Annotated in this window: 41 protein-coding genes and 1 tRNA gene (1 of these 42 only partly in view); 3 read left to right on the top strand and 39 right to left on the bottom strand. The window is 45.6% G+C overall.

The annotated features are described in order from the left end of the window. Positions 1–236: 236 nt before the first annotated feature. The 19 genes from DW835_RS04925 to DW835_RS04835 all read right to left on the bottom strand — a co-directional run bounded on the left by DW835_RS04925 (position 237) and on the right by DW835_RS04835 (position 15,009). Positions 237–324: transfer RNA gene (locus DW835_RS04925), tRNA-Ser, on the bottom strand. A 125-nt stretch (positions 325–449) separates the two neighbouring features. Then, positions 450–1,157, bottom strand: a complete 708-nt coding sequence (locus DW835_RS04920) for a lysophospholipid acyltransferase family protein (protein WP_022312674.1) — start codon at positions 1,155–1,157, stop codon at positions 450–452. Between the two features lie 13 nt (positions 1,158–1,170). Beyond that, complete coding sequence (locus DW835_RS04915) at positions 1,171–1,758, bottom strand: Fe-S-containing hydro-lyase (protein WP_172594671.1); 588 nt, start codon at positions 1,756–1,758, stop codon at positions 1,171–1,173. Between the two features lie 7 nt (positions 1,759–1,765). Then, on the bottom strand, positions 1,766–2,608 hold the full coding sequence (locus DW835_RS04910) for a fumarate hydratase (RefSeq protein WP_117465308.1): 843 nt from the start codon (positions 2,606–2,608) through the stop codon (positions 1,766–1,768). A gap of 12 nt (positions 2,609–2,620) precedes the next feature. Beyond that, entirely contained in the window at positions 2,621–3,031 is a 411-nt protein-coding gene (locus tag DW835_RS04905; protein ID WP_117465307.1) for an HIT family protein, read from the bottom strand. A gap of 10 nt (positions 3,032–3,041) precedes the next feature. After that, entirely contained in the window at positions 3,042–4,049 is a 1,008-nt protein-coding gene (locus DW835_RS04900) for an SCP2 sterol-binding domain-containing protein (protein ID WP_022312670.1), read from the bottom strand. Then, a complete protein-coding gene (locus DW835_RS04895; protein ID WP_118501860.1) occupies positions 4,046–4,684 on the bottom strand; it encodes a rhomboid family intramembrane serine protease in 639 nt (212 codons plus the stop codon). Before DW835_RS04895 ends, DW835_RS04900 begins: the two co-directional genes overlap by 4 nt. Before the next feature lie 68 nt (positions 4,685–4,752). Next, positions 4,753–5,892: a DUF6382 domain-containing protein gene (locus DW835_RS04890; RefSeq protein ID WP_022312668.1), complete on the bottom strand. Its 1,140-nt coding sequence runs from the start codon at positions 5,890–5,892 to the stop codon at positions 4,753–4,755. A gap of 18 nt (positions 5,893–5,910) precedes the next feature. Further along, complete coding sequence (locus tag DW835_RS04885) at positions 5,911–6,399, bottom strand: hypothetical protein (RefSeq protein ID WP_022312667.1); 489 nt, start codon at positions 6,397–6,399, stop codon at positions 5,911–5,913. A gap of 17 nt (positions 6,400–6,416) precedes the next feature. Then, entirely contained in the window at positions 6,417–6,830 is a 414-nt protein-coding gene (locus DW835_RS04880; RefSeq protein WP_145985573.1) for a hypothetical protein, read from the bottom strand. A gap of 18 nt (positions 6,831–6,848) precedes the next feature. After that, on the bottom strand, positions 6,849–7,616 hold the full coding sequence (locus DW835_RS04875; protein ID WP_118669509.1) for a hypothetical protein: 768 nt from the start codon (positions 7,614–7,616) through the stop codon (positions 6,849–6,851). A gap of 214 nt (positions 7,617–7,830) precedes the next feature. Further along, positions 7,831–9,342 (bottom strand): DUF5702 domain-containing protein, encoded by a 1,512-nt coding sequence (locus tag DW835_RS04870; protein WP_117465302.1) that lies wholly within the window; start codon positions 9,340–9,342, stop codon positions 7,831–7,833. Between the two features lie 12 nt (positions 9,343–9,354). Continuing rightward, on the bottom strand, positions 9,355–9,537 hold the full coding sequence (locus DW835_RS04865) for a Flp1 family type IVb pilin (protein ID WP_022312663.1): 183 nt from the start codon (positions 9,535–9,537) through the stop codon (positions 9,355–9,357). 18 nt (positions 9,538–9,555) lie between these two features. Beyond that, entirely contained in the window at positions 9,556–10,929 is a 1,374-nt protein-coding gene (locus tag DW835_RS04860; RefSeq protein WP_117465301.1) for an immunoglobulin-like domain-containing protein, read from the bottom strand. Between the two features lie 6 nt (positions 10,930–10,935). Beyond that, complete coding sequence (locus DW835_RS04855; protein ID WP_117465300.1) at positions 10,936–11,703, bottom strand: type II secretion system protein F; 768 nt, start codon at positions 11,701–11,703, stop codon at positions 10,936–10,938. After that, entirely contained in the window at positions 11,669–12,886 is a 1,218-nt protein-coding gene (locus tag DW835_RS04850) for a CpaF family protein (protein WP_117465299.1), read from the bottom strand. The genes DW835_RS04855 and DW835_RS04850 overlap by 35 nt, the downstream gene beginning before the upstream one ends. Positions 12,887–12,902: 16 nt before the next feature. Beyond that, on the bottom strand, positions 12,903–13,907 hold the full coding sequence (locus DW835_RS04845) for a hypothetical protein (protein ID WP_022312658.1): 1,005 nt from the start codon (positions 13,905–13,907) through the stop codon (positions 12,903–12,905). After that, positions 13,907–14,437, bottom strand: a complete 531-nt coding sequence (locus DW835_RS04840) for an A24 family peptidase (RefSeq protein WP_118501697.1) — start codon at positions 14,435–14,437, stop codon at positions 13,907–13,909. The genes DW835_RS04845 and DW835_RS04840 overlap by 1 nt, the downstream gene beginning before the upstream one ends. A 299-nt stretch (positions 14,438–14,736) precedes the next feature. Then, the gene (locus tag DW835_RS04835) at positions 14,737–15,009 is read right to left on the bottom strand and encodes a pro-sigmaK processing inhibitor BofA family protein (RefSeq protein ID WP_242993440.1); all 273 of its coding nucleotides are present in this window, start codon (positions 15,007–15,009) and stop codon (positions 14,737–14,739) included. Positions 15,010–15,148: 139 nt separating this feature from the next. Here DW835_RS04835 and DW835_RS04830 point away from each other — a divergent pair, with 139 nt between their 5' ends. After that, positions 15,149–15,445, top strand: a complete 297-nt coding sequence (locus DW835_RS04830) for a DUF2508 family protein (protein ID WP_118501695.1) — start codon at positions 15,149–15,151, stop codon at positions 15,443–15,445. On the opposite strand, the gene DW835_RS04825 is transcribed toward DW835_RS04830, so the two are convergent. From DW835_RS04825 to yfcE, 7 genes are all read right to left on the bottom strand, one after another. Next, positions 15,395–15,862 carry a flagellar protein FliS gene (locus tag DW835_RS04825; protein ID WP_022312654.1) on the bottom strand — a complete coding sequence of 156 codons (468 nt, stop codon included), beginning with the start codon at positions 15,860–15,862 and terminating at the stop codon, positions 15,395–15,397. The two genes, DW835_RS04830 and DW835_RS04825, sit on opposite strands and share 51 nt — an antisense overlap. 29 nt (positions 15,863–15,891) lie before the next feature. Then, entirely contained in the window at positions 15,892–17,016 is a 1,125-nt protein-coding gene (locus tag DW835_RS04820) for a flagellin (RefSeq protein ID WP_118730775.1), read from the bottom strand. A gap of 13 nt (positions 17,017–17,029) precedes the next feature. Next, positions 17,030–19,906, bottom strand: coding sequence for a DUF6240 domain-containing protein (locus DW835_RS04815; protein WP_118730774.1), 2,877 nt, complete (start codon positions 19,904–19,906; stop codon positions 17,030–17,032). Between the two features lie 260 nt (positions 19,907–20,166). Then, positions 20,167–22,071: a 1,4-alpha-glucan branching protein GlgB gene (glgB, locus tag DW835_RS04810; protein ID WP_118730773.1), complete on the bottom strand. Its 1,905-nt coding sequence runs from the start codon at positions 22,069–22,071 to the stop codon at positions 20,167–20,169. A 14-nt stretch (positions 22,072–22,085) separates the two neighbouring features. After that, positions 22,086–25,013: a resistance to Congo red protein gene (locus DW835_RS04805; protein WP_118730772.1), complete on the bottom strand. Its 2,928-nt coding sequence runs from the start codon at positions 25,011–25,013 to the stop codon at positions 22,086–22,088. A gap of 151 nt (positions 25,014–25,164) precedes the next feature. Then, positions 25,165–26,868 (bottom strand): D-alanyl-D-alanine carboxypeptidase family protein, encoded by a 1,704-nt coding sequence (locus tag DW835_RS04800; protein ID WP_182430250.1) that lies wholly within the window; start codon positions 26,866–26,868, stop codon positions 25,165–25,167. Between the two features lie 142 nt (positions 26,869–27,010). Next, the gene (gene yfcE, locus DW835_RS04795) at positions 27,011–27,559 is read right to left on the bottom strand and encodes a phosphodiesterase (protein ID WP_022312648.1); all 549 of its coding nucleotides are present in this window, start codon (positions 27,557–27,559) and stop codon (positions 27,011–27,013) included. Between the two features lie 111 nt (positions 27,560–27,670). Here yfcE and trmB point away from each other — a divergent pair, with 111 nt between their 5' ends. Together trmB and trxA are read left to right on the top strand one after the other, a co-directional pair. Next, positions 27,671–28,315 carry a tRNA (guanosine(46)-N7)-methyltransferase TrmB gene (gene trmB / locus DW835_RS04790; protein ID WP_118730770.1) on the top strand — a complete coding sequence of 215 codons (645 nt, stop codon included), beginning with the start codon at positions 27,671–27,673 and terminating at the stop codon, positions 28,313–28,315. A gap of 67 nt (positions 28,316–28,382) precedes the next feature. Next, a complete protein-coding gene (gene trxA / locus DW835_RS04785) occupies positions 28,383–28,703 on the top strand; it encodes a thioredoxin (RefSeq protein WP_022312646.1) in 321 nt (106 codons plus the stop codon). 193 nt (positions 28,704–28,896) lie between these two features. Here trxA and DW835_RS04780 read toward each other — a convergent pair whose 3' ends face one another. From DW835_RS04780 to DW835_RS04720, 13 genes are all read right to left on the bottom strand, one after another. Beyond that, complete coding sequence (locus DW835_RS04780; RefSeq protein ID WP_118730769.1) at positions 28,897–29,796, bottom strand: hypothetical protein; 900 nt, start codon at positions 29,794–29,796, stop codon at positions 28,897–28,899. 177 nt (positions 29,797–29,973) lie between these two features. Next, positions 29,974–31,110, bottom strand: a complete 1,137-nt coding sequence (locus DW835_RS04775) for a 5-methyltetrahydropteroyltriglutamate--homocysteine S-methyltransferase (protein WP_347559355.1) — start codon at positions 31,108–31,110, stop codon at positions 29,974–29,976. Between the two features lie 105 nt (positions 31,111–31,215). After that, a complete protein-coding gene (locus tag DW835_RS04770; RefSeq protein WP_118669499.1) occupies positions 31,216–32,115 on the bottom strand; it encodes a LysR family transcriptional regulator in 900 nt (299 codons plus the stop codon). A gap of 195 nt (positions 32,116–32,310) precedes the next feature. After that, entirely contained in the window at positions 32,311–32,538 is a 228-nt protein-coding gene (locus DW835_RS04765) for a hypothetical protein (RefSeq protein ID WP_117465284.1), read from the bottom strand. Continuing rightward, positions 32,535–33,131, bottom strand: a complete 597-nt coding sequence (locus tag DW835_RS04760) for a hypothetical protein (protein WP_022313157.1) — start codon at positions 33,129–33,131, stop codon at positions 32,535–32,537. Before DW835_RS04760 ends, DW835_RS04765 begins: the two co-directional genes overlap by 4 nt. A gap of 67 nt (positions 33,132–33,198) precedes the next feature. Then, on the bottom strand, positions 33,199–33,792 hold the full coding sequence (locus tag DW835_RS04755; protein WP_118669498.1) for a sugar O-acetyltransferase: 594 nt from the start codon (positions 33,790–33,792) through the stop codon (positions 33,199–33,201). A gap of 3 nt (positions 33,793–33,795) precedes the next feature. Beyond that, complete coding sequence (locus DW835_RS04750) at positions 33,796–34,317, bottom strand: hypothetical protein (protein WP_118669497.1); 522 nt, start codon at positions 34,315–34,317, stop codon at positions 33,796–33,798. 61 nt (positions 34,318–34,378) lie between these two features. Beyond that, positions 34,379–35,581 (bottom strand): HD domain-containing phosphohydrolase, encoded by a 1,203-nt coding sequence (locus DW835_RS04745; RefSeq protein WP_118730768.1) that lies wholly within the window; start codon positions 35,579–35,581, stop codon positions 34,379–34,381. Positions 35,582–35,733: 152 nt separating this feature from the next. Next, the gene (locus DW835_RS04740; protein ID WP_118669495.1) at positions 35,734–38,052 is read right to left on the bottom strand and encodes a PfkB family carbohydrate kinase; all 2,319 of its coding nucleotides are present in this window, start codon (positions 38,050–38,052) and stop codon (positions 35,734–35,736) included. Between the two features lie 4 nt (positions 38,053–38,056). After that, positions 38,057–38,899: a carbohydrate ABC transporter permease gene (locus DW835_RS04735; protein WP_118669494.1), complete on the bottom strand. Its 843-nt coding sequence runs from the start codon at positions 38,897–38,899 to the stop codon at positions 38,057–38,059. A 2-nt stretch (positions 38,900–38,901) separates the two neighbouring features. Further along, complete coding sequence (locus DW835_RS04730; RefSeq protein ID WP_242993439.1) at positions 38,902–39,828, bottom strand: sugar ABC transporter permease; 927 nt, start codon at positions 39,826–39,828, stop codon at positions 38,902–38,904. Between the two features lie 15 nt (positions 39,829–39,843). After that, positions 39,844–41,187: an extracellular solute-binding protein gene (locus tag DW835_RS04725; protein WP_181968624.1), complete on the bottom strand. Its 1,344-nt coding sequence runs from the start codon at positions 41,185–41,187 to the stop codon at positions 39,844–39,846. A 13-nt stretch (positions 41,188–41,200) separates the two neighbouring features. Continuing rightward, positions 41,201–42,293, bottom strand: the end of a protein-coding gene (locus DW835_RS04720) for a GH116 family glycosyl-hydrolase (protein ID WP_117465275.1). Its footprint extends 1,373 nt past the window's final position; 1,093 of the gene's 2,466 nt are visible here — the last part of the coding sequence; its start codon lies beyond the right edge, outside the window; it ends in the stop codon at positions 41,201–41,203.

The following is a 42,293-nucleotide window of genomic DNA, read 5'->3' as shown; positions in this document are numbered from 1 at the left end:
ATATCTTATCATAACCGCTTTCGTTTGTCAACAACTTTTTTCGATTTTTTCAAATCTTTTTCTCAACCGGAAAACTTTCATTTTCGCGGTGGAGTTTCATACTACCACATTGCTCCGTGCTTTGTCAACAACTTTTTACATTTATTTTTCAAAGCATTTACATAATGGTGGAAATGGCGTAAAAAAAGAAATCTCAATCTCTTAAGATTCTTCTTTTACTTCCTATTGGTAGTAAACGGAGAAAGAGGGATTTGAACCCTCGCGCCGGTTGCCCGACCTACACCCTTAGCAGGGGCGCCTCTTCAGCCTCTTGAGTATTTCTCCATGAACCGAACATCGTCTCTACCAATATGTTATTGGCGTCATTTCGTGACGCAAAAGTTATTATACATAAGCTCTATGCTTTTGTCAATTGCTTTTTTTATTATTTTCCTAATTGTAGATATTGTTTATGAATATTGCCGAATAGCTTCTTCAATCTTCGTTTTTACAATGTCCGCAATCTCCGGTGTTTTCAACTGTTTATACTCTTCATAACAGATTGGCGGTAAATAGATCAGCTTTACCGTAACCGGAGCTATGGACTTCTCATCAAACGGTTTGTAAGAATCAATCAGAGCACATGGTACAATGGGGCACTTTGCTCTGACTGCGCTTTTGAATGTTCCTCCCTTAAATGGAAGCAGTTGATTTCCCATACGGCTTCTGGTTCCTTCCGGGAAGATCAGAAAGTTTCTGCCCTGCTTTACTTCTTCTGTCATCTGATTGATCACCTGAAGCGATTGCTTAATGTCTTCTCTGTCTATGGCAATCGCGTGCAATGCCCGAAATACTTGTTTTAACAGGATTACATTGCTTACTTCTTTCTTATAGACTACAGAGAAAGGAACCGGGCAGGACTCCAGAAACACAAGTGCATCAAACATTCCCTGATGATTTGGGAAAAAGATAAACCCGTTTTCTTTCGGAATATTTTCCACACCATAGCTCTCTATGGTTACTCTTCCGGCACGGTTTGCCGCTTTTGTTACCTTTTTGATAAATGCATAGTTCTTTTCCAGGTCAAAATTCTTTCTGGTTCCCAGCCACCATATCCGAATCAGATAATACGGCACCTTATAGAACAGTCTTACCACCATCAGTATGATTCTATACATAGTCCGCCCCAGTCTACTCTTCGTTGTATTCTTTTACCGCCGTTTCATACAGGTTATTACCTTCTGCATCAATTACTACAATCGCAGGAAAGTCCTTTACGGTCAGTTTACGGATAGCTTCTGTTCCAAGATCATCATATGCAATGACCTCAGAAGAGGTAATTGTGCGGGACAAAAGTGCTCCTGCACCACCTACGGCTGCAAAGTATACCGCTCCGTTTCTTACAATGGCATCCCGGACTGCCTGTGACCTTTTTCCTTTTCCGATCATCCCCTTCAGTCCCAGATCCAATAATCCCGGTGCATATTTATCCATTCTGCTGGCTGTTGTAGGGCCTGCAGACCCTATAGGACGGCCTTCTCTCGCCGGAGACGGTCCCATATAGTAGATTACGTTATTTTTCATTCCTATAGGAAGTGTTTCTCCCCTGTCCAGAACTTCCTGCATTCTCTTGTGCGCCGCATCCCGGGCTGTATAGATGGTCCCTGTCAGATATACATAATCTCCTGATTTCAGAGAGCGGGCATCTTCATCGCTGAGAGGTACTTTTACATATTTATCCATGTCGCTTACACTCCAATTATTATAATATCCGGACATCTTTACTTCAGATCTCTCTAACTGCATGCCTATTGACATGGCAACAGATGTTTACAGCTACCGGCAATCCCGCTATATGTGTGGGATATGTATTAATATTGACCGCCAGTGCTGTGGTTGATCCGCCCAGTCCTCCCGGTCCGATGCCTGTTTTATTAATCTTCTCCAGCAGCTCTTCTTCCAGTTCCCTCACATAGGGTATCTCCGAATGTTCATCCACCGGACGTGTCAATGCTTTCTTCGCCATCAATGCACATTTTTCAAAAGTACCGCCAATGCCCACTCCGACCACCATAGGAGGGCACGCATTCGGTCCTGCATCCTTTACCGCCGTCAGGATTGCGTTCTTCACGCCTTCTATTCCGTCTGCTGGCTTGAGCATAAATACTCTGCTCATATTCTCACTGCCAAATCCCTTTGGTGCCACGGTTATCCTGACACGATCCCCCGGAACAATACTATAATGAATGATCGCGGGGGTATTATCCTTCGTATTCTCCCGGTAAATGGGATCCTTCACCACAGATTTTCGCAGATAACCGTCCACATATCCCTGTCTGACACCTTCGTTGACGGCATCTTCCACATTGCCCCCTGTCAGATGCACATCCTGACCCACTTCCAGAAATACAACCGCCATTCCGGTATCCTGACAGATGGGAATCATGTCCTTGCCTGCAATATCCATATTCTGCTGCAACTGTTGCAGGATCTGCTTCCCCAAAGGTGCTTTTTCCTGCTGTTCCGCTTTTGTAAATGCCGTCTTCATGTCCTCAGATAAGAAATGATTGGCCTCTATGCACATTTCTTTGATATTTTGCGTCAAAGTAGCTACATCTACTGTTCTCATGGTTTCTCCCTGTTATTCGGTAATGGTTTTGCGAATCTCTTCCAGTTCTTCCGGTGTACTTTTCCCGGGATTCCATAAAATATGCTGTCCATCATTCTCATAACGGGGAATCAAATGCATATGAAAATGGCGAACGGTCTGTCCGGCAGCCTCTCCATTATTCTGTACGATATTGAGACCATCGCAATGTAATTTCTCTGTCATCTTTGTTGCCATCTTTTTTGCAAGAACAAATACTTTTGCCGCTGTATCCTCCGGCAGTTCATAGAGATTATCCGCATGCTCCCTGGGCAGGATCAGCGCATGTCCTCTGGTAGCCGGTCCCAGATCCAAGATTACTCTGAAATCCCCGTCTTCGTATAATGTCTTGGAAGGGATCTCTCCGTTTGCAATTTTACAGAAAATACAATCTTCCTTTTTCATCGTTTTGCTCCTATCTATTATTTTCTTCAAAGGGAAACATCTGATCCAGTGTTCTGAGAATTCGGAAATCTCCCTTCATTCGCTTCATAATGCCTGACATAAACGCCCTCTGGAAGGTCATTCGTCCGTTCACAATATCTTCCATGGCAGCACGATTCATCTGCATCTCCACATCCGGCTTCTCCGTCTCACCGTATCCGCATTCCAGTGCGCCACTGCCAATAGCGATCCACAGAGGATTCTTCTTTTCTTCTATATTAATAACATATCTTGCTTCAAAACCAGGCTGCGGTACAAAAACTTTTCGGAACTCTTCCAGATATTCCTGTTCATTATCCGTTCCGCTGTTATCCAACATATCCCGGAACATGGAAGTCAATTCCTGAATATCTTCCTTCTGTCGCTGTACAAACGTATCATCCGATACATATTCCGACAACTGTTCTGTCTCCTGCGGTGTCAGGTTGATTGCCTTGGGGATCGTTACTTTCTGACGCATCACTTTATTGCTGGCTGGGAAACTGGCAATCTTCTGGTTGATAGTACGGTACATGTTCTCAGCCTTTTTCTCAATGATCTGGCCGTACTGTCCGTTCATCTCCAACGTTACTGTATTCTCTATATATCCGCATATGCCGCTGCAGGGCAATCCTCCCAGAATCTCCCAGGCCGCCGCAAGACTGAGCTTGCCTTCTCTCTCTCCGTAGGTGGTAGACATCACGACCGGACACATATAAATTCCCGCGATCGTCTCTTTATCCCCATACAGCCAGCAGGCATCCAGAAACTGCTGCATATAGCCACCGATACCGTACCACTCCACTGTCGTTGCCAGAATAATTCCGTCTGCCTCTTTCAGCGTCTGTGGCAATGTCGTAATATTGGTCTTTCCATCATAAAGATTGTATCTCTCCACATGCACCCGCAACTCTTCCAGCACTTCCTGCATCTTATTGATCACATAGATCGTAGGATCATCAATGATTCCTCGTCCGCCATAGTAAATGTTGATATTCAAGTCCACACCTCTTTCGTTTTCTTCTGTCTTCTGTGTTTCCTGAGCGCACAAAACAAAAGTCCCGCCAGGAATCCGGTCACCAGTCCGCCCACATGTGCCGCATTGTCAATATTTTGTGCAGTAAAACCACTGTACAGAGATAATGCTATCATCAGAATCACCCGTTTGGGTGTCACATCCGGCATAGATTGCCGATCCAGCAAAATCCAGGCAAGCAGTACTCCGTCCAGTCCAAAGATGGCTCCGCTGGCACCTACAGATGCCGAATAATCCATCTGCAGAAGCTTTACCAGCAGTGAGCATAAATTCCCTCCGATTCCGGACAGAAAATAAAGCACCAGAAACGTGACATGACCTGTCACCTTCTCAATCATGGCCCCCAGAAAAAACAGGAGGACCATATTATTAAAAATATGCTCTATGCCAGCGTGCAAAAACATTGCCCACAAAAGCCTGCCGTACTGTTTACCGGCCAATACACTGACTACATCCAGTTCGCCTTTATTATATAACACATTTCCCGAAAAAGTACACATCAGGAACACAATTACATTGATCACCACAAGCATTCCGCTTACCCAGGGTACATTACGAAGCCTTTTCACCTTCATTGCTCCTCTCAATGTTCTCTCCATCCGGTATTGTATTTCAAATGTACCACTGTTTATATCACTCCGTCAACAAAAAGGGGGTTGCACACTGCCTACCGGTAGATTACCGTGATCTTACCCAATGTAATCTCATCTCCTTCTTCCAACTTTCGCCTCTCATAAGGCTGCAGTTGTAATCCGTTCTTAAATGTACCGTTTGTGGAATTCATATCTTCAAGATAATACCCATCTGTTTCCTTTATGATCCTTGCATGCAGACGACTGATCGACTGATCATTCAATACCAGATCCGTTTCTCCCCGTTTTTTTCCGATCGTGTAGATTGGTTGTTCTAATGTTGCAAGCAGCTTCCCTTCTTCCGACAACAGGCGGTGTGTACTCTCTCTGGGGGCCGGTCTTTCCTCCATATACACAGTCCTTCCCATATCTTCTTCCTCATAAGCGGTCTCCTCCGCCACCGCATATCCCGTCATGGTCAGTTGCAGACTCCGGGTATAATTATCCCGTTCCTGCTTCTCTTTCTTTTTCCGGTTTTCCCACAGATTAAACAGGCCTTTCTTTTCCTTTATTACTGTAACTTCTCCCACCGGCATTTCCTTCTCTTCTTCCCTTATCGCATCCTTCTCCTGATCTTGTCCCACGACAACAGTTGTTTCCTCCTCTACGGCATCCATTTTTTCAGGGATTCTCAGGCACTCTGCATCCTCAAAAATTTTGGCCTGCAAATAGACCTCTCCTGCCGATTCATATTGCTCGTAGGCTTTATAGACATATTCCACCAGGCTTTCATCCTGATAATCCACATGTTCCACCAGGTATTCCATCAGCTCATCAAATCCTGTATTTTCCGTGCAATACGGGACATATATAAAATAAAATTCTTTCTTCTCCAGATCCTGATAGACATGTTGCGGAAACCACACGATGTTACTCTCTTCCAAAAGGAAACGGGACATTTCCTGCCGCACTCTGCGCATACTCCACAAAAAGTCCATGATCCATTGTCTTGTAATAGGCTTCTTCTCAAAAAGCTGTGCAATATTCTGTCTGGAAGTAATATCATAATAGAGATAGGCCTCTCCGTCTATGTATCTCAAACTGCAGGGCAGCAATCCTTTGATCCCTCCCCGGCTGATCATACAATACTGATATTTCTTTTCCTCCGGTTTCCGTTCTAATAATAGTCTCTCATAATTCGCATTTAAGCTTCTGATATATTCTGTATTTAGCAACTATTCTTCCATCCTTTCTCACTGTACCGCACCACTTGTATTTTCCTTGTTATCACTCTCTGTTGTTTCTTCCGTCTTCCCACGATACCTCTGACTGTTTCGCAGAATCTCCACCGGATTGTTTCTCTTCACCTGAAATGCGGCTTTTGCGCTCCAATACCTGGGTACTTCCGCTATTTCGGAAAACGGATAAGGCATTCTTCCCGTCTGTTCCACGGTTACCTGATTCTTTTCCAGTTTCCAGACCGGCAATTCACTCTCCCAGGCAATATATTTCTCCGTGTCAAAAAACATATCTTTCTCCTGCAGCTGTCGATTCAGTTCCTCTTTTTTCTGCATCCATCTACTGCCGCTTCTCACTGCCGCCCTTCCCATATCCTGTTCCAAAAGGCAGCGATCATATTGAAAAAACAGTAAATACGTCATCAACACTATCACTCCCAACACTATAGGATACAGAACTGCCGCCTCCACGGTAAAATACGCTTTATAATTCTTTCGTTGCATACGATTGCTCCCTCCAATCATCCTGTCATCCATGCCGTTATATATGCTGCCAGTAAAAAGGGAAGATATGGGATCTGCAGGCTGCGATTCCGCTTTCTACAAAACAGGATCATTGCATAAAGAAAGATATACAGAAGGCTTATGCCTAAGATAAGAAGAATATTTTTATCTCTGCTTATAAAACCGGTCAGCGCCAGTACGATACCATCCGCCTCACCGATTTCCTTTGTTGCCTTTGACAAAAGCAACAGCAGAATTCCGGGAAGTAGTGCGACAAGCCTGCTGCATTCAAAGCCTTTCCAGACAATAACCATAACAGCCAGTACTCCGCCCAGGAACAATACCCCCACCGGAACCGCTCTCTTCCGGATATCATACCAGCTGCCCCATAGCAGATAGCCGGTCAGTATCACATTTTCCCACAACTCCATCTTCACCATTCTCCCGTTTTATATTCTTCCGCATCTACTGCATTCTCTGTACCCGTCCACATCTTTCCTGGCAATGCAATATATGGTTCTCTTAAGCCCGGGGCAGTCCCGCCTTCTGTGATAACATTCACCCTCCGAGCAAATATAGTAGCCATTCTCTTCCGGGGCAGCGGCATCTTTTTTCTGTACCATACACTTCTCACAGGGATGATAACCCTTAGGAATTTCCGCTGCTTCCACCCGTCGAACCGACAATCTCAGATGTGTACATTCTCTGCTTCTATGATATACTTCTGAATCTTCCGTTACATAGACATATTCTTCATCATTCTCAGTCCCCGAAATCGCATAGCCGTTCCACAAATGACCATAGTATCGGTTCGCCATACGGAATTTTCGAAATCCCAAAACCTCCGTGAGCGGACTGATCCCATAGGTGACTACAATCTCACAGATATCATTCTTTGTGCTGCTCTCCAGAAATTGCAGGCTGTCTGCCCCCTGTTCTAATGGCGACTGCTCCAGATATTCTTCTCCCAGCTGATTGCAGATCTGATTTTTAACATAGGTATAGGAAACAGCCACTGTTCCCAACCTGTCATCGTTATCCTCTTTCTCTCCGGCATCTCCTGCATTCAGTATTCCGCCATAGATTCCCACCTGTCTGCCGGCATCCCACAATGCTACTTCCAGGTTTCCATGCAAACGCATCATTTCTATAGCGCTTCCCATATGGATCATAAAAAAGCAAAACAACGGCAAAACCAGTGCTGTTTCCACCGTCATACTTGCCTTCACCGGCGTTCGCGGGAGTATAAGCAGTGATATCCTCTTTATGAAGTTTGCTGTCTGTAGGAATTTTACGGGGAGTAAATCGTTACATGGGTTAAGAGTTTTTCTTAAAGTCGGAGTAGGACTTGAATCATTCTTGTTAATAGTTATAAAGCTGTACTTGCATAAAGAGGACATCGCTGCTCACCTCCCTTCCCGGCTCGTCTTCCTAATTACCAGTATTTTCTATTGCCTCTAAAGATCCTATATAAGATTTCTGTCTCTCGATCTCAAAAGAATAGCCATATTTGCTTTTTACTTTCACATTCATTGCAATTTCCACAATGCAGGTATCCAGTCGGAATGCTCTGTTTCCCGGAGTATTTCGAATATCCATTTCCACCACGTCCATAGCCCGGCAGGTAACAGACTTTTCCTCACAGAGCAGCAAAAATATTCTCAGATAATCTTCATATCCCATTCCCGGTGAATCGGAACCGGAGGCATCCTCTTCGGAAGTCCCGGGCAATTCTCCCTGTAATGCGGAAGAAAGTCCGTAATGCCAGGTAGCATCTGTTTTTAACAGGGGAATCTTTTCCCCGGCAAGAAGTTCCTTTACATCATAAACACTTTCTGCAAAAGCCCATCCCAGGATCAGTGTCGCCGCAAGCAACTCTCCAATCTCCGGAACCATCATTGCCGCTGCAAGTGCCTCTCCCAATAGCTCCGCTATTGCCCGTTTTTCCTCACTACCGGTCAGATACATGGTATTTGCAGCTTCTCTGATAACAAATATTCGGTTCACTATTCCCTTCAGATTGTCAGTATCATTATCCTTGCCTACAATGACATATTCTGTCTGATACCATAGGGGGCTGTCCTGTTTCTCCTGGCCATACCGCCCAAGATACCGCAACAGATACTCATGGAAAAAAACTTTTTGTTTTAACGCTTCCCATTCTTCATAATTTTCTGCGGTCCCCGGCACCAGATTTCCGCAGTTTATTTCTCCTCGCTCCATCCGCGTCTCCAATAGGGACTCTGTTTCTATCCTGCGGGAGGAGATATTGTCTTCCTCTGTTACCAGCTTTAACAGACCTTTATTTCTTTTCTCTTCCAGGGCTGCGGTAGGATTCTCTATATGAACGGTTTTTCCTTCCGTGGTCTCCTTCCCGTCATATTCCTGAATCTGTGCATCGATCTGCTGTTTTTGTCCAGCAATATCCTGTTGCTCCAGTCCACGGGATTCTATGACCTGCAGCCAGTCCGTCAGTTGCTGTAAGAGTCCGATTCCCACCGTATCCTCTATGGCATCGACAGCAACCCGCCGAAAGACTTCTCCCTCACCATCCGTCAGAAATGCCGCTTTCACAGCTTGTGCTTCTTCTGCCTGAACAGCAAAAAAATCCCGGTACAACAGTTTTTCGAGAAACACATCCTCCAGAGAAAAATTACGGTTCATATACTCCAGCAAATGACTCTCCGTCAGCTTTGTCGAAGCACTTTCTGTCCCGTAAGAGCAGTCTATGGCAAACAGATTGTACTGTTTCTGCAGTTCTCTATGATATTCAGCCAGGATACTATCCATTCCGATATCCATGACGCATTCTGTTTCCAGTGAGATTCCCCGATACCGACAGCCCTCGATCAAAGCAAGACACAGGGCCATAATCACTGTCACCGTCAATGCCAGATATACCGTCATATAACCACCCGGGGTTACCTTTTTCACGGATGTCATAACGTATTTTCCTTATATCTTTTTGGTCTGATTTGTAATCTTTGTGAAAATGGAATTGACAACTTCCGTGATCTTCTCTTTAAAAATAATGACCAACCCTACCAGTACCACAATGATTAGTATTACTTCCACTGTACCCATTCCGTCTTCTTCTGTCAGAAACTGTCGAAATGATTTTAATTTGTTGTTTCCCATAACCATACCTTCCTTTTCTTATATTCCCGCATTCGAAAATGCAGGCACCATGATCATTACCATTACTACCACCAGCAGCATCACCATAGGCAGGAGCAGTTTTGTCGCCGCTTCCTCACTGAGTTTTCTGGCATTCTGTATCCGCAGTTCTTCCGCCTGGACAGACTCTTCCTTTAATTGCTGTAAAAGCGTAGAACTGCCCTTTTTCAGATTTTGCGTCAGGAATGTGCTTAAACGGACATATTCCCTGACTCCTGTCCTTTTCCCAAAGTTCTCATATGCTGCCCCTTCCGGCACTCCCATATGTATCTCCCGGGTTGCTATCAGCATTTCCTCGTAAGCTTCCCGGCAACGTCCCCCTCGTTTTCTTTCCTTCTCGTAATCTTCTGCAACCCGGCAAAACGCAGACCGGACCGTCAATCCCGCTTCCAGATACAGTGTCAGCTTTTGCAGGATTTCCGGATAGCTTCTACGTTCCTCCCGCTTTTTCTTCTCCACCAGATCATGCAGGTCTTTGTCCTGGAAGAAAAAGACTGCCGCCGCCAACAACAGAGCCCCCGCCAGAATCTTCCATCCAGTCTCCGGAATATCTTCTTCCCAGGAAATTTTTCTGCCCTCAATTTCTGTGGGCAGCTGGATTTTTTCACTTTCCGGATCTTCCTCCTGCGCCCGCTGCAGTAATTCCGACAACTTGCTTTTCTCTCTTTCCTGTGGGGTCTCATTCCTTTTTACGACTGTTACCTTAACCGTTGTCTCTCTGACAAATTCCCCGTATTGTATCTCCGCTCTCAACAATACAGGCACATCCTCCTGCCCGGGATGTATCTGTCCATTCTCTTCAACAGCTTCCGTAGAATTGCTTTTCCAGTTCACCAGAAACGGGTATCCTTCATACGTTTCCGATAAATCCAGATTCTCTCTGATCTCATCGGGAGAATCATTTTTCTCCAGGATCAACTGAGGCAGTTCTCTCCCAAACTGCTCGTACAAATTCTCCAATTCGCTTTGGCTATACTTGCGAGGCATCACTTCCATCTGGAAAGAATATCTCTCGCCGTCCTCCACCTGTCCGGTGATGCTGTATTCCCGACTGCCCTCTTCCCCAGATCCCCGATACACCCATTGATTCTGCAGGATATGACTTTCCCGACTGCTGTAATGCATTGTAATGGCAAGCATTATCCCAGCGATCAGTATGACTGCAGAAAGTGTCAGCTTTGTCACATAATAGTCTGTCACACACTCCTGCGGATTTTCTCCCGGGTGCATACGATTCAGATCCGCTTGCACCTTATCTCTTCCAGGTATCGGAATTCTCCACAAATGTAGCTTTTTATAGCAGACCATCGTCACCTTATAGAAAAAACGCAGGATGCCTTTCTTACCTATCATCTCTTTCTACAGTTCCTCCTCGATCTGATCCAGTATCTTCTCACCCAGCAGATATGCTCCTGCATAGACTGCAAGGCAGAGTGTCATCACTATGATACCCATTCCATTATGGTAGAGCGTTCCAAAATATCCCGGATAAGCGGCTGCGATATAGAGAGAAATTCCAAACGGCATGATCTCCATCACGTTCTGTTCCAGTCTTCTCCCCTGTAACATGGTCAGCATCTCCTGCATGGTTTCCACTTTATTACTGATCACCTCTGCTGTAGTCCGTATGATCTGCGTGACATTTCCACCGCCTCTCTTGGCAATGTTCAAAATAGCGGAAAATTGCTCAATTTCCTCAATGCCACTCCGGTCTGCCAGATCACTGATCAACTCTTCCAGCGTGATATTCAGTATCATTCCTCTGCGGATCAGTTCCAGTTCCCGGTACATGGCGGAATGTTCACCATACAACATTCGTATATCCTCCCGGCTTTCCAGAAAAGCATTTTCCAACGCATATCCGCTTCTCAGAGAATTTGCCACAGACAAGATGCATTCCTTGAATTGCATGGTCAGTTCCTGTCTGTTCTTCCGACACTGTCTGTTGACGCACCTGCGAAAATAGAGAATCCCCAGAGGGAACAATAGCGGAACCGCCCAGATAGAGCGATAGAAAAACCAGGCAAAAAATATAACTACCCCTGATGTCTGTGCCAGCAGCCGTATGCAATCTCCCCGCTTCTGAAAAACCTTATGATAATCCTGCTGCCTTAAGCTTTCCTTCATGAAGTAATTCTCCTTTTCTCCGCAGCCTGCCGACCACTTTTCCTTCACTGTTTTCCCCCAGCTCTTCAAACTGATACAAAGGATTCAGGCGTATTTCTCCATTCTCACAACCTACTACCTCCGTGATCTCCAGGACACGTCTACTCTTATCACGGATCCGCCCCAGATGTACAATAACATCCACTCCCGAGGCGATCTGGTTGCGAATAGCCGTCAGCGGAAGATCCATTCCCATCAGGACCATATTTTCCAGTCTTGCCAGCATATCCGTGGCACTGTTGGCATGCCCGGTGGACATACTCCCATCATGGCCGGTGTTCATGCATTGCAGCATATCGATAGCCTCCGGTCCCCGGACCTCTCCTACAATGATCCGGTCCGGCCGCATCCGCAGAGACGAACGGATCAGTTCCCGGATTCCGATTTCTCTGCATCCTTCGGTATTGCCGTTACGAGTCTCTAAACGAACCAGATTCGGAAGACCCTGCAGCTGTAGTTCCGCACTGTCTTCTATGGTGATCACCCGCTCTTCCGCCGAAATATAGCCGGACAGAACATTTAGGAATGTTGTCTTGCCGCTTCCCGTTCCTCCACTGACAAAAATGTTGTAGCCCGCCTTCACCAGTGTCTCCAGGAACTGGGCTGCCTCCAGCGAAATGGTTTCCAGACCGATCAGCTTCTGCATGGTGACAGGCTTGTCCGGGAATCTCCGGATCGTGACGATCGGACCATTCAGAGCAATGGGATTCATGACAATATTTACTCTGGAGCCATTATTCAACCGGGCATCTACGATGGGTGACGCTTCATTGACCACGCGATTACACCCCGCCACAATCTGCTGAATGACATCCTGTAATTTTTCCACGGAATCAAAGGCTCGATCCAGTTCCCGCAGTTGTCCATCCTGTTCTACAAAAATGTGATCCATGCCGTTGATCATGATCTCTGTAACGGAGCTGTCCTCCACAAAAATCTGCAGAATATCCAGTCTTCTCAGGGAATCAAACAATTCCTTACGCAGACGTCTCCGCAATTCTACCGGGCATAACTCCAGACTTTCCTGCTCCATCAGTACTTCATCGATCGTATCCTCCACTTCTTCATCCGTATAATCTCTTCCATAATCCAGTCTTTCCTGTACCATCTGACGAAGTTTTCTTCTCTGCTCTAAATAATCCATTTGTCCTTCTCCTATTCTACTCTTCCAATGTCTCTATTTCTTTTCTCACATAATCTGCCAGTTCCCCTCTGGTATACTGTTCCATTTCCACGGGAAGTCGCTGAAAGTATGGCAGATTCAGCTTTCTGGTCTTCCCCTTTACTTCCTCTTTCTCGCATAGTGACAATAGCTGTTCATATTGATCCAGTTTACACTGTGACATCTTGTCCTCTCTGGTCAGCGTAAATACTTTGATACACATCTGCAGAACATCCAACAGCCCCTGTATGCTTTCACTCAGATCCAGAATGACATATTCGTATTTCCCCAGCTCCTCGATCCTCTGGAACAGACTTCTCCATTCTTCCCAGGTGATCCCCAACAGGTTCTGTCCGTTCCGCATGGGTGGAATATAATCCAGATTGCCTTTTCTCTGAATGACCGTCTGCATGCGAAGAGGAAATTTTCCTTCATCTCCTGCTAAAAAATAGAGCAGATCTGCCAGATCCCGGTCCTGTCTCTCCGGAAGCAATTCTATGATCCCCACATAATGTTCGAAATTCAGATACAGCGTGGGATGTTTTTCTGCCATCAGCTGTGCGAAAGACAATGCGAACGTACTTTGAAGGCATCTGTGAACCGGAGAGTACATTCCGATAAAACGGGTCTTATATTCCGCACATAACAGCGGCATCCGTATCCCCGTCGTCTCTACATACAACGCCAACAGTTCCTTCCACACCTGTCCCGCTTCCTGATATTTGTTAATATTGGGAAACTGATGAAAGCGGAGAGTTCCGCTCTCATTTAAAATTGCCTGACATGTCGGCTGTAATGTGTTCAATGCCTCCTCACAGGAGGATTCTGCCACCACCAGCATTGTTACCTCCCCGCTTTTCTCTCCCGCCAACAGTTCTTCCGCCCTGGTATAAGTATGGATCTGCCAGGGCAATTCCTTTTGCCTCTTCAGGTATTCTGAAAAAAGCCGCGCGTATTCTTCCTCCCGGTCATACAGAACCAGAACCGGTTCCTTTTGTTCCATCAATACATTCCTCCCATATACATCAATGCACTGCAGAACACCGGTCCCGCCATGCAAATCCCTGCTCCGGCACCTTCCCGTTCTCCGGCAAAATAAAGTTTCCATCTTCCACACCGGAATACGTCCCATAAGTACTCTCCCAAATAGTACAAACGGTCTTTCATATTGCGTTCCAGATACATTTTGAAAAGTGCAATTACTGCTGCAATCATGAGCGCGAAAAACAGAAAATAAAGTACTTTATTCCAGGGAAAAAAACCGGCACAGACTCCCAACATCTTAACATCACCGGCTCCTATGGCTCCGATCCAAAAAACAAAATAAAGTAATATCGTTGTCAGTAATGCACTTGCCAGATATTCCAAAACGCCTTTGTACCCGCCGCTGATCAACCGATACCCCAGGCCTGCAAACATGCAGCATACGATCAGCCAATTGGGTATCCTGTGCGTTTTGTAATCAAAACAGCAAGCTATTGCCAAAAGTATACATAATACCCCAAATATCTCATCTCCTTCTCCTGATTTCACATTATTTTCCTGCGTATAGTCCTGTCGTCACCTTCCTCCCAACTATTCAAAATCAGTCTTCTGGTAATGCGGGATGAATCTATCCCAAAATAGAAATTCTAAAAGATCTTATAAGATGCTCTGAACAACCATCGCGATTGGTTGTAAGATGAATTATAAATGCTCACTTTCCGTCTGGCAATACCTTTTTCGTAAAAAGATAAACTTTAGTACATTTTAACAAACAGAATTGTTTCTCAAATTTTCAGTCATCCTGAAATACGCTATTTTACACGCTTTCCGTATGTCAAAACACCTTTTTATAATATTTCATAAATACTTAGTCCGTACAGCATCACAATGCCCGGAATTCCAAGGATTCCCGTTGTCAAAATACTTACTGCATTGATTCCAACCACTGTAGTAAATCCAAGGAAAGTCACACCCATATTAATAAAATAAATGGCAATGGTTCCCATAATGCCCCGCAATGCAAAATTGAGGAGCCACTCTGCCTTTTTCCCCAAAAAGCTTATGAGCAGCAATAATGCCGCCACTGCTATCAGCCATAATAAATTTTCCGGATGTTCCACTGTTGTTCTCGCATTCCCGACAATTCTTTATCCTAATCTATTCCTCTTTCCGTGTAAAAATGTCTTCCGTTTTCCTCCATGTCAGGTATATTTTTCCTTTTTTGTTCCTATACTGTTAGCAGAAAGGACGGTTAATGTTATGAAAATCTTTTTTAGTCAGGCAGATGCCTCCCCGGAAATCATTGAAGAGGATTTCTCTCCCATAGATCTGAAAGAATCCATAAGAAAAACCCGCCAGGCGTTGGAAATCGCCTATGCGGGTTTCGATAATGCTTTGGAAAGTGATCTCATTGACAGTTACATCTATGAGATCAATGCGTTGCAAAAAAGGTATCAGCATCTCACCGAGCTAGCTTCCACGCAGCCTGTGAGACAGGAAAAGTCACTATACCAGCATTCCCCGATTCGTGCCCTGGTCAGCCATGTTTTCGGTTAACTGGTTCCTGCCGTAAGTCAGTCCGGCATATACTGTCTGAGAATTGTTCATCACCGGGCCGGAAGTATCCTGATCCTGGATCTGCCTGTACGCATCGCAGAGAGGTGCGATCACTTTGCGAATCTCTTCCAATATTGTGCGGTCTCTGCGGACTTCACATACAGCAAGTCTGCGAAGGCAGAACAGGTACAGTCTGGAAAGCTCTCCTGCCGGGCTGTATTCTCTGTGCAGAGAGTTCAGGAGCTCTTTGATACATCCCCTGGCTCTATGAACAGCTTCCACCAGTCCGGCATCATCTACTGCCTGCTCTCCGTCTGCCAGATATTGTAAGGTCATTTCATACAGGATCACGATCAACTGCGTGGAATTCGCCTGTGTAATCCGAAGTGTAAATTGTTGTTTGCATTCTTTTGTCATTCTGCCATGCCCTCTTATTCAGAACTTTCCTACTGTAACAACTGCAGTACCTGAGACGGTCTCTCGTTGGCCTGTGCCAGCATGGAGGTTCCTGCCTGTGCCAGGATCTGATAAGTCGTATAAGAAGTCATTTCTTCCGCCATATCTACATCCATGATACGGGAATATGCGGAAGTCATATTTTCGCTGGTAATATCCAGACTGTTGATCGTAGATTCCAGACGGTTCTGGAATGCCCCCAGTCTGCCGCGAACGGAAGATACATATTTGATGGCGCCGTCTACGCGATCAATGGCATCGTCCGCACCTTCTGCAGTGCTGACATCAACATTCTCAATTCCCATATTTTGCAGGGAAACAGCCGGAATATTTACTTCCAGCACCTGATGCTCATTAGCTCCGATCTGTAAACGCATAGCGCCGATACCTGTGGCATTGATCTTTAGATCCTTAACCGTTGTTCCTGTCTGTGCTCCATTCAAAGTTCCGCTCACATCAAGTCGCATCTCAAATCCGTTTTCTCCGGTGATAGTCAAAAGATCATCCTTCAGTTCAGTCTTCAGTGTCTTCGCATCCGGGAAACCATCTCCGAACGTCACATCTCCGTCTAGCACAATATTGCCGTCCGCATCCTTTGTCAGCGGTATAGACTTTATGGTATATTCTTTTACCGGCACATCGGTAGAATAGTAGTTCACCTTAACTTCCTGCTTGTTGGTATATCCCTTCAGATCGTACTCCCCATTCAGCAGTTTCTGTCCGTTGAACTCTGTTACGTCAGAAATTCTGGTGATTTCCTCTTTCAGTTGCTTTACTTCATCCTGTACCGTTGCACGGTCAGTATCCGACATGGTACCGTTCGCAGCCTTGACGGAGAGCTCATTGATTCGCTGCAGCATCTCACTGATCTCGGTCATGGCGCCATCTGCAATCTCGATAATGGATACGCCGTCGCTGGCATTCTGGTTTGCCACGGACAGGCCCTCGATCTGGGCATTCATACGTTTGGACATTGCCAGTCCTGCCGGATTATCCTTTGCATGATTGATCTTTAATCCGGAAGAAAGTCTCTCTAATGATTTGGACAGCAGGTCATCATTGGTAGATAAGGCATTGTTGGATAACATTGCCGATACATTGTAATTAATTCTCATGTGTTGTTACTCCTTACTTTCCGCTGCTGTCTGCGACAGCCTGCAGGAATCCTTTTGCCAGGCGGTACAGTTGCGCCGCATCTGCCCGGCTCTCTATTGTTTCTGCATTTTGCGTCTCACCGGCAGCCATCCTTGTCATATCCCGGGAGCTGACAACAGAAAGCTTTTCCGCTTTCCAGTCTGCAGAGGTATCTGTCTGAATCCATTCAAGGAATATATCGGAGGTCTTTTCCAGTTTCGTAACCTCTTCCGGGGTATTTCCTACGAGATAACCTTCGATGTGTTCTCCGTTGACCTGTAAATGCGCTTCCAGCTGTTCGTCTCCCGCATCTACCCGGATATCCACAGCCGAGGTCTCTCCGGTTCCCTGCTGTAGGGTAAGGTGCACTCCTGCCAGCTGGTCTCCCAGATACATCGGTAGGAAATATTCCTGCCTGTTCTGAAGATTTCCTGCAAGGCGCAGCTGTTTGTGTACCAGCTGTAACTGTTTCACATCCAGATGGCTCTCTGCCTGTTCCAGACTGATCGTCTCTGTCTCCTGTAAAGCATCCTGAAGCATGATCCGGTAATCATCTGCAAAATTCGGCTGATCCAGCTTTTCCCACAATCCGGAGGCTTCTGTTCCGGCAGGCTCCTCTCCGGTTGCCGCCACAGGTATTTCTTTCTCTTTGTTGTATTTCTTACGATAGCGTTGCAGGTCGCTGAACAGTTCCGCCGGATCCTCCAGCAGAGCCTGAGCTGCCAGCAGGTTAGAACTACTGGTATTTACCTCTCCCCTTTCCAACATTTGTGCTGCTCCCGGTTCGGTCTCTACCGCTTCCCGCATCTGCTGCAGACATTCCTGATAATATGCGTCTCTGCTCTCAGTGTCTTCTGACACATCTGTCAATATTTCTTTTGCCATCCCTACAGAAATCTGCTCTGAAATATTGTTCTCCGATAAACGTACTTCCTGTGTCAGTCCGGTATCATCCGACACTTTCCAGTCCATATGGGAGGTTCTTCTGCTCCTGGAAGCTGCCAGGAGTGTGGAAAATTGCAATTCTGCGCCGATATTTACCACCGCGCCTACTGCGGCACCATCTTCTCTCTCAATCTGGTGTACCATACGATAGATACCGATATAAGCTTTCCGCTCATTCTCCGTGATATCTTTCTTTTGTTCCAGCTGATACAGGAAACGGCTGTAGTCCTCCGCCTCTTCCTCATAACTCTGAGGATTTTCGGCAAAATAGGACTCCAGTTCCCCAAAAGTCTTCTCCAACGGATTTACGCCGTCCCGGATCATCTGCAATACATTCTTCGGTGTCAGTTTCTCAATCACTGCAGTGACCTGTTTGTCTGCTTCTTTGACTCTTTCGATATTTTCTGCAGTAATCTCCATCCGGTTATACGCGAGGATGCGGACCGCCCGCTGGTTCTCCAATGTTTTATCCAATGACATATCTGTCAGAATGTCATCTACATTGGAAAATGCCTTGCGGATGCTGTCCCCCAGATCTCTTCTGGGGGCTGTCATCAGTGTCTCATAACGTTCATTTGCTTCTGTATAGGCCGTCTGCAACGCCTTACCTTCGCTGTGAAATTCTGCCACGGTCTCCTGCGAAACTTTCTGTTTCAGGCTATAGGGTCCCAACACGCTGACCGGCAGTCCCGGCAGTTCGTTTGTCACCTGTACGGTCTGTGTATAGGTCTCATATTTTGCCACGGCATCCGCATCGTTGGGGAAATACTTATCCGCAACTTCTGCCTCCGCTCTACGCAGTGCTTCGATCAGCTGCTCCATAGGGGCCGTATCAATGGAAAAATCACTCTGTAAGAGTTTCACATTCACTTCCGCTGTCATGCGCAGCCGGATCTCTTCCAGTTGTTTTCTGGCCGCCAGATTCTCCGCCGTGACATCCCATTTTGCATCCGAGAACCAGTCCTGTACCATTTCTGTGGCTTTCTCGTATATATTTTCCTGCCGTGCCAGATTCGCATGAACAGGGGATTTCCCCTCCGCGAGTGCCGATGCTGCTGCCTGTGCAAAAGCATCCTCACTGACGGGATAGTCAATCGTATCCAGTTCTGCCAGCTGCTGCAAGGTATCCGTTGTCAGCGGCAAACCTGCTCCCACCAGCCACTGCGCTTTCTGGCGGTTCTCATCATTGACCGGCAGGCCGGCATCCGTGATCACCTTATCCATCTGGTCCTGCAATTCCTGCGGTACGGTATTCTGCTGTACTTTCGCACCGCTGTTCTCTGCCACATACAAGTTCCAGATCTCCGGCTCCAATCCATTATCTACAAGATACCCGACCTCGCCTTCCTTGGGCTGCTGCAGAGAAGATGCCAACTCCCAGGCGGTTTTTAATTCATCTACATTTTCAGGAGTCAGAGGTATATCCGTTGTCCGGAACTGTTCTTCAATACTTTGTGCCAGTGTATCGCTGCCCACAGCTGCCGCCAGGGTGTCCAGATCTATGTCGTCCGTGTATCCGGCAATGTTCTGTCCGGAACGCACCAGTTCTGCTTTGATCCTGTCCACGATGGTAACTGCGGTATCCTGATCCAGTTCTCTGGGGTCAAATCCGTCCTCACAAGCCTTCGCATAATCCTCCTGGGACATAGTATGTGACAGTAGTGTCATGTAATCCTGCTGTAATGCCACATTGGTGTTCCCGGCATCCTGCTGCAGTTCAATCAGGGATTTTCCCTTATTATTCTCTTCATTTCCCACAGGCATTGGGATCTGCCCACTCTCGTATACGGCTCCAAAAGTATTTGCATTCACACTTTTTTTATTGCGCTGTATCTTATCTCTGCCCCAGGTATTTTTCTCCGTCTGGATACTTTCTGTTCTATTTTCTGTATCAGTTACCGTCTGATTCTGAAATGTTATCTTCACGCTTGTCGTCCTTCCTGGTAATAACTCTTGAAATAACTATTCAGAGACTCATTCGCAAAATCGCTCTTTCAGAGCTTTCCTTTTGCCCATTGAGGCTATATCGCCCTATAAATATCACTAAATCCTCTTACGAATGCAAGCATTCAAAGAGGCCTTAGTGATATTTACATGTCTCTGAATAGTTAAGAAAAAAGATGAGTGCACCTTTGGGTCACACTCATCTTTTATTTCGGTCGTTTCTTATAATTTCTTAACCGGACTTAGAACAGAAATACAGCAGCTCCGTAAGGGGGCAGATCAAAGCTGATAGAATAATCCTTGTAATGGTAAGGCTTTTTCTCTGCCATGATCTCTGCGGGAATTTCATTGCCCCAGCCGCCGAAACGCTCCTCATCGCTGTTGAGCAGCAGCTTATATTTCTTCTTTTTCGGCACGGGTACGGTATAATTCTCCCATTTCATCGGAGTCATATTCAATACAAACAGCAGATTGTTCTTGCTGCTGGAACATTTTCTCACAAAGCAATAGGTGCTGTGTTCTGCATCATCCGCATTCATCCACTCGAAACCGTCCCAGGTATTGTCGATCTCATACATTGCAGGATACTTGCGGTACAGTTCCAACAATTCCTTTACATAGGTATGTACGCCCTGATTCAGCTTCTCACCTAACAGATACCAGTCCAGTTCGCGCTCTTCACTCCACTCACGCTCCTGTCCGAAATCCTGTCCCATGAACAGCAGCTTTTTGCCGGAATGTCCGAACATGTAGGTATAGCCCACACGCAGATTTGCGTATTTATCCGCAGTATAACCTGGCATCTTATTTACCATGGAACACTTCAGATGTACCACTTCGTCATGAGACAAGGGCAGAATGTAGTTCTCACTGTCATTGTAGCTCATGGCAAAGGTCATAGCGTAATGATTGCCCTTACGATACAGAGGATCCAGCTTCATGTATTCACAGAAATCATGCATCCAGCCCATATTCCATTTAAAGGAGAAGCCTAATCCCTCGCCTCCGATATCGCTGGTCACATTCGGCCACGCCGTGGATTCCTCGGCAATTGTCACAAATCCGGGATACGTTCCACGGATGACAGAATTCAGATGGTGGAAGAACTCAATGGCCTCCAGATTCTTGTTGCCACCGAATTTATTCGGCAGCCACTCACCTTCTTTTTTACCATAATCCAGATATAGCATGGATGCCACCGCATCTACACGGATGCCGTCCACATGGAACTCTCTGAGCCAGAACAAGGCATTGGCTACCAGGAAGTTCTTTACTTCATTTTTGCCGTAATTGAAGATTTTGGTTCCCCATTCGGGATGCTCTCCCAGACGGGGATCGGGATGTTCAAAAATGCACTGACCGTCAAATTCAGCCAAGCCATGGGCATCAGTTGCAAAATGCGCAGGTACCCAGTCCAGAATCACGCCGACTCCGGCCTTGTGCAGTTCGTTGATCAGGTACATGAAATCTTTCGGCGCTCCGTAACGGGAAGTCGGTGCATAGTAGCCGGTCACCTGATATCCCCAGGAACCGTCAAACGGATGCTCTGCAATACCCATCAGTTCTACATGGGTATACTTCATCTCCTTCAGATATTCTATGATCCGGTCCGCAAACTCCCGGTAATTGTAGAATCCTTCGGCGGTACCGTTGTTAGGATGCTTCATAAAAGAACCGATATGGCATTCGTAGATCGCCATAGGCTCTTTATTCATATCCTTTTTGTCCCGGGCTTCCATCCACTTGGAATCTCTCCAGTCAAAGCCTGTAATATCGGTGACGATAGATGCCGTACCCGGCCGGTACTCCGCATAATTGGCAAAAGGATCTGCTTTGTAGAGCTTTCTGCCATCCCTTGCATAGATCAGGAACTTATACATCGTTCCCTCTTCCACGCCGGGAATGAACAGCCCCCAGATACCGCCTTCTCCCAGCTTCTGCATGGGATGGGATTCCTCATTCCATTCATTGAATGTGCCAATGACATTCACCTGTGCTGCATTTGGTGCCCATACTCCGAAATAGACTCCCTGCACGCCGTCTTCCACCGACAGATGTGCACCCAGTTTTTTGTAAATATCATAATGGGTCCCCTGGGCAAAAAGATACTGATCTGCTTCGGAAATAAATACCTTCTCCTTCGTCATGACCGCGCCTCCCGCTATACAAAGTCTTTCTCGGTGAGGATGATCATATCCTCATCGTCATATCTCTTGGCAAACAGGACATCGAAGAAATGCTTCAATGTCTTTTTATTTGCATGAGCGATCGCTTCATCCACGATCTGCTTTACATCCACTACCGTAACCACATGATCTATCGTCTGCATATCTTCGATTCTGGTATGTAACGCCAGCTCTCCGAGTTCGTCAATAGAGTATTCCATCTCCCGTGCATACTGTTTGCCGAATGCCACCAGTGTGTTATTGCTGAGGGCTTCCACATCCATTCGTGCGGTAAAGCACTCTCTCAATTTTTCATGTTTCTCGAGGAATTTATCAATATCCCTCTTCGTATCTTCCAGAATAATTACGATTCCCTGACTCTCCTGCTGCAATGCCTTGTGAAGTACATTTGCCGTAGCATCGTTCATTTCGGATGCCTTGCAGATGATCAGCGCGCCGTTTTTCAGCTTGGATAAGGTATCTGCAGTATCCTTTTTATTCAATGCATGTCCAGAGATCTTTGCCACTTTTCCGGAGAAATTGCTGTCGGTTGCCTGAATTTCGCGAACCATGTTCTTCGCCAGAGATAAGGTATCCATACCCTCTTCTCCAGTGATGATCACGTTGCCGGTGTAGGCTGCCAGACTGATATTATCAATGGCCTTGACTAACTGCTCTCTGGCAGATCTGCTCTGGATAAAGGGTGCATACAGCTCTCTCTCTTCTCTGGTAAGCGCACGAACCTTTGCTTTGTCTCGCTCTACTGCGGGGCGCTCCGGCTGTTCCGGTGCTTCCCCGGCTTCCGGCGTTTCCTCAGCCGTCAGTTCTATCTCTTCGCTGGCTGTTTCCTCATCTACCGATTCTACTGCTTCCGCCGTGGGCTCCTCTACAGGCTCGTCATCCATTGCTTCTTCCGGTTCTGCCTGTTCCTCGTCTACGATTTCTTCCTGCTCATAGATTTCTGCTTCCGGTTCCGCAGGTTCCTCAAATTCTTCTGCTTCCGGCTCATATGCAGGTTCTTCCGCGAGTTCTTCTACAGTATCCTCTTCCGGAAGCTCTTCTACAGGCTCTTGTTCCGCTTCCTCTGCAGGAGCAGCCTCCGTCAGTTCTTCCACGGGTTCCTCTGTGGCAGGCTCTTCCGTGATCTCTTCCAGCTCTTCTACCTCATCGGTATCTGTTGTATCTTCTGCCACGGTATCTGCCGTGTCCGCAGCTTTTTCTTTTTCCAGTTTTTCCAGCAATCCGTCTCTTACCGCCTGCTCAAACTCCGTGAACATGGCTCCGGTCTGCTGTAATACATGTTGGCGAACCTCTTCTTCTCTCTTCTCCAGATTCTCCTTCTTCTTGCGTTCCCACTCTGCCAGAATATCCTCGATATTCATCTGGCCGGTGATCTGTTTCTCAATGCTCTCTGCCTCCGGCATTACCAGGCTGATCTGACCGTCGGATTCCTGTGCCAGCACATCGGCCAGTTCCTTGGGTGGCTCTACGGGAGCTTCCGGTACTTTCTGTGTTTCCGGTTCCTTCACGATTTCCTGTACTTCCGGTGTCTTCTGTACTTCAGATAGCTCCGGTACTACATCGGTTCTTCTTGCAACAACAGGCTCTTCCGGCAGAATCTCTTCCGTCTCTACCTGGGGCACCTGTGACAGATCGCCGATTTCTCCGGTCTCCCCAAAGAATACTTCCGAGCTCTCCATCTGCTCCGTCTCCGGCTCCAGATCGTCTTCACTGACATCTGCGATCTCTGGATAATCCAAAGACTCCGTATCGGAATCCCCGGGATCGATCATGGGTGCCACGATAGAACGGGTAATGGAATCCGAAGTCTCCTTCGCATGGTCCTCACTCAGTACCTCCCGCAGGCCTGCTGCCAGTTCTGCCTGTAGATTGATCGTATTATATTGTCCCACATCCATGGTCTTCACATGAATGTCGAAATCATCTTCCGCCGGCTGCGCGGGTGCCTGCTGGGGCTGTACCGGCTGCATCGGTTCATAGACTCTGGTGTCATCAATCACCTGATCATAAGCCCCCTCCTGCACATTGTCCGGATTGGAATCGTAACTTCCATCCTGTGCATAGCCCTGATTCGGGTCATAACTTCCATCCTGTGCATAGCCCTGGTTCGGGTCATAACTTCCGTCTTGTGCATAGCCCTGGTTCGGGTCATAACTTCCGCCCTGTGCATAGCCCTGATTCGGGTCGTAACTTCCGTCTTGCACATAGCCCTGATTCGGATCATAAGTTTCGTTCTGTCCATAACCGGGATCCTGCGCATAATTCTGAGAATACTGCTGCGTACCGGGCGCGTCAAAACGATGATCGTATTTTTCCTGCTGTTCCGGTGTTAGCGGCTGATGGAGCATTTTCAGCTCCATTGCCTTGATAACGTATTTGCCCTCGCCAAACCAAAGGATCAGCTCATCACATTCCTCTACACATCTGGCAGCAAGTCCTACTCTATGATATAGATAAGCCAACTCATATGCCCATTTTTCTCTGTAATCTCTCTTTTTCAGTTCTTCCAGAACAGCAATGCGCTCTTCCAGACTGACATCCTGCGCCTCATATAATTTGTACTGCAAAATATATCTGCCGGGATCCTTGGGCGCTACCTGCACAAACTCTTTGTAATACTCGATAGCCTGTACATACTCTTCCATTTTAATGGAAAGTTCGCACAGAGAATAGCAGATCGTCCTTCCTCCCGGACGGCGTTCATATGCCAGAAGCAGCATATCTCTGGCATCCTCGTATCTTCGATTGATCTTGTAAAGGTCACTGATAGTGCACAGCATCATAACACTTTTGACTCTGCGCCAGTCAATGGTATCCGCAATCTCCGCAGCCTGCGCATACTCCCCACGGCTGATCAAGTCTTTGATTTCTTCCGCTCTTAATTTATATTCACTCTTATCCAAGGTATTTCGCTCCCTTAACCTTTTCTTATCCTAAGCTTCTCATTTCCCCGGGTACACTACCCCACTTTTTTCTTATTCAGTGTACCATAGTACCCATTGATATGTCAAAATCAAACTGGGCAAAATGTATGGAAATCTCCCCTTCGGAATACTACCCGCGAAAGTGGGATGACTTCTTGGGTTTTTGACGTTTTTTCGCCTGTCGGATTGCTTCTTTGCGTCTGTTACGAAGGTCCTGATCCACCGAACGATACCGGGATCTGGAACGATTTCTTCTGCGGTTAAATCTCCAGGTCAGGCGGGTACTGCGGTGGGCAAAATGATAATTCTTGAAAAACGTACGTAATAACAGTGCAAGGAAGATCAATACCGCAATTCCCACGATACAGAAAAATACTTTTACCACATTAATGAAAATAACCGCAGGACCGCCGGAAGTGCTGTTTTCCTCCTCCGGGGATGTCTCCTGTGCAGCCGTTGGAATTCCACCATTGTTTCCGGTGTTATCTCCTGCTGTTTCGGTTGTCTCTGTATTGTCTGCCTCTGTGGTCGTTGTGCCTGACTGCGTTTCATCGGTTGCACCGCTTTCCTCTGCAGACTCCGTGGTCTCTGCCGTATTTTCCCGGAAGACACTACTGCCCTTTTCCGCTGCCGTAAAGTCCAGGGATGCCGTTCCCAGTACCACATCATTGTAAGTATAAGTGATCACAGCCACCTGTCCTGGTTCTGTATTATCATAGGAAATACTGGACACCGCATCCTGAAAGGTGATGGTGTTCGGCAAAGTGATGCTGTCCGTCTGGTTCAGTTCCAGAATCGGTTTGGAGTTGCCGAAAATATCATTCCCACTGTAAAAAGATCCTGCATTCTCGATATTATACTTGGTCTCTGTCTGAGAAATGTTCACTCTCTGAAAATTGCTGAAACCATAATCAAACAGAGTGATTGTATCTTCATAGTAATTCGGATTTTCGTCTTTCATGACCACACAGATCAGCTTCATGCCGTCTTTTTCCGCACAGGACACCAGTGTACTGCGGGCAACATCGGTGTAACCGGTCTTACAGCCTACCAGATACGGATATGCATATTTACCGCCGGGGATCAGTTCCATCTTGTTGACTTCCATAATATCATCTGGCTGGCGTTCCGACGGCAAAATATGCAACATATGTGTCATTGTCATTTTACACAGCGCTTCGTTGGCAAAAAAAGCTCTTCCGATCATCGCCAGGTCATAGGCACTGGTGTAATGATCCTCATTGGGAAGTCCGTTGGGATTGACGAAATTGGAATCAACACACCCCAGTTCCTTGGCTCTTTCATTCATGATCGGTGCAAAGTCCTGCCAGGTCGTTCCGGAAATATGCTCTGCTACCGCGAAAGAAACTTCATTGGCGGAGCGGATCAGAATGGCATTCAGACATTCCTCCATGGTCAGCTGCTCGCCGGGGTCAATAGCGATATGGTTGCTTCCGGGATCAATATCGTGTACCGCATCATAGGAGAAATCCACGATCTCATCCATGCTGCAGCGCTCGGATGCGATCAATGTTGTCAGAATTTTGGTGGTACTGGCAGGGTATTCCTGCTGATGAATATTTTTGGCATAAAGGATCGCTCCGGTATCCGCATCCATCAAAATGGCGGATCCTGCGCTGACTACCGGTCCCGTAGGCCAGTTTGCCACTTCATTGGACTGAATGGCCAGTGCCTGATTGCGGGCGATGTTCTCTTCTTTGATCGTTGCAGCAGAGACACTAAGCCCCTGAGATGCAAAAAGGCAGAGAGCGCTGATTCCCATCACTGCCCTGGTTAAAAAACTTCTATATGAAAAATGCCTGAAAAACTGCATGTATAAATCCTTCCTGATATCTTCAAAATAAAATGGTGTATGATAATGCGCATTCTTTATCATACACCATTTTACCTAAAAACCAAAGTCTTATCTCTATTTTTTAATTCTTTTTAAGACCTTCTGCGAACGCTGTCATTCTCTATACGGAATACCGTAAATGTTCCTGTCCGTCGAAGTCTTTCCACACAAAATTTTTGCCTTCCCAGATCATGTATCCGTGCCAGCTTTCTTCCTTTGGAATCGACACGGACCCCGGATTCATGCAGATATACTGCTCTGTCTCATGAACAACGCATTTCGGCACATGAGTATGACCGTGCAGTAAAATATCTCCGGAATGCAATGGCGGCAGTTTCTGCTCATTATAGATATGTCCATGGGTGGCATAGATTGCCTGCGTCCCTTCCGCAAGTACACAATAATCACTCAGCACCGGAAATTCCAGCACCATCTGATCCACCTCCGTATCGCAATTACCGCGTACACAGTAGATATCATTTTTCCGCTCGTTCAATAAAGCGATCACTTCCTTGGGCGCATAATCTCTGGGCAGATCATTTCTGGGGCCGTGGTATAAAATATCCCCCAGTAAAAGCAGCCTGTCGGCCCCTTCCTCCGTATATGCTTCCAACAGTTTTCGACAGTAATATGCCGATCCGTGAATATCCGATGCAATCATCCATTTCATAAATTTTCTCCTCCTACTGCCAGTATAATCCCCCGGCCTGTGACTTGACAAGCTTTCTCAGATAAAGTACATTGACAATACAGATTACTATTAAGAAAGGCTGAGATTACCATGAGGTTACGAAATATTACCGGTTCCCGGGAAGTTATTGCGAAAAGTCCCTATGTCGTACCGGAAGATACCCTGGAAGCATGCCCCGGAACCTGGCATGAGATTTTCGGAAACGATCATCCGATCCATATTGAGATCGGTATGGGAAAAGGACGTTTCTTAAATACCCTTGCAAAGCAGAATCCGCAGATCAATTATGTGGGAATTGAAAAATATTCCAGCGTATTGCTCCGCGCGATCCAGAAAATGGAAGAGGACGAGCTTCCCAACCTGAAATTCATCCGTATGGATGCAGAAGACATCGATAAGGTATTCGGAAAAGGTGAAGTGGACCGCATTTATCTGAATTTCTCCGATCCTTGGCCCAAGGACCGTCATGCGAAGAGAAGACTTCCTTCGAGACAGTTTCTGGCCCGCTATGATGTGATCCTGAAAAAAGAGGGTACGCTGGAATTCAAGACAGACAACCGCCCGTTGTTTGATTTTGCAGTAGAGGAACTGGAGCCCGCCGGATGGAAAGCGCAGGTGATCACCTACGATCTGCATAACGATGCCGCGCTGATGGAGGGGAACGTCATGACCGAATACGAGGAAAAGTTTTCCTCCGTTGGCAATCCCATCTGCAAATATATTATTTACAGATAAGGCCCCGAATATAGAATCTTATTTTTGAGATACTATCAACAACAGATAACAGAAAGGAAGGATACTTATGGAATATACGTTTACCGTTGCTAATTTTGAGGAAGAAGTTCTGAACTCCCCTCTGCCCGTTCTGGTAGATTTCTACGCAGACTGGTGCAATCCCTGCAAGATGATGGCTCCTACCGTGGCAAAGCTGGCAGAAGCTTACGAGGGAAAAGTAAAGGTCGGCAAGATCAATGTGGATGAGAACATGACCATCGCCCAGAAGTACCGCGTGGCAAGCATTCCGAATTTTGTGATCTTCAGAGACGGACAACCCGTGGCCAACTTCGTCGGCGCCATGTCCGAAGCGGACTTCCGTGAGAAGCTGGAGCAGGTGATTCTGTAAAAATCAGTTTTTTAAACCCGGGTACGGTGAGCGGATGCCTCTGCCGTATCCGGGTTTTTGATTTTTTACAGATATTTTCCCGTAATGCTATCGGCATCTGCCTTGATCTGCTCCAGAGTTCCTACAGCAACGACCCTGCCGCCATCTGCTACGCAGCTGATTTTGCTCATTTATGAGGTGGTGGCTCAAATAATTAAAACAGATCCAGCATAGTGTCCAGATAGATTTCTTCTCTGACCTGCAGCTGGTACTCCGGCTTCGTCATATAGTACAGTAAAAATTCCAGAACCAGTGCACTGCCCAGTCCCCGGCCCTCGATCTTATAATTGGAAAATCCCATGGGCAAGTAGATCTTCTGAATATCTTCCACGCTGATAAATCCGGGATTTTTCATAGCTTTGGAAAAACGATACCCCTCCTCTGCCCCCGGTGAGGTACAACTAAAATCCGGCTCCTCTCCCAGATTCCTGCGGCTGACGGCTTCGTAGCATTCCTTCCTGTCCTTGCAGCCAAAATAGCAGCACTCATTGCATAAAAACTCCACTTTGTCTTTCTGTGATTCTGTCAGCGTATTTAATTTTTCATAAGCCTTGTTCAGGCGGAAATCCGGTACAACATAGCGAAAATCTTCTCTGTCTGTTTCCTTTTTTAACGCTTCAAAATCCGTCAGTACTTTTGTGGTGGAGGATATCAGATAAAGTTGCGGATAATGACTTTTCAAATACTGTAACAGCAGTTCCGAATGGACGATCACGCCGTTTTCCGGGGTTGTATTTTCCGCAAACAGGGCACAGAGTTCATTGCATTTTCCGTCGGAAAGATGTTCTTCGATAAGCTTTGAATTGCTGAAGGTCAGACGGGCTGAGATCCCGTATTCCTGTAACAGTGCCAGCACTTCTCCTGCGTCGTGATCCTCCAGTGAGACCCGGCCGCCTCCCCAGATACAGTCCGGTGGGGCTCCGTAGATGGAACCGATGTCGCACCAGTCGTAAAAATATTCCCGGTGCTCCCGAAACAACGGCAGGAACATTCTGTATAATTCATAGAATTCAAACAGACCGGGAAGATGGTAATGGGCTGTTTGTTTATTCATGTTTCTGCTTCCTCCGTATTATTTTTCATATTCAAAATATTTCAAAAATCCCCATTTAGAAAATGTTAAACAGGGATAACCATAGGTATATTATAGCCTATCCAGAAAAATGAGACAATTGAATATAATTAAAATTCCGGCGACCACCTCTCTGGTAATCGCCGGAACCACGTTTATTTATTTTCCCCAGACTTCCTCCGCCACTTCTTTCACAAGTCGGAGTTTTGCCCACTGTTCTTCCTCGGTCAGCTTGTTGCCGATCTCGCAGGAAGCAAATCCGCACTGGGGGCTTAAGTATAATCTTTCCAGTGGAATGTATTTTGCCGCATCATGGATTCTGTCAATGACAAGCTGTTTGTCCTCCAGTACGGGAGACTTGGTAGTGATCAGTCCCAGAACAACCTTTTTCTCCCCGGATACCTTGGCCAAAGGTGCGAAACCGCCGGATCTCTCATCATCAAACTCCAGGAAATAGGCATTCACATTCTCTTCGCCGAACAGGATATCCGCTACGGAATCATAGGCACCCTCGCTTGCGTAGGTGGAATGGAAATTACCGCGGCATACATGGGTGTTGATGATCATATCCTTCGGTGCATTGGCAATCACCTTATCGTTAATATCCTTGTGGGCTTTCTGGAACTCCACAATTCCCTCTCTGGTGGTTCCGTACAGGGTATGACCGATCTTGTCTGCGAACATGCCCCAGGTGCAGTCATCCAGCTGTATGTTCCGGCATCCTGCCGCATAGAGATCATCGATCACTTTTCCGTAGGCCGCCACGATGTCATTTACCAGTTCCTGCTCATTCGGATAATGCTTCTCTGTGCAGCCTCGGTTAAAGGGCATGGTAAACTGTGCCAGAAACTGGGCGGGAGAAGGTATGGTCTGCTTTGCTACGGTATTTTCATCCTCTAATGCTTTTACAAACCGGAAATGATCTACAAAAGGATGCTCCCCGGTCAGTCCGATCTTGCCTACAATATAGGTATCATCCACCATGGCCGCCTCGCCGTGGAACGGAAGTCCCGTCTTGGTAGGGGTATGGCCGATGCCGTCGAATCCCCACATGAAATCCAGATGCCAGGTGGCTCTGCGGAATTCACCGTCTGTGATCACATGATAGCCCAGCTCTTTGATCTTGCTCACAAGCTCTGTGATGGCTTCATCTTCCACTTTCTTCAGTGCCGCAGCATCGATCTTTCCTTCATTGAACTGTCTTCTTGCTTTCTTCAACTTCTCCGGTCTTAAAAAACTTCCTACGAAATCATAGCGAAAAGGTGTCTGTAAATTGCTCATTGTCATTCTCTCCATTTCTTTGTCGTTTTTTGAATTGTCCTCATTATAAGAGAAATGATGAAATCCGCAAAATACGTAAAAATAAGGGTTGTCCATAGTTTAAAACTATGGACAACCCATTCATCCTAAATACTTCTGCAGTGCTTCCAGGTAGGTAGTACCCAGTCTGTTGAGCATTCCTTTTCTGTGTGTGATATAACCGATCCGCATGTCACTCTCATCTGCCAGTGGCACGGCGATAATATCTTTTCCGTTTAATTTTTTATCGATCACGCCGCTGCACACGGTGTAACCGTTCAGGCCGATCAGCAGATTGAACAGTGTCGCTCTGTCCCGCACACGGATATTTTTCCTGCGTTCAAAATCAGAGAAGATTTCCTCTGAAAAATAAAAGGAATTGTGCTCTCCCTGTTCAAAAGACAGGTACGGGTATTCTTCCAGTTCTTCGTTCGTAATTATGCTGTTACCCGCCAGCGGATGTTTTCTGCTGATAAATACATGGGGACTGGCAACAAACAACTGGTGGAATTCCAGATCATGGGATTTCAACAGCTTGCTGAGTACCGCTTCATTGAAATCATTCAAAAACAGGATTCCGATCTCGCTGCGCAGACGCGCCACATCTTCTATGATCTCATAGGTCTGTGTCTCCCGCAGGCTGAAATCGTATTCTTCCTGCCCGTACTGTTTAATCAGGTCCACGAATGCGTTGACGGCAAAGGAATAATGCTGGGTGGATACGCAGAACTGTTTTTTGCCCCCGGGATTTCCCTTGTATTTATCCTCAAGGATCGCCGCCTGCTCCAGCACCTGTCTCGCATATCCCAAAAAGTCATCTCCCTCTTTGGAAAGCGTGATCCCCTTGTTGGTCCGGTTGAAAATAACAATATTCATTTCCTTTTCCAACTCGTGGATCGCGTTGGTTAAACTAGGCTGTGAAACATACAGCCTGTTGGCTGCTTCCGTGATGGTGCCGGTCTCTGCTACCGTTATTACATACTTTAATTGCTGAAGTGTCATTCTTTTCCCTATTTTTTATCCTTTTTACTTTCACCGTAAATGGCGACAGCAACGCACAGGATCGCTGCTGCAATCGCCAGCCAGAATGCCAGATCCATATATTGTCACTCCCAAAGTTTTCAAAATCTCTTCCTGAGGTTAGCACTCGCTAACCTCCGTGTCAATCATTCTTCCTTTGGGAAACAGGATTTATTCTCAGACAATATCTTTCAGTTCTTCCTCTTCCTGGCGTTTCATTTTCTCGATTTCTTTTTTATCCATACGCTCGATCACACGGGAAAACAACACGGTTCCTACTATAAACGCGATCACTTCCAGCGTAAGGTTGTCTCCGAATATCAACGTTGCCACAAAAAGGATCAACGCACTGATGATCATTCCGGCTTCTATATATTTCAGTTTTTCCCGCCAGCGCTGCATCATAAGATCAGTCCCTCCCTTGCATCCACACCAGTCTCCCTGCGGTTCAGGTAATCAAACGAAATCATCTTATGTTTCACATAGAGCCGCTCGAGTGTCATAATGGGAATCTTGTAAGAATCTCCCCGTTCTTCCCAATATCCCACGCCGTCTTCTCTCTCCTGCTCGATCAGCATGTGAATGTACGGATCTTTGTCGGTGTAGCAGATGTAGAACTTTTTCAGGCTTCCCATAGTAGGCGTGACTGCGATCTCCACATGGCCCGTCCGGTATTTCGCCAGCCACTTGATGGCATATTCGATCTGGGAAAAATCCGTGACGGTCTCCACCTTATCCCCGTAAGTTAAGGTGAATGTGTAGGTCAGAGACTTGTCGATCTTATACTTGGTGTATTTCGTTTTCTCCTTGTGGTATTTGACAGAAAAGTGAACACTAATCACAAAGATCACCAGACCCAGCAGAAACATGATAAGCGGCGGCAGGATCTGCTTCTCCTTTGTCGCACCGCAGAAATAAATAACCGGGAACACCATAAATACCAGTCCCACCATAATAAGACCGGAATAAAAGGATTCCCAACTCCTTTTTGTAAACATATTCTCCCCACTCCTTTGTATTATTTTCCACCATAGTAACACAAGAGTGGGGCTATCGTCATCTTTTTTAGAAAAGAATGTCCTCCGGCCGGATCTTATCTTTCTCCGTAATGGGACGGATCACCCGGCAGGGAACGCCTGCTGCAATCACTCCCGCCGGAATATCATGGGTAACCACACTTCCGGCGCCGATCACAGAACCCGCGCCGATGGTTACACCACCGCAGACCGTGGCATTTGTTCCGATCCATACATTTTCTTCCAGCGTGATGGGTGCAGAAGTACCGATTCCCTGACTGCGCTGTCCCGGGTCAACCGCATGTCCGGAGCAGGCCAGACAGACGCCGGGCGCGATAAATGCACCCGCACCGATATTGACGGGTGAGGTATCCAGAATGACACAGTTATAATTGATGACTGTAAGTCCGTGGGTATGAATATTAAATCCGTAATCGCAGTGAAAATCCGGTTCAATGCCTGTCATCGGATGACAGGTTCCCAAAAGCTCCTGTAAGATTTCCCGCCGCTTCTGCTGTTCCTTCGGAGCTGTCCGGTTATATTCCCAGCAAAGCTGTTTTGCCCGGTTCTGTTCCTCTCCCGGGATATTTTCATAGCCACTGGCATAGGCCGCAGGGCGCTTCATAATGTCTATAACGTTCATGTTTTACGCTTCCTCGCTTTTTCTTTTCCCGAAAACCTCACAATTTACAGTAATGTCACCATTCTCCTGGATGATAATATTCTGCCAGTGAAATGTATTTTCATTTCTTTCCACGAAACGCCATTTTCTATTGGGATTTTCCAGAACAGTTCCCGTCAATATTCCATTTTCCATGGTAAAACACAAATTTGTAAATTTACTCTTGCATGCATATACCATATCATAACAATGGGTCTTTGAATTATATATTCTGAGTCCGACACCATACTCACCATCCGGCTGTGGAGAAGTCTCCCTCGTTGCTCTGGAAGGACATATGAACATATCTTCAATACCTATCCCGTTGAGTACCCGTCTGAAGATCCACTCTCCTTTTAACTGGCGCTGCGGCCTGCTACGATCACCATCTATAAATTTATCTTTATAATCAAATTCCCAATCACCCAGCAATGGTGCAAACCAATCATATTCCTCCGGAATAGTTTCTTCCGATCGTCCATATAAAGCTTCTATAAAGCTATCCATATCTTTATACCTTCCCTATATCTGCATCATATTAATCCTGCAATAATCGCCCTCACATCTTTTATCCCCGAAAGCAATCCTCGACCTGTTTCACAATCGTTTCATCCAGCCAGCCCTTTTTCGCCATATCCCACAGGATCTCACAAGCTTTTTCGTGAGACATGCCCTGTTTATAGGGACGACTTTCGGTCAGTGCCTGATAGATATCTATACAGGCCATCATGCGCTCCTGCGTGTTCAGTTCTGCGGCGGTCTTCCCGAAAGGATATCCGGTTCCGTCCAGCCGCTCATGGTGGAATGCCGCCCAGTCGCGGATCTCGTCAAAATCATCTACGCCTGACAGAATATAATAGGTATATGCCGCATGATGTTTCATCACAGCAAATTCGTCCTCCGTAAGCCTTCCCGGTTTCTCCAGTATCTCATTTCCTACCGCTACTTTTCCGATATCGTGCAAAGCGCCCGCAAGGTACATTTTCTCCACGGTTTCTTCATCAAATCCCATATAGCGGCTCAACCGTTCCGCATCCTCTGCTACACCGATGGAATGGGTGCTGGTGAATGGAGATTTGTAATCGACGATCTGTGCAAAAAAGCTTGCCAGCTCCTCGATCTGCGCAAAGCTTAGCTCCTGTTTGATGCGGGGGATTTTCTCCCACAGATTTTTCTCAAATCTATCCTCTCCCAGTGTCAGAAAATGCGGCAGGGGAAACGCCCGCAGGAAAGCATCCACACATTCCTTGTCCACAACGGTTCCTTCATTTTTGTGAAGATATCCACAAGCTTTATTGAAAATATCCTCCGTGAAGCCCTTTGCACCGTACGCCCGGTCCAACAGATCGCTTAAATGAATGATGCGGGAAAAAAGCGGAACCTCTTCCCACGTTTTTTCAAACGGTCCACTCCCATTGGCATTTTCATGGTGATACAGAATTACATTCTTCACATCCGTATGGAAGGGAAGTCTCTGTATATTTTTTTCACCCAGGGTACAGTGAATTCCTACCTGAGAAGCTTGCACAACATTTGCAACATCCTTATGTAATTCTTCCTGAATATACTGTGTCAGTGCATTATCATGAAGCAGGGCACATGCTGCCAGATCCTGCAGGCTCTCACCGCTGATTCCCAGCTGCTCTGCCATGCAGACACTCATGTATGCCACACGCTTCGCATGTTTGTCAGACACATGTACCAGCTCTGCCTCCACACAGTCCAAAGCATACGAACAGGCTGACAATAATCCTAAAACATCCAGTAACATTTCTATATCTCTCCAATCTCTTTATAACACACCTATTATGACAATGATTTATGTGAAAAGCAAGCATATCCTGGACAATAAATTATATCAAAAAGGAGCAACTCCCGGTACTGCAGAGTTGCTCCTTCTTACTGTCCATCGATCGGATTATGTTAGCTATTGATCCTCTTAATTACTTCTTCCATTACAGGCATCGCAGGTATTGCTCCTTCTCTCTCAACACATAGGGAAGCCACCGCATTTCCAAAGCGGACACATTCTATCATTTCCTGTAAAGAATATTCTTCTATACGCTTACCGGATTCACAAATCTTATATAAAAAGCCTCCCATAAAAGAATCTCCGGCACCGGTGGTATCCACAACTTTGCTGGAATAACCTGAAACATATGCTTCCTGCTGATCCTGCAGATATACAAACGATCCTTTTTCGCCTAAAGTAATGAGTACTATTTTTGCGCCATACTCTGTTATGCTCTCTGCTGCTTTCCGAACATCCGTATAACCTGTTAATAGCTCAATCTCTTCTTCTGATACTTTAACGATATCTGCATATTCTAAAATACTTCTCATCCATTTACAGGCTTCTTCCTGTGAATCCCATAAACTGGCTCTGTAATTCGGATCATAAGAAATAATTGTTCCATTATTTTTCGCAGCTTTTAATGCAATAAACTCTGCATTTCTGGATAGTTCATCTGTTAACGACAAAGAGCCTACATGAAGAATACGGCTTTGGCAGATGATATCTTTCCGTATTTCCTCAGCCTTCAGACCGATATCTGCTCCAGGTTTTCTGGCAAACGCAAAATTTCGTTCTCCGTTATCTGCCAGTTTAACAAAAGCAAGTGTTGTAAAATAGTCTGCATCACTTATTAATCCTTCGGTTGAAACACCGCATTTATCCATGGTTTCCTTTAAGAAATCTCCCAGGAAGTCTTCTCCTATTTTTCCGATAAATGCTGTTTGGGCACCCAGCCGTTGTGCCGCAACCACAACATTAGCAGGTGCACCTCCCGGATTTTGTGTATAAGACAATGTTTGTCTTTCACTCTCTTTTTTTCCGGTAAAATCAATCAATATCTCTCCCAGAGAGGTAATATCATAATGCCGTTTTGTCCTATATTTTATATCTACGCCTATATTTCCTTGTGGGTATAATTTTCCTGTATAGCGATATAAACCATGCTCCCACAATAATGTAAATGTATTTCCGTCTATGAGGATATCAATATCTGTTTCTTTTTCCATCATTTCACAGGGCACAGTCCGTATACCATATCTGGAAGCTCTGTCTGCCCGGTTATAATTCACGGTCATTTCTTTCTTTGAAGAATCAAAGCATATTGTCACGGTATGCCTATCTGTATCATATAGATCAATACACAACAACTCTCCATCTCCCGGCAGCTTTCCCTTCAGTTCTACCATAACCGGCTCACTTTGCGGTGGTATGTTTTCACCGGTCCAATGTTTTTCCAATGTTCTGCTGAAGAGCTTCATCTCAGCTTTCACTTTATCAGCCACTTTTGCGCACAAGCGCCTGTTATCATCTAAATACCACACTCGTGATACATCCAGTATTCCACGATACCCCTCCTTGGGACCGAAATCCCGGATCCAGGGCATCCACAGCCAGCCGCCCAGCCAGGCAACAGACCGTATTTCCCCATGCAATACCGGATATGTCTGTGCCGCATAATAATGAGTTCCAAGATCCAAAGTTCCGCTTATCTCTTTATGGAATTCACATTTGTCAAAATCCATCTGTCCGGACAGATATAGCGTCGTTACACTGTCTTTTTCATACATCGGCGAAGTTGTCAAAAACCAGACATCATCAAGGCAGAAGGCATCCGGACATTCAAACATTCTGCCCTCACCGGGCTCTGCTTCGTACAAAATTCCGCTATACGTCCAATGGTACAGATCGGTAGAAGAGAACAGATAAATTCTTCCGCAGCTGTCCGGATGTTCAATTCTTCCGGTGGATCCTCCACAGATCATTCTCCATTTCCCTTGTGCAAAAAACACCTTGGGATCTCGAAAATCTCTTCCTCCCTTTTCCGGGACTTCTTTTATCAGCGGGTTTTCTTCTGCCTTTACGAAATGTATCCCATCCTTCGACACTGCCAGATTTTGCGTCTCAAAAATACCGGTTTCATCTTCCGTTCTTCCTGTATAGAATAAAAATAACTGATCATCATGTACAACAACCGATCCGGAAAAGCATCCGCCGTTTTTATCGTTATCATAGGGCATATCGGGGACCAGTGCCGGTTCCAATTCTTCCCAGTGTATCAGGTCCCGGCTTACCGCATGCCCCCAGTGCATACTGTCCCAGTTATCATGGTACGGATTATACTGATAAAATAAATGATATTGTCCTTTAAAAAACACCAAGCCATTAGGATCATTGATCCAGCCTTTCCGTGGTGTAAAATGTAGGGATGGCCTTACGATTTCTCTCATTTTCTTATCCTTTCACTGCTCCTGCAGTCATACCACTTATAATATACTTCTGCAAAATGACATAAAATACCAATTCAGGAAGCATGATCATCAGACTCGCTGCAATGATCCCACTGTAATCCATGGAATATTGTCCTTTAAACATAGATGTCATTAACGACACGGTGTTTAAGGCATTATTCTGAATAAAGGTTGATGCAAACGGGAACTCATTGTAAATATAAACTGCATTAAAAATAATGATCGTCACGAACGTCGGTTTCATGACCGGAATCACTACTTTGGTACACAGCTTAAAAAGATTGCAGCCGTCGATAATTGCTGCTTCTTCCAATTCTCCGGGGATATCTCTCAAAAATCCGGTAAACAGTAAGGTATTGAACGAGATGTTCACTGCAACATACGGCAGGATCAGTCCCAAACGGGTTCCAAGGATTCCCATCAATGAATCAATCCGGTATACCGGAAACAGTAGCACATAAATAGGAATGCCAATCCCGACCAGCAGGAACAGATACAATGTTTCCGATGCCTTATGGTTTCGAAAAACCATTCTGGCAATTGCGAACGAACTCATAAAAGTAAATAAAATACTGAAAAAAGTAGATATTACTACCAGTAAAATCGTGTTAAAATACATTCTGGAAAAATCAATAGTATCGATCGCACGCTGATAATTTTCAAAGCTTATTGTCTGCGGCAAAGAAAGCGGACTGTTGACAATCTCATTATTTGTCTTTAATGAAAGCAACATAGCCCACAGTATGGGCATGACCAAAAGAATAATCAATCCCAGCAGACATATGTAAAAAATGACTTTTTTTATCGATATTCTCTTGTTTCTCATGTTTAACTCCTTTGCTTCCTCGTTGTGATCTTAATATAGGAAAACGAGCCCAGAATTGAAAGTAACAGAATTGCAACCGCAATTGCCATTCCATATCCATACCTTCTGGATGTAAATACTGTAAAATACATATATGAGGTAAGCAGCTCCGACTGATGAGCAGGTCCTCCGCCTGTCATCTGATATACCAGTTCATATATTTTAAATACGCCTGTTACCACCAGAACAATATTAATAATAAAGGTCTCTTTCAGCATAGGAATTGTCACATAAAACAAGCGTTGTAACAAATTGGCTCCATCAATATCGCAAGCTTCGTAAATATCTCCCGGTATTGCTTTGATTCCGGATAAAAAAATAGTTCCATGGAAACCCAGTACCTGCCATGTGAATACGATCGCCAATGACAATGGAGACCATTTAGTTCCACCGATCCATTCAATAGCAAGCATATCCAGTCCTATTTTGTGCAATACACTATTTACCAGCCCATAATTAGGATTCAGGATATATCCCCAGATAATTCCTATGATAATAGGCGCTATTACATAGGGAGCAAAAATCACCATTTTAAAAAATGCGTTTCCGTGAAAATTCTTGTTCATCAATAATGCTGCCATAAAAGATCCAACGATCAGGAATATCACACTGAATAACAATACTAAAAATGTATTTTTCAATGCGATCAGAAATAGCTTATCATGGAACATAGCAACATAGTTTTTTATTCCCACAAATGATGCTTTTCCAAGACCACTGTAGTCCGTAAAGCTATAATAACATGCGATAAACACAGGAATAATAATAAATACTGCATAAATCATAAGAGTCGGAAGCAGCATAATGATTTTTGCTTTCTTTGTACTCAACCAATACATAGCTTTCTCCCTTTCCATTCTATAGAAAAGAGCGGTATTACTTAATTTCATACCGCTCTTTTGGTTTTATCTTTCGGCACTTTGTAAATTTTCTACATAATCAGCTGCTTGTTCCGGTGTGTAAACGCCGGTCATAACACCGAAGGTAGCATCAAAATATCCATATGCCACATTGGACGAAAGTGAATTAAACGGCTCAGTTACTGCTTTCCAGTCATCATTTAATGCCGTGATCATCGTGGAAAGTACAGGATGTTGGCTCTCATCAATCTGTCCATTATATGTAGAGCACGGTAATGCCGCGGTATCCTCGGCAATGATCCTGGTTCCCTCTTCGCCGTAATAGAACTGCCAGAACTGCATAATTGCATCTAACAACGCAGGATCTTCTTCTGCTGCCTTTGAAGATACTACATAAACACCGCCGGATGCCTTGATTCCGATCTGCTGCTCATACTGGCTGTCGGAAAAGGTAGGTCCCCAGAAAAATCCGATTTTAGAAGCCATATCACTTCCCTCAAAATCACCGATATCCCATGCTCCGGAATTGAACATTGCTGCATTTCCACCCAGGAACTGCTCTTTTGCTTCAAAATATCCAATATTAGAAATGTCCTTTGTGAAAGTTCCTTTTTCACGCATTTCTTCTACTTTTTCAAAATAGTGAATAAAATCTTCGTTATTCCAGGAAATGCTTCCATCCTTCAGACCGTCAAGCTTTTCAAAAAATCCATATCTTGCCAGCATTGTCTCAAATGCCCAGATACTGTAATTATCCTGCGCACCCACGGTCAGCGGTGTGATTCCGGCTGCATTCAGCTTATCTACCGCATCCAGGAACTCTTCATAGGTAACAGGCACTTCTTCGATTCCTGCCTGCTGGAAGAGATCTTTGTTATAATAAAATCCTACCATCATAACTTCACTGGGCATTCCCACATCTTTACCGTCAACGGTACATGAATGCACCAGTCCGGGAAGAAGGCTGTCATTGATACCATACTGATCCAATGCATCTGTCAGATCATATAAATACCCATTCTGTGCAAACTCCTTTGCGGTTGCCTGCTCCAGCCAGAAAACATCCGGAAGCTTATTTTCTCCTGCCAGTAAAGTCATCTGTGTATTATGCTCGGACACTTCTTTGCCCGTAATATCAATTTTAATCCCCGGATGGCTTTCTTCAAAAGCAGTAATAATCTTCTGCAGATGCGGCTCCTGTGCCTGAATATCAGCAACATGCTCTGCAAACTTGATCGTGATCTCTCCGGATCCATCTGCAGTCGTAGAGCTCTGCGCAGTCTCTGCGCCGCCTGTAGTTCCTTCTGCATTTCCGCATCCAGCCATTGTAAACAGCATAGCGGCCGCACAAGTAAGTGCCATCATTTTTCTCCAATACTTTTTCATCATAATTGTACCCTCCTTATTCTTGTACATGAATATCATCTAACGTCCCATACAGGATGTCAATATGTTTGCACATTTTCCCATTCTCTTCCTTCTGACTGTAGATACCCCATGCTTTTCCACAGATGAAGAAACTGGACATTTCACCTTCTATTGCAGGATGGAATGACAAGGTTCCGCGATACATATCACTTTGCAGTCCCAATAATGCATTCAGCACTCCCCAGCTTGCCATTGCTCTGCAATAATGATGACCGGACTCGATCTCACTGAACGGATTCCTCTTGTATCCGTCATAACGATCCCGAATTGACTTTACCACCGTCAGACCTTCCTCTACACAACCTGAATAAATCAGATTAACGGCTACTTCATACTCTACTCCTGTCCACACCTCTCCGGCATAGGATAACGGGAATTTAGGTCTGCCGCCTTTCGGCCAGGTAGCTACTACCATTCCATGCTCTTCATTGATTGCATATGCTCTGTGCACACTGTCCGTATGATAAAAATCCGTTTTATAATTATACTTGAATACGGATTCCATAGCAGATTTTACATGCTCTTTCGGTAAAATTTCCCCGATTCCGGCCATATATGCCAGGAACTGTCCGAGAAGCTGATCTGACAAACAGCCTTTTCCGAATTGATATTTATATTTATCAATCTCCTTCTGTACCTGAATATAATATTCTCCGTCAAACATCAGTTGATCGGCTCTTGCAGCTCCTTTTTCGTAAGCATCTGCGTATAGCTGATGATGTTCTTCGTCTCCTACGATCTCAGCCATCTCTTCACAGCATTTCAGTGCTGCCAGGAAGATACTGTCCGTCATGGGATTCGGTCCGTAAAATTCAATATCATAGGTTGTATTCTGCTGACCGTCCAGTACATCATCTCCATCCAGATCCCATTGTTTCAGGGCATATTCCATTGCCAACACTACTTTGGGCCAAATGGTCTTCAAAAATTCCACATCCCCGAGATTCTTGAAATCCCGGTAGACACGAACAACACTTCCAAGTTCTCCATCACAGGCCGGAACCATTGCATACCGTTCCTGATCAAATACGGAAAACATTCGTGTAGACATGCATCCTGTCTCATCT

Origin of the sequence: Clostridium sp. AM34-9AC (assembly GCF_003480225.1) — a bacterium.
GTDB lineage: Bacteria > Bacillota > Clostridia > Lachnospirales > Lachnospiraceae > Acetatifactor > Acetatifactor acetigignens.
The sequence above is the reverse complement of the archived record's forward strand: the minus strand, read 5'-3'. Positions and strand labels throughout refer to the sequence as shown.

Bases quoted from the DNA above. Each gene is read 5' to 3' on its own strand.
- DW835_RS04920 (WP_022312674.1), bottom strand. From the start codon at position 1,157: ATGTATAGAATCATACTGATGGTGGTAAGACTGTTCTATAAGGTGCCG.
- DW835_RS04915 (WP_172594671.1), bottom strand. From the start codon at position 1,758: ATGTCCGGATATTATAATAATTGGAGTGTAAGCGACATGGATAAATAT.
- DW835_RS04910 (WP_117465308.1), bottom strand. From the start codon at position 2,608: ATGAGAACAGTAGATGTAGCTACTTTGACGCAAAATATCAAAGAAATG.
- DW835_RS04905 (WP_117465307.1), bottom strand. From the start codon at position 3,031: ATGAAAAAGGAAGATTGTATTTTCTGTAAAATTGCAAACGGAGAGATC.
- DW835_RS04895 (WP_118501860.1), bottom strand. From the start codon at position 4,684: ATGGAGAGAACATTGAGAGGAGCAATGAAGGTGAAAAGGCTTCGTAAT.
- DW835_RS04885 (WP_022312667.1), bottom strand. From the start codon at position 6,399: ATGCAACGAAAGAATTATAAAGCGTATTTTACCGTGGAGGCGGCAGTT.
- DW835_RS04880 (WP_145985573.1), bottom strand. From the start codon at position 6,830: ATGGAGTTGTGGGAAAATGTGATACTGACCGGCTATCTGCTATGGGGC.
- DW835_RS04875 (WP_118669509.1), bottom strand. From the start codon at position 7,616: ATGACGGTGGAAACAGCACTGGTTTTGCCGTTGTTTTGCTTTTTTATG.
- DW835_RS04870 (WP_117465302.1), bottom strand. From the start codon at position 9,342: ATGACATCCGTGAAAAAGGTAACCCCGGGTGGTTATATGACGGTATAT.
- DW835_RS04865 (WP_022312663.1), bottom strand. From the start codon at position 9,537: ATGGGAAACAACAAATTAAAATCATTTCGACAGTTTCTGACAGAAGAA.
- DW835_RS04860 (WP_117465301.1), bottom strand. From the start codon at position 10,929: ATGATAGGTAAGAAAGGCATCCTGCGTTTTTTCTATAAGGTGACGATG.
- DW835_RS04855 (WP_117465300.1), bottom strand. From the start codon at position 11,703: ATGAAGGAAAGCTTAAGGCAGCAGGATTATCATAAGGTTTTTCAGAAG.
- DW835_RS04850 (WP_117465299.1), bottom strand. From the start codon at position 12,886: ATGGATTATTTAGAGCAGAGAAGAAAACTTCGTCAGATGGTACAGGAA.
- DW835_RS04845 (WP_022312658.1), bottom strand. From the start codon at position 13,907: ATGGAACAAAAGGAACCGGTTCTGGTTCTGTATGACCGGGAGGAAGAA.
- DW835_RS04830 (WP_118501695.1), top strand. From the start codon at position 15,149: ATGAAAATCTTTTTTAGTCAGGCAGATGCCTCCCCGGAAATCATTGAA.
- DW835_RS04825 (WP_022312654.1), bottom strand. From the start codon at position 15,862: ATGACAAAAGAATGCAAACAACAATTTACACTTCGGATTACACAGGCG.
- DW835_RS04820 (WP_118730775.1), bottom strand. From the start codon at position 17,016: ATGAGAATTAATTACAATGTATCGGCAATGTTATCCAACAATGCCTTA.
- glgB (WP_118730773.1), bottom strand. From the start codon at position 22,071: ATGACGAAGGAGAAGGTATTTATTTCCGAAGCAGATCAGTATCTTTTT.
- DW835_RS04800 (WP_182430250.1), bottom strand. From the start codon at position 26,868: ATGCAGTTTTTCAGGCATTTTTCATATAGAAGTTTTTTAACCAGGGCA.
- yfcE (WP_022312648.1), bottom strand. From the start codon at position 27,559: ATGAAATGGATGATTGCATCGGATATTCACGGATCGGCATATTACTGT.
- trmB (WP_118730770.1), top strand. From the start codon at position 27,671: ATGAGGTTACGAAATATTACCGGTTCCCGGGAAGTTATTGCGAAAAGT.
- trxA (WP_022312646.1), top strand. From the start codon at position 28,383: ATGGAATATACGTTTACCGTTGCTAATTTTGAGGAAGAAGTTCTGAAC.
- DW835_RS04780 (WP_118730769.1), bottom strand. From the start codon at position 29,796: ATGAATAAACAAACAGCCCATTACCATCTTCCCGGTCTGTTTGAATTC.
- DW835_RS04775 (WP_347559355.1), bottom strand. From the start codon at position 31,110: ATGGAGAGAATGACAATGAGCAATTTACAGACACCTTTTCGCTATGAT.
- DW835_RS04770 (WP_118669499.1), bottom strand. From the start codon at position 32,115: ATGACACTTCAGCAATTAAAGTATGTAATAACGGTAGCAGAGACCGGC.
- DW835_RS04765 (WP_117465284.1), bottom strand. From the start codon at position 32,538: ATGATGCAGCGCTGGCGGGAAAAACTGAAATATATAGAAGCCGGAATG.
- DW835_RS04760 (WP_022313157.1), bottom strand. From the start codon at position 33,131: ATGTTTACAAAAAGGAGTTGGGAATCCTTTTATTCCGGTCTTATTATG.
- DW835_RS04755 (WP_118669498.1), bottom strand. From the start codon at position 33,792: ATGAACGTTATAGACATTATGAAGCGCCCTGCGGCCTATGCCAGTGGC.
- DW835_RS04750 (WP_118669497.1), bottom strand. From the start codon at position 34,317: ATGGATAGCTTTATAGAAGCTTTATATGGACGATCGGAAGAAACTATT.
- DW835_RS04745 (WP_118730768.1), bottom strand. From the start codon at position 35,581: ATGTTACTGGATGTTTTAGGATTATTGTCAGCCTGTTCGTATGCTTTG.
- DW835_RS04740 (WP_118669495.1), bottom strand. From the start codon at position 38,052: ATGAGAGAAATCGTAAGGCCATCCCTACATTTTACACCACGGAAAGGC.
- DW835_RS04735 (WP_118669494.1), bottom strand. From the start codon at position 38,899: ATGAGAAACAAGAGAATATCGATAAAAAAAGTCATTTTTTACATATGT.
- DW835_RS04730 (WP_242993439.1), bottom strand. From the start codon at position 39,828: ATGAAATTAAGTAATACCGCTCTTTTCTATAGAATGGAAAGGGAGAAA.
- DW835_RS04725 (WP_181968624.1), bottom strand. From the start codon at position 41,187: ATGATGAAAAAGTATTGGAGAAAAATGATGGCACTTACTTGTGCGGCC.